Annotated in this window: 53 protein-coding genes, 1 tRNA gene and 1 other annotated feature (1 of these 55 only partly in view); of the genes, 16 read left to right on the forward strand and 38 right to left on the reverse strand. The window is 48.7% G+C overall.

Going from position 1 to position 57,671, the window contains the following annotated elements; translation table 11 throughout:
* The first annotated feature begins 117 nt into the window (after positions 1-117).
* Positions 118-465, forward strand: coding sequence for a YugN family protein (locus J7E85_RS32030; protein WP_215164023.1), 348 nt, complete (start codon positions 118-120; stop codon positions 463-465).
* Positions 466-476: 11 nt separating this feature from the next.
* Positions 477-1,694: a putative lipid II flippase FtsW gene (gene ftsW, locus J7E85_RS32035; protein ID WP_215164024.1), complete on the forward strand. Its 1,218-nt coding sequence runs from the start codon at positions 477-479 to the stop codon at positions 1,692-1,694.
* Between the two features lie 55 nt (positions 1,695-1,749).
* On the opposite strand, the gene J7E85_RS32040 is transcribed toward ftsW, so the two are convergent.
* Positions 1,750-2,136, reverse strand: coding sequence for an Asp23/Gls24 family envelope stress response protein (locus J7E85_RS32040; protein WP_009589611.1), 387 nt, complete (start codon positions 2,134-2,136; stop codon positions 1,750-1,752).
* 187 nt (positions 2,137-2,323) lie between these two features.
* Between J7E85_RS32040 and cax the strand changes: the two genes are divergently transcribed.
* On the forward strand, positions 2,324-3,397 hold the full coding sequence (cax, locus tag J7E85_RS32045; RefSeq protein WP_215164025.1) for a calcium/proton exchanger: 1,074 nt from the start codon (positions 2,324-2,326) through the stop codon (positions 3,395-3,397).
* Positions 3,398-3,522: 125 nt separating this feature from the next.
* Here the strand turns inward: cax and J7E85_RS32050 are convergent, their stop codons facing one another.
* The 5 genes from J7E85_RS32050 to J7E85_RS32070 all read right to left on the reverse strand — a co-directional run bounded on the left by J7E85_RS32050 (position 3,523) and on the right by J7E85_RS32070 (position 8,467).
* Complete coding sequence (locus J7E85_RS32050; protein ID WP_009589686.1) at positions 3,523-3,810, reverse strand: Fpa/YlaN family protein; 288 nt, start codon at positions 3,808-3,810, stop codon at positions 3,523-3,525.
* Between the two features lie 152 nt (positions 3,811-3,962).
* Positions 3,963-4,208, reverse strand: coding sequence for an HPr family phosphocarrier protein (locus J7E85_RS32055; protein ID WP_071223684.1), 246 nt, complete (start codon positions 4,206-4,208; stop codon positions 3,963-3,965).
* Between the two features lie 95 nt (positions 4,209-4,303).
* Positions 4,304-5,419 carry an aminopeptidase gene (locus J7E85_RS32060; RefSeq protein WP_215164026.1) on the reverse strand — a complete coding sequence of 372 codons (1,116 nt, stop codon included), beginning with the start codon at positions 5,417-5,419 and terminating at the stop codon, positions 4,304-4,306.
* Between the two features lie 131 nt (positions 5,420-5,550).
* On the reverse strand, positions 5,551-6,378 hold the full coding sequence (locus J7E85_RS32065; RefSeq protein WP_215164027.1) for a hypothetical protein: 828 nt from the start codon (positions 6,376-6,378) through the stop codon (positions 5,551-5,553).
* Positions 6,379-6,481: 103 nt separating this feature from the next.
* Positions 6,482-8,467, reverse strand: coding sequence for a sensor domain-containing diguanylate cyclase (locus J7E85_RS32070; protein WP_215164028.1), 1,986 nt, complete (start codon positions 8,465-8,467; stop codon positions 6,482-6,484).
* Between the two features lie 533 nt (positions 8,468-9,000).
* On the opposite strand from J7E85_RS32070, the gene rpsD reads away from it, so the two are divergent.
* Positions 9,001-9,603, forward strand: coding sequence for a 30S ribosomal protein S4 (gene rpsD, locus J7E85_RS32075; RefSeq protein ID WP_215164029.1), 603 nt, complete (start codon positions 9,001-9,003; stop codon positions 9,601-9,603).
* A gap of 86 nt (positions 9,604-9,689) precedes the next feature.
* On the opposite strand, the gene tyrS is transcribed toward rpsD, so the two are convergent.
* On the reverse strand, positions 9,690-10,943 hold the full coding sequence (gene tyrS, locus J7E85_RS32080) for a tyrosine--tRNA ligase (protein ID WP_215164030.1): 1,254 nt from the start codon (positions 10,941-10,943) through the stop codon (positions 9,690-9,692).
* Positions 10,944-10,994: 51 nt separating this feature from the next.
* Positions 10,995-11,252 (reverse strand) — a binding site (T-box leader).
* 144 nt (positions 11,253-11,396) lie between these two features.
* On the opposite strand from tyrS, the gene J7E85_RS32085 reads away from it, so the two are divergent.
* Complete coding sequence (locus J7E85_RS32085; protein WP_215164031.1) at positions 11,397-14,504, forward strand: transglycosylase domain-containing protein; 3,108 nt, start codon at positions 11,397-11,399, stop codon at positions 14,502-14,504.
* 279 nt (positions 14,505-14,783) lie between these two features.
* On the opposite strand, the gene acsA is transcribed toward J7E85_RS32085, so the two are convergent.
* On the reverse strand, positions 14,784-16,508 hold the full coding sequence (acsA, locus tag J7E85_RS32090; RefSeq protein ID WP_215164032.1) for an acetate--CoA ligase: 1,725 nt from the start codon (positions 16,506-16,508) through the stop codon (positions 14,784-14,786).
* Between the two features lie 286 nt (positions 16,509-16,794).
* Between acsA and J7E85_RS32095 the strand changes: the two genes are divergently transcribed.
* Complete coding sequence (locus J7E85_RS32095) at positions 16,795-17,427, forward strand: GNAT family N-acetyltransferase (protein ID WP_071223676.1); 633 nt, start codon at positions 16,795-16,797, stop codon at positions 17,425-17,427.
* Positions 17,428-17,544: 117 nt separating this feature from the next.
* Here J7E85_RS32095 and J7E85_RS32100 read toward each other — a convergent pair whose 3' ends face one another.
* From J7E85_RS32100 to J7E85_RS32115, 4 genes are all read right to left on the reverse strand, one after another.
* Complete coding sequence (locus J7E85_RS32100; RefSeq protein ID WP_215164033.1) at positions 17,545-18,246, reverse strand: 5'-methylthioadenosine/adenosylhomocysteine nucleosidase; 702 nt, start codon at positions 18,244-18,246, stop codon at positions 17,545-17,547.
* A 105-nt stretch (positions 18,247-18,351) separates the two neighbouring features.
* Complete coding sequence (gene ccpA / locus J7E85_RS32105; protein ID WP_098742808.1) at positions 18,352-19,362, reverse strand: catabolite control protein A; 1,011 nt, start codon at positions 19,360-19,362, stop codon at positions 18,352-18,354.
* A 93-nt stretch (positions 19,363-19,455) separates the two neighbouring features.
* Positions 19,456-19,803, reverse strand: coding sequence for a bacillithiol system redox-active protein YtxJ (gene ytxJ, locus J7E85_RS32110; RefSeq protein ID WP_215164034.1), 348 nt, complete (start codon positions 19,801-19,803; stop codon positions 19,456-19,458).
* A 95-nt stretch (positions 19,804-19,898) separates the two neighbouring features.
* On the reverse strand, positions 19,899-20,321 hold the full coding sequence (locus tag J7E85_RS32115; RefSeq protein WP_251036200.1) for a hypothetical protein: 423 nt from the start codon (positions 20,319-20,321) through the stop codon (positions 19,899-19,901).
* A 305-nt stretch (positions 20,322-20,626) separates the two neighbouring features.
* Between J7E85_RS32115 and J7E85_RS32120 the strand changes: the two genes are divergently transcribed.
* On the forward strand, positions 20,627-21,154 hold the full coding sequence (locus J7E85_RS32120) for a type 1 glutamine amidotransferase domain-containing protein (RefSeq protein WP_215164035.1): 528 nt from the start codon (positions 20,627-20,629) through the stop codon (positions 21,152-21,154).
* 148 nt (positions 21,155-21,302) lie between these two features.
* Here the strand turns inward: J7E85_RS32120 and ptsP are convergent, their stop codons facing one another.
* The 4 genes from ptsP to aroA form a co-directional block, all read right to left on the reverse strand.
* Positions 21,303-23,066, reverse strand: a complete 1,764-nt coding sequence (gene ptsP / locus J7E85_RS32125; protein WP_215164036.1) for a phosphoenolpyruvate--protein phosphotransferase — start codon at positions 23,064-23,066, stop codon at positions 21,303-21,305.
* Complete coding sequence (locus tag J7E85_RS32130) at positions 23,063-24,946, reverse strand: glucose PTS transporter subunit IIA (protein ID WP_215164037.1); 1,884 nt, start codon at positions 24,944-24,946, stop codon at positions 23,063-23,065. Before J7E85_RS32130 ends, ptsP begins: the two co-directional genes overlap by 4 nt.
* A 186-nt stretch (positions 24,947-25,132) precedes the next feature.
* Positions 25,133-25,555, reverse strand: a complete 423-nt coding sequence (locus J7E85_RS32135; protein ID WP_100536072.1) for a CoA-binding protein — start codon at positions 25,553-25,555, stop codon at positions 25,133-25,135.
* A 51-nt stretch (positions 25,556-25,606) separates the two neighbouring features.
* Positions 25,607-26,899 (reverse strand): 3-phosphoshikimate 1-carboxyvinyltransferase, encoded by a 1,293-nt coding sequence (aroA, locus tag J7E85_RS32140; RefSeq protein WP_215164038.1) that lies wholly within the window; start codon positions 26,897-26,899, stop codon positions 25,607-25,609.
* Positions 26,900-27,067: 168 nt separating this feature from the next.
* On the opposite strand from aroA, the gene J7E85_RS32145 reads away from it, so the two are divergent.
* The gene (locus J7E85_RS32145; protein WP_215164070.1) at positions 27,068-27,376 is read left to right on the forward strand and encodes a rhodanese-like domain-containing protein; all 309 of its coding nucleotides are present in this window, start codon (positions 27,068-27,070) and stop codon (positions 27,374-27,376) included.
* A 128-nt stretch (positions 27,377-27,504) separates the two neighbouring features.
* Here the strand turns inward: J7E85_RS32145 and J7E85_RS32150 are convergent, their stop codons facing one another.
* Positions 27,505-28,017: a shikimate kinase gene (locus J7E85_RS32150; protein ID WP_285228865.1), complete on the reverse strand. Its 513-nt coding sequence runs from the start codon at positions 28,015-28,017 to the stop codon at positions 27,505-27,507.
* A gap of 217 nt (positions 28,018-28,234) precedes the next feature.
* Between J7E85_RS32150 and J7E85_RS32155 the strand changes: the two genes are divergently transcribed.
* Positions 28,235-28,672 (forward strand): hypothetical protein, encoded by a 438-nt coding sequence (locus J7E85_RS32155; RefSeq protein ID WP_251036201.1) that lies wholly within the window; start codon positions 28,235-28,237, stop codon positions 28,670-28,672.
* Positions 28,673-28,718: 46 nt separating this feature from the next.
* On the opposite strand, the gene gndA is transcribed toward J7E85_RS32155, so the two are convergent.
* The gene (gene gndA / locus J7E85_RS32160) at positions 28,719-30,128 is read right to left on the reverse strand and encodes an NADP-dependent phosphogluconate dehydrogenase (RefSeq protein ID WP_202618894.1); all 1,410 of its coding nucleotides are present in this window, start codon (positions 30,126-30,128) and stop codon (positions 28,719-28,721) included.
* A 192-nt stretch (positions 30,129-30,320) separates the two neighbouring features.
* The gene (locus J7E85_RS32165; RefSeq protein WP_215164039.1) at positions 30,321-30,917 is read right to left on the reverse strand and encodes a hypothetical protein; all 597 of its coding nucleotides are present in this window, start codon (positions 30,915-30,917) and stop codon (positions 30,321-30,323) included.
* A gap of 264 nt (positions 30,918-31,181) precedes the next feature.
* Between J7E85_RS32165 and J7E85_RS32170 the strand changes: the two genes are divergently transcribed.
* Both J7E85_RS32170 and J7E85_RS32175 read left to right on the forward strand, forming a co-directional pair.
* On the forward strand, positions 31,182-31,805 hold the full coding sequence (locus tag J7E85_RS32170) for a DUF1054 domain-containing protein (RefSeq protein WP_076320695.1): 624 nt from the start codon (positions 31,182-31,184) through the stop codon (positions 31,803-31,805).
* A gap of 373 nt (positions 31,806-32,178) precedes the next feature.
* Entirely contained in the window at positions 32,179-33,654 is a 1,476-nt protein-coding gene (locus J7E85_RS32175; RefSeq protein WP_076320694.1) for an aminotransferase class I/II-fold pyridoxal phosphate-dependent enzyme, read from the forward strand.
* Between the two features lie 66 nt (positions 33,655-33,720).
* Here the strand turns inward: J7E85_RS32175 and J7E85_RS32180 are convergent, their stop codons facing one another.
* Together J7E85_RS32180 and J7E85_RS32185 are read right to left on the reverse strand one after the other, a co-directional pair.
* Positions 33,721-34,044, reverse strand: a complete 324-nt coding sequence (locus J7E85_RS32180) for a DUF1292 domain-containing protein (RefSeq protein ID WP_071223049.1) — start codon at positions 34,042-34,044, stop codon at positions 33,721-33,723.
* A gap of 95 nt (positions 34,045-34,139) precedes the next feature.
* Complete coding sequence (locus J7E85_RS32185) at positions 34,140-34,694, reverse strand: stalk domain-containing protein (protein ID WP_100539292.1); 555 nt, start codon at positions 34,692-34,694, stop codon at positions 34,140-34,142.
* 250 nt (positions 34,695-34,944) lie between these two features.
* Here J7E85_RS32185 and J7E85_RS32190 point away from each other — a divergent pair, with 250 nt between their 5' ends.
* Together J7E85_RS32190 and J7E85_RS32195 are read left to right on the forward strand one after the other, a co-directional pair.
* Positions 34,945-35,682 (forward strand): MBL fold metallo-hydrolase, encoded by a 738-nt coding sequence (locus tag J7E85_RS32190; protein WP_098742801.1) that lies wholly within the window; start codon positions 34,945-34,947, stop codon positions 35,680-35,682.
* Between the two features lie 62 nt (positions 35,683-35,744).
* On the forward strand, positions 35,745-35,978 hold the full coding sequence (locus J7E85_RS32195) for a DUF3892 domain-containing protein (protein WP_215164040.1): 234 nt from the start codon (positions 35,745-35,747) through the stop codon (positions 35,976-35,978).
* 87 nt (positions 35,979-36,065) lie between these two features.
* Here the strand turns inward: J7E85_RS32195 and J7E85_RS32200 are convergent, their stop codons facing one another.
* Both J7E85_RS32200 and J7E85_RS32205 read right to left on the reverse strand, forming a co-directional pair.
* The gene (locus J7E85_RS32200; protein ID WP_076320690.1) at positions 36,066-36,509 is read right to left on the reverse strand and encodes a GNAT family N-acetyltransferase; all 444 of its coding nucleotides are present in this window, start codon (positions 36,507-36,509) and stop codon (positions 36,066-36,068) included.
* A 340-nt stretch (positions 36,510-36,849) separates the two neighbouring features.
* Positions 36,850-37,113, reverse strand: coding sequence for a hypothetical protein (locus J7E85_RS32205; RefSeq protein ID WP_215164041.1), 264 nt, complete (start codon positions 37,111-37,113; stop codon positions 36,850-36,852).
* A gap of 135 nt (positions 37,114-37,248) precedes the next feature.
* Here J7E85_RS32205 and J7E85_RS32210 point away from each other — a divergent pair.
* Positions 37,249-37,321 (forward strand) — tRNA-Val (locus J7E85_RS32210).
* Positions 37,322-37,488: 167 nt separating this feature from the next.
* Here J7E85_RS32210 and J7E85_RS34435 read toward each other — a convergent pair.
* The 9 genes from J7E85_RS34435 to J7E85_RS34440 all read right to left on the reverse strand — a co-directional run bounded on the left by J7E85_RS34435 (position 37,489) and on the right by J7E85_RS34440 (position 44,066).
* The gene (locus tag J7E85_RS34435; protein WP_353049606.1) at positions 37,489-37,710 is read right to left on the reverse strand and encodes a hypothetical protein; all 222 of its coding nucleotides are present in this window, start codon (positions 37,708-37,710) and stop codon (positions 37,489-37,491) included.
* A gap of 138 nt (positions 37,711-37,848) precedes the next feature.
* Positions 37,849-37,989, reverse strand: coding sequence for a cyclic lactone autoinducer peptide (locus J7E85_RS32215; protein ID WP_215164042.1), 141 nt, complete (start codon positions 37,987-37,989; stop codon positions 37,849-37,851).
* Positions 37,967-38,512 carry an accessory gene regulator ArgB-like protein gene (locus tag J7E85_RS32220; RefSeq protein WP_215164043.1) on the reverse strand — a complete coding sequence of 182 codons (546 nt, stop codon included), beginning with the start codon at positions 38,510-38,512 and terminating at the stop codon, positions 37,967-37,969. Before J7E85_RS32220 ends, J7E85_RS32215 begins: the two co-directional genes overlap by 23 nt.
* 6 nt (positions 38,513-38,518) lie before the next feature.
* Positions 38,519-39,130: a hypothetical protein gene (locus J7E85_RS32225; protein ID WP_251036202.1), complete on the reverse strand. Its 612-nt coding sequence runs from the start codon at positions 39,128-39,130 to the stop codon at positions 38,519-38,521.
* Positions 39,131-39,809: 679 nt separating this feature from the next.
* Positions 39,810-41,441 (reverse strand): hypothetical protein, encoded by a 1,632-nt coding sequence (locus J7E85_RS32230; protein ID WP_215164044.1) that lies wholly within the window; start codon positions 41,439-41,441, stop codon positions 39,810-39,812.
* 1 nt (position 41,442) lies between these two features.
* A complete protein-coding gene (locus tag J7E85_RS32235) occupies positions 41,443-42,228 on the reverse strand; it encodes an ABC transporter ATP-binding protein (protein WP_076320685.1) in 786 nt (261 codons plus the stop codon).
* A gap of 64 nt (positions 42,229-42,292) precedes the next feature.
* The gene (locus tag J7E85_RS32240; RefSeq protein ID WP_215164045.1) at positions 42,293-42,832 is read right to left on the reverse strand and encodes a GNAT family N-acetyltransferase; all 540 of its coding nucleotides are present in this window, start codon (positions 42,830-42,832) and stop codon (positions 42,293-42,295) included.
* Between the two features lie 22 nt (positions 42,833-42,854).
* Positions 42,855-43,481, reverse strand: a complete 627-nt coding sequence (locus J7E85_RS32245) for a TetR/AcrR family transcriptional regulator (RefSeq protein ID WP_215164046.1) — start codon at positions 43,479-43,481, stop codon at positions 42,855-42,857.
* Between the two features lie 375 nt (positions 43,482-43,856).
* On the reverse strand, positions 43,857-44,066 hold the full coding sequence (locus J7E85_RS34440) for a hypothetical protein (protein ID WP_251036203.1): 210 nt from the start codon (positions 44,064-44,066) through the stop codon (positions 43,857-43,859).
* Between J7E85_RS34440 and J7E85_RS32250 the strand changes: the two genes are divergently transcribed.
* Positions 43,998-44,324 carry a L,D-transpeptidase gene (locus J7E85_RS32250; RefSeq protein WP_353049607.1) on the forward strand — a complete coding sequence of 109 codons (327 nt, stop codon included), beginning with the start codon at positions 43,998-44,000 and terminating at the stop codon, positions 44,322-44,324. The two genes, J7E85_RS34440 and J7E85_RS32250, sit on opposite strands and share 69 nt — an antisense overlap.
* 179 nt (positions 44,325-44,503) lie before the next feature.
* Positions 44,504-44,665: a hypothetical protein gene (locus J7E85_RS32255; RefSeq protein ID WP_215164047.1), complete on the forward strand. Its 162-nt coding sequence runs from the start codon at positions 44,504-44,506 to the stop codon at positions 44,663-44,665.
* A gap of 206 nt (positions 44,666-44,871) precedes the next feature.
* Here the strand turns inward: J7E85_RS32255 and J7E85_RS32260 are convergent, their stop codons facing one another.
* The 6 genes in view from J7E85_RS32260 to J7E85_RS32285 are tightly spaced (at most 26 nt apart) and all read right to left on the reverse strand, a layout consistent with a single transcriptional unit that may run on beyond the window.
* On the reverse strand, positions 44,872-47,607 hold the full coding sequence (locus J7E85_RS32260) for an alpha-mannosidase (protein WP_215164048.1): 2,736 nt from the start codon (positions 47,605-47,607) through the stop codon (positions 44,872-44,874).
* A 21-nt stretch (positions 47,608-47,628) separates the two neighbouring features.
* The gene (locus J7E85_RS32265; RefSeq protein WP_215164049.1) at positions 47,629-50,766 is read right to left on the reverse strand and encodes a beta-galactosidase; all 3,138 of its coding nucleotides are present in this window, start codon (positions 50,764-50,766) and stop codon (positions 47,629-47,631) included.
* Positions 50,763-52,082 carry a glycoside hydrolase family 125 protein gene (locus J7E85_RS32270; protein WP_098742788.1) on the reverse strand — a complete coding sequence of 440 codons (1,320 nt, stop codon included), beginning with the start codon at positions 52,080-52,082 and terminating at the stop codon, positions 50,763-50,765. Before J7E85_RS32270 ends, J7E85_RS32265 begins: the two co-directional genes overlap by 4 nt.
* Positions 52,083-52,102: 20 nt before the next feature.
* Complete coding sequence (locus tag J7E85_RS32275; RefSeq protein WP_215164050.1) at positions 52,103-55,216, reverse strand: alpha-mannosidase; 3,114 nt, start codon at positions 55,214-55,216, stop codon at positions 52,103-52,105.
* Between the two features lie 3 nt (positions 55,217-55,219).
* Positions 55,220-57,517: a glycoside hydrolase family 3 N-terminal domain-containing protein gene (locus J7E85_RS32280; protein ID WP_215164051.1), complete on the reverse strand. Its 2,298-nt coding sequence runs from the start codon at positions 57,515-57,517 to the stop codon at positions 55,220-55,222.
* Positions 57,518-57,543: 26 nt separating this feature from the next.
* On the reverse strand, positions 57,544-57,671 hold the 3' portion of the coding sequence (locus tag J7E85_RS32285) for a carbohydrate ABC transporter permease (RefSeq protein ID WP_215164074.1). It continues 769 nt past the right edge of the window; 128 of the gene's 897 nt are visible here — the last part of the coding sequence; its start codon lies beyond the right edge, outside the window; the stop codon is at positions 57,544-57,546.

Genomic DNA, 57,671 nt, shown 5'->3' on the forward strand with positions numbered 1-57,671 from the left:
CATCTGGATAAAAGGTCTCAATTGAAGCGTGACGGGCGGTACAGGCTTGCACAAGTTCCTGAAACATACTATCATATTAAAGAACTTTGCAAGGACTATTAAGGGGGTTACAACCACATGATTTTCGAAAATACAGGCTTGGACGAATTGCACAGCGATTTAGCTTACCTTGATGAATGTGCCGAGAAAGTAGGCTTCATTCGTTGGCAGTGGGAATACTACCGCGCTACATATGACTTGAAAATCGAAGATAAAAAAAATCAGGCTGAATACTTCCTGCGCATTAACACCCGCGCTGTTGAAGGCAAGCTCGAAAAACCGGACGCCATCCTCAAAATCGAAGCGGTATACCTGGGTAGAGCCACGTTCCCGCACGGACTTGAGTATGAATCCATGGCTCCACAGCCCGTTATGAATGTGGCTACCAAGAAGCTTCAAGAGCTCAAAGCTCTTCTGGAAGCGTAAGGTCGAACATTATGAATACGACCAAACCTCAGCCGAAGAGAGGGACGCCTGATTTTCAACTGCTGATCCTTACCTTGCTGTTAGTGGGATTCGGACTGATCATGGTGTTCAGTTCCAGCTCCAGCTTGGCCGTTTTCAATGAAAAATTCAATCACGATCCGCTGCATTTTACGAAGCGGCAAGTCGCGTTTGCCGTCCTCGGCACGTTGGTTATGTTTGTTGCCATGAACATCAACTATAAGAAATACAAGCAGCTATTCATACCGGTATTTTTTCTAACCTTGATGCTGCTGATTCTTGTGGTGATCATCGGTTCCGCGACCAACGGAGCCACAAGTTGGTTTAACCTGGGGAAATTCGGCATCCAGCCGACCGAACTGGCCAAAATTGCGACCATTGTCTATCTGGCAGCGCTGATTACCAAAAAAGGGGAACGAATCCGTCAATGGAAGGGCGGTTTCTTCCCCGTACTCATTATTGTAGGGGTCGTAGCGGGACTTATCATGCTTCAGCCGGATTTAGGCTCCTGCTTCATCCTCGTAGCTACGAGCGGGCTGCTGATCTATGCTGGCGGCGCCAGCCTCAAGCATATCCTGGGGTGTATCTCGCTTGTCGCGCTTGGTCTGGTGCTCACTCTGGGCGTCGGTTCACTCTTTAACTCCAGCGGAGATCAGGAGCAGGCTTCCAAGAACTACAAGATGGGCCGGATCGAGGCTTTCATGGACCCGTTCCACGATGAGTCGGACACGGGCTACAATTTGGTGCAATCGCTGATCGCCATCGGCCAGGGCGGTGTCACTGGAGCCGGTTACGGGGAGAGTGTGCAGAAGCTGCATTACCTGCCGAATCCTTACAATGACTTTATCTTTTCGGTCATCGGCGAAGAATTCGGTTTTATCGGAACTGCGATATTCCTCCTGCTCTACTTATACTTCATCTTGCGAGGGATCATTGTGTCGCTTCGCTGCTCGGATCCGTTCGGAACCTTGACCGGCGTCGGCATCATGGGACTGATCGCCATCCAGGCCTTCATCAATATCGGCGGGGTTACCAATACTATCCCGATTACGGGCGTTACCCTCCCATTCATCAGTTATGGCGGATCCTCGCTGCTGGTTATGATGCTGAGCATGGGAATCGTGCTTAGCATATCCAGGGACAGCAACCGTCCGATGAAAGAGGAGCAGGTTAAATCCGTAATTAAAAAAGACTACCGGGCAATCGGGTAGTCTTTTTTCTCGTTTTTTTTCATCATCAGCGGGGAACGATCCCCTATGGTACGTCTTATTTGGCTCGAAGCTGAATATCGTCGATTTCATCGTCTTTAAAAGCTACGCCTTCGACCTTCACATTGACCTCAACCACACGAAGCCCTGTCATGCTCTCGACAGCTTCGCGGACATTCTGTTGAAGCATGCGGCACACTTCATGTATGGGTGTCTCATAGAGCACGATAATCCGCAGGTCAATCGCCGCTTCCAGCTGACCTACTTCTACGGTAACACCCTTTTGCACATTTTTGCCGCTCAGTCGCTTAGCCCAGCCCTCGGACAATCCACCGGACATTGCTGCAATACCTGGGGTTTCCAAGGCAGCTAATCCGGCAATTTTCGAGACGACATCATCCGATATTCGAATCAAACCGTTATCCAGTTGAAGTTGTTCCGTCATGCCATTTCCTCCTTCACCTCATTATCCGTTATTGTAAATGGTAACGGGCCTAAAAAGCAAATGCTCCTTTCTGAAAAGAAGGATAATTTTTCGAAAAATTTGGGTATATTGTAAAAAGCGATACGAGAATCGTCGTTTCCGCTCGCAAGAACTCATCAATACATAAACCATAAGGTAGGTGTCGATTATGAAAAAATGGCTAAACCCCGCGCTGCTCATCTTCACTTTTTTGCTTAGTGCGCTGGGGCATTTTGCGAATTGGAACTTCACACTCCAATTCATTCTGTCTGCCATCTCAGTTATTTTTGTCGCCGGTTTCCTTGGCAAAGCAACCGAAAGCGTTGCGCATTACGCCGGTCAACGGCTCGGGGGATTCCTGAACGCCACCTTCGGTAACGCAGCGGAGCTGATCATTGCCATCCTGCTGATCAAGGAAGGCTTGTACGATATGGTGAAAGCAAGCATCACCGGCTCCATTATCGGCAACCTGCTGCTCGTCCTCGGACTCAGCCTGTTTGCCGGGGGCCTCAAATTTAAAATCCAAAAATACAACGTGACACTGGCAGGTCTGAACGGATCCCTGATGACGCTGGCGATAATCGCGCTGTTTATCCCTGCTGTCTTTCTGAATACCCACTCCATTACGGAGAGTGAGTCCAAGACGCTCAGCCTTATTGTAGCGGGAATTCTTATCATAGCCTACATCGCATGGCTGGGGTTCTCGATGATCACCCACAAGAATTATTTGGCGGATGTCAGCGACGATAACGATCAGGATGCGCTGCCGCATGAGCACGGTCCCGTCTGGTCCAAGAAACGCTCAATACTGTACCTCGTTGTCGCTACGGTAATGGTTGCATTTGTCAGTGAATGGCTTGTCGGGGTGCTTGAGCCTATCAGTCACGAGTATGGCCTCAGCGAGCTGTTTATCGGGGCATTCCTTGTAGCGATTATCGGTAACGCAGCCGAGCACAGTGCAGCCATTATGCTCGCCATGAAGAACAAAATCGGCGCCGCCGTTGAAATTGCCGTCGGCAGCAGCCTGCAGATTGCCCTGTTTGTCGCTCCCGTGCTCGTATTCATCAGCTTCTTCCTTGGGGATACGATGGATCTCGTGTTTACCACGCTGGAGCTGGTTGCTATCGGTGTCGCCGTGTTCATTGCCAGATCCATTACGCAAGACGGTGCCTCCAACTGGTATGAAGGCCTTCTGCTGCTCGCCGTGTACGTCATACTGGGCGTCTCGTTCTTCCTCGTCTAAATGTAAGAAAAGGTCAGCCTACACAACTGCCTACACCGTGTGCGATGTAATCCACAAGAAAAAAAAACGCATGCCGCCTGAGTGCGACATGCGTTTCTCTATGTATGCGCCTGTACGAGTACAGGCTATTTGGATTGATTCATGGCTTCGTACAGGACCGCCAGATTGCGTTCAAGCTTGCTGATCAGCTGCTTTCCCGTACTTTCCGGAAGAAGCCCGGCCCGCACCGCGAAATCAACCTCTTTTGAAAAACCGTACATTTGGGTATCCAGCACTTCCTCATAGAGAGGGCAATAACGGGTCGCCAGATTCTCCATCTGTACTTCAATAAGCTTTAGGATTTTATCTGCATCTTCATGAAGAAGACTGATCGCTTTTAAATTCAGCTGTTCCTGTAAATCAGATGAAGTCATGATCTTCCCCCCTATGTCAAAAATCACAGCACAGTTACTATCTTTAATATTAGTCGAAATCGTTTCTCAATACAAGGACCTGAACAAAATAGACCCCTTCTCTACGAAAAAACACCCTTCCATTCTTATGGAAGGGTGTTTTTGGTTGACTGTTATTCAGCTACGACGGATACATTCAAACCATGCTTGGTGAATACGTCGATCATTGCTTTTTTAGCTGCATCAGCATCAGGTCCATGAACATGCAGTTCATAGCTTTGGCTGTTGACAAGCGTTGTGAACAGACCCAAGATGCTCTTAACATCAATGTACTTGTTCTCGGCCTGCAAAACGATGGAGGACGAGAACTGGCTAGCGGTTTGCGAAATTTCTACGATAGATTGATTGTTATTGGACATACGAATCCCTCCGTAACTTTAGGATCTGAATAAAGCTCATCACTGCACCTTCATGATACATTGAATCCGTTTTCTTATGCAACATTTTTTCCAATCTATTTTAGATTTTCCGGATTTAACGCTGCTAGTTCTGGAATAACAAATATACCATCCTTGCGAATCAAGCGATCATCAAAGTAGATTTCCCCGCCGCCGTACTCCGGACGCTGGATCAAAACGAGATCCCAGTGAATCGAGGAACGATTGCCGTTGTCTGTTACATCATATGCTTGACCTGGCGTAAAATGCAGGCTTCCGGCGATTTTCTCATCAAACAGAATATCTTTCATCGGTGTCAAAATGTATGGGTTGAAGCCGATGGCAAATTCGCCGATATATCTTGCACCTTCATCCGCATCCAAAATCTCGTTCAAACGTTTGGTGTCGCTGCCGGTTGCTTCAACAATTTTTCCGTTTTCAAAGCGGAATTTAATATTCTCGAAGGTTACGCCATTGTAGAGAGTTGGTGTATTGTAAGAGATCGTTCCGTTAACGGAATCACGAACAGGCGCTGTATATACCTCGCCATCCGGAATGTTTTTCTGACCGGAGCATTTCTCCGCACCGATGTTTTTGATCGAGAAGCTGAGATCCGTTCCCGGTCCCACGATGCGAACCTTGTCGGTCTTTCTCATCAGCTCGGCCAAAGGATCTTGGGCGCGGTCCATTTTGGAGTAATCCAGATTGCACACATTGAAGTAGAAATCCTCAAACGCCTCGGTGCTGGTGTTGGCAAGCTGTGCCATGCTGGCGTTCGGATAGCGGAGAACCACCCATTTCGTGCGCTTGACGCGCTCTTCGCTATGTACGGGGTGCGAATAAAGTGCATTATACAGCTTCATGTTTTCCTCAGGTACGTCAGCCATATCGTTGACGTTCTCGCCTGCGCGGATACCGATGTAACAATCCATTTTCTTCATGCGCTCAAGATCCAGCTCAGCCCACAGCTCAAGCTGCTCCTTATTTGCGTTCTTCAGCATGGCACGTTGAACCGTACGATCTGTCAATTGCACGAACGGGCGGCCACCTTGATTCGAAACCTCCTCAATGATGGCATTCAGCAGATCGCGCTCCGATCCAATCATTTCGATGAGCACATTTTCGCCAGGCTGCATATCTACCGAATAGTTCACGAGATTTTGAGCCAATTTTTGAATTCTGGGATCACGCATATGTCATATCCTCCTTATGATGACTGTTCCCTACGTTATGAATTGAACAGCGGTAAATTTATTCATTATTGTAGCATGCAAACAGCCCTAAGTCAGCGTTCATCGTTAAAAAAATTTTCATGGCGATCCCTTCAATAACCAGTAAATGTAACATCGGACAGCAGCGTTTCCGTGCGGGTTTTGCCTTGTTCGTCAACAAAAAACAACGTTCGTTCCATCGTTAGTTTGGTAGGAAGCTGTTTTTTTTTGTTAATCGTTACATGAGAAACCGAAACCGTATCCGCCTTGCTCAACATGCTCTTCATTTCATTATAGTCCCGCTCCCACACGGCCTTCAGTCGTTTGCGTACCTTCGGATCTTCACTGTACAGCGGATCCCCTTTGCGTTCGATCCGCTCCCCCAGCGTCTTCATCTGCTGATCCAACGATCCATAGACCATATGGGCTGCCGCTTCGGGTGACAGCTCGATGCGCAGCACCTTGGTTCCTCTTGCCGCCCCCAGCTCCTGGGTCACCGTCTTCTCCGAATTTCCGATATACTCCAGCAGTTCCAGCGGATTCAAGCGGGTTATCCACATTTCCTCGACATGTCCTGATGAGAGTGTGCTCCATTTGCCTTCCTTGCGCTTCAGGGACACGGTAAGTCCATCCGCTTGATATACCGAATCGGCAGATACCTTATCATTACGTATGGTTGTGTCCTTGTTCGTTGAGGATAGTGTCAGATCCGTATGATGCTGCAGATTACCTTCAAATGCCAAACTTTGCTGAAACGGTCCGTTTTCTCCGCTCCGAATCGCCGCTTCTCCCCGAAAAGAGAAATTATCAACGCCAGACAGCCCCGACAGGGCGCGGTTAAACGACTCTTCGGCAGACAATTGATCTTGCCAGGCACATCCGGTTAAGCAAAAGACAAACAAAACCATTCCGATGACGCTCCGTGATCTTCTTATTCTCATAATCATCAGCCCTTCGTTGATCTTTCTCTTAGGCTATCCGCGGTCCATAACATTATGCAGATGACAGAAAAAACCCTGCAGCCACTAAATAGCTGCAGGGTATTTAATCTAATCCGATTTCGGCCTCGGCCCTCTCCACGACAATTCGGTTGCGGCCGCCATTCTTCGCTTCGTAAAGAGCCATATCCGCTCGGTAAAAGAGGGACTCCACACTGATCATGTCATTGGTCCAGTTCCATTCAGAAATTCCGCAGGACACCGTTACGCGCGGGTCGGTCTCTTCCGATACCCTTATGCGAATCCGTTCGGCGACCTGCATCGCCTGCTGAATGCCGAGTCCCGGCAAATACACGGCAAGCTCCTCGCCGCCCCAACGGGCCGGAATATCGCTGTGGCGAATCGTTGTCTTCACGATACTGCTGACCTGCTTCAGAATTTTGTCCCCCCGCTGGTGACCGAACGTATCATTAACCTGCTTGAATGCATCGATATCCACAACAATGAGAGAACCGCAAAAATCACGAGTCTGACATTCATGGATCATTTCATCAAGATAATGTCTCGCATACAGTTCAGTCAGCATATCCCGGTTCGCCATTCTTCTCACTTCCGCATGCAGAAAGGCATTGCCGATAGCCAGACCAATATGGCTTGTCAGGGCTTGAAGCAACCGATAACTGTCATACGAAAAATAATGCCGCTTCGCATGGGTGAGAAGGACAACCCCCCGCACCTCACCGTTTACGGTAAGCGGAGTAGCAATCATCGAGCTGGAATGAGTGCTCTCCATTAGCCGGGATTCCGCCGGACGTTCTTCGTTATAGTCTGACAGGATGAGCGGTTCCTTCGAATGGTAAACTAAGCCGCCCAAACCATAATCCTTCTCAAAGACCTCCTTGGCAAGCCATTCGGCGTTGCAGGATACCACTTCAAGACCGCCAAGCTCCTCGTTATAAATCAAAATGCAGCAGTAATCGGCCTCAAGAATCTTTAGCAGCTCATGGTTGGCAAATTGAAATATCTCCGCCAAATGCAAGCTTTTGTTCAACCGCTGTGTCAGTTCATTAATCATACGGAGCTCATGAATCATCAGATTGGACTGCTCGTACAATTTCGCATTCTCAAACGCGGTGCCCGCAGCATCGGCCATCATCCCGAGCAATTCCAGATCCATATCGGGCAGCTCAGACTTGTCCACTTCCACATGGAGCACGCCATAAACGCCCTGCTTGCCTCCCATGGGGATCCCGATTTCCACGATTGAATCGGGCTCCTCATGTTCATCAATCGTGAGGGTACCCTCCATAAATGTGCGGACATAAACCTCTCTCTGCCAATGATGAAGCAGCAGAGGACGCACTAGCGGATGTCCGCTCTCATGGTCCTGAGACATAAACAATTCGACTTTGGCCTTGGGATACAGTGCCAGAACACTGTCGATAGCCTCCACCAGCACATTGTCCACATTAATCTGCACATGCATCCGCTTTACATACTGAAACATGATGGAACGCCTGTGCACCTCACACTCAGCTTGGTTGTGGACTTTCTCCAGATCATCGGCAAATACGTATTCCAGCTTCCGATAGAAGCAGGAACGAAACAATAACGCGTAAGTTTCCGTCAGCATAAGTGACTGTTCCGGCTCCATCGCATGCGAGGAAACACTGACCATCACCGCAAATACATCCCCATGAATGCGAGTGAAGAGCGGGACAGCGCACAGCACGCTTCCCTCCAAAGAACCCTTTCCCATCCCTTGGGCGGCTTCTTTGGAGTTCAAAGTAAGCGATAACGTCTCATCTTCACTTGCGTTAAGGTATTGCGTTATTTCGGACGCCCCTGTCAGCCAAGCTCCCTCATGAGAAAGAAGGGCCCAGCTGAATTTCTTCATCGCCTGTGTGCCTGCGCTTTCTCTTAGCCACTCCAGATAGCTGTCTGATATGAGAGGCTGAATATAAGGGAAATCATGAGGTGTAATATCCAAGCTCTGAAGCCAAAAACGAGGCTCGTTTCCAGGAATTGGCCCAGCATCATTAACTGCAGAACCGGGAGAGCTTTCATACACTTTCCGTTGATCTTCTGACATATTGGGCGCTCCTTTGCACCATTATAAAAGGCCTATCCAAGACTGGCGCTCCGATTCATAATGTAAGGATCCATTTGGCTGCCGCATGAATAGCGGTAACCCAGCTGTTCAACATATTGGGAGGGTCATGATAAACACCAAAAGATGTTACGATATGTAACTAGATAAATAAGACTACTTAATCCAATATCATCTTACTCTTTTCTACCCATTTTTGCATTAAAAATTATGCGTTTTCCACAATATTTTTAGGTCCATGGTCCTATCGACAAAATTAGACAAAAACCAAGTTATAGTAAGTTACAGGTTGAACTTGACTTTATATCATTACTTCATATAATATTTATTGTTGAGTAAGAATGCAATGCATTCCATGAATTTGGGCGGGTTGTGTCACCCTCACGTTATTTGTTACTGACAGGACAGCGGCTGAACTTTCCTGGCAGATCTTCCGAAAGATTACGGTTAGAGCAAACGAATACGGCGCAAATAGAGCCCTAATGAAACTTTAATTAAAAAGGAGTCTATATAACATGGCACGTTACACCGGTCCTAAATTTAAATTAAGCCGTCGTCTGGGAATCTCCCTGAGCGGTACAGGTAAAGAATTGGCTAAACGCCCTTTCCCTCCAGGTCAGCATGGTCCTAACCAACGGAGAAAAATTAGCAACTACGGTATGCAGCTTCAAGAAAAGCAAAAGCTGCGTCACATGTACGGCTTGGGCGAGAAGCAATTTAAAACCCTGTTTAACAAAGCAACTGGCATGAAAGGTATCGCTGGTGAGAACTTTATGTTCCTGCTTGAGAGCCGTCTGGACAACCTGGTTTACCGTCTTGGCTTCAGCAACTCCCGTGCGGGTGCTCGTCAATTGGTAGCTCACGGTCACGTGACTGTGAACGGCAAGAAAGTCGATATCGCTTCTTACGCTGTAAGCACTGGCGATGTAATCGGTCTTCGTGAAAGAAGCCGCAGCCTCTCTTCCATCAAGGAAGCTTTGGCTAACCGCGTACATCTTCCAGCTTACATTGAGTTTGATGAAGCAGCAATGGAAGGGAAATACATTCGTCTTCCAGAACGTTCCGAACTTTCCCAAGATATCGATGAGAAACAAATCGTCGAATTCTACAATCGTTAAGATTAACCCGGAACCCAAAAAACCTGAAGGCCTCGGCCTTCAGGTTTTTTTAATATCGAAATGAGCCCTCCGCAAGTTCAATCATCTTAAGAAAACTTCAATCTGACAAATTTACGTTTGCCCACTTGAACCACATCCCCGTCTTGAGGAACGATCTCACCGTGGGTGTCGCTGCACTTTTCTCCATTCCATTTTACGGCTCCCTGCTGGATACTGCGTCTGGCCTCACCATTGGAAGCGGCAAAACCGAGCAGTGTCAGCAATTTGATAAGCGTAATCTTTCCTTCCTCCAGTTCTCCTTCGGGTACAATATAATCCTCAATGTCTTCAGGAAGTGCCTTCTGCTGGAACACAGTCGCAAAATGCTGCTGTGCGGCATCCGCAGCCTCCCTCCCATGATACATGCGAACGAGAATGTGCGAGAGACTCATCTTGGCATCCCGGGGATGGACGCTTCCGTCTCGAAGCCCCTTCTCCAGACTGGTTACCTCCTCACCTGCCATATCCGTGGCCAAGTCGAAGTACTTAAGCATGAGTTCGTCCGGAACGGACATGGATTTACCGTAAATCTCATTCGGCTCTTCATCGATACCGATGTAATTTCCCAAGCTCTTACTCATCTTCTGTATACCGTCAAGTCCTTCGATAAGTGGCATCGTGATCGCAACCTGAGGCTCTGTACCATACTCCTTCTGCAGGGTTCGCCCCATCAGCAGGTTAAACTTCTGGTCCGTTCCCCCAAGCTCGACATCGGTCTTAAGCGCCACAGAATCCATACCCTGCATCAACGGGTAAAAAAACTCATGGATGCTAATCGGAAGCCCGCCCCGGTAACGTTTAGTAAAATCATCACGCTCCAGCATCCGTGCCACCGTGACCTTTGCTGATAAGCCGACCACATCAGCAAAAGTCATCGGCGCAAGCCACTCGGAGTTATAGTACACCTTCGTTTTTTCAGAATCCAATACTTTGTATATTTGTTTCTTGTACGTTTCCGCATGACGCCTCACATCCTCTTCCGACAACTGCTTGCGCGTCTCAGATTTGCCTGTCGGATCTCCGATCCTGCCAGTAAAGTCCCCGATGATGAGCTGTACTTCATGTCCGAGTTCCTGGAACTGACGCAGCTTCTGCAGCACGACGGTATGCCCGACGTGAAGATCAGGCGCTGACGGGTCCATTCCCAGCTTCACACGCAGCGGTTCGCCGGTTACGACCGATGTCATCACCTTCTGCCTCATCTCTTCTTTCGGAATGATCTCCACCGCTCCACGGGAGATCACCTCCATCTGGCGTTCCACCTCCTGCTGCTGGACGTTCGATAACACATCCCATTTCATGTTTCCATACACCTCCCTCTAATTTCGAACGCAAAAAAGCTCCTACTCATCCCAAGGGACGAGTAGGAGCGCTCGCGTTACCACCCTAATTAAAATCCGTTATCTCAGGAACGGATTTTCACTTCATTGCCATAACGGGTTGTCATCCCGGAACCGGACTACTGTAACAGCCGTACAGGTGCACGGCTCTGTTTCCCCCGGTCAGCTCCGGACGGTAATTCAAAGGGGCTCGTTATCGGTTTACACCACCCACCGACTCTCTGGAAACGAAAGGCTCCGCCTTCTACTGGGGTCCTTCAAAGCTTTTCACGATATGAACTTTGCATTATTTGTATCATATGCTTCCCGAAAAAGTCAATCTTCCTCAAAAAAGGACACGCTATGTAGGGACACATGATTCAAAACCATCGATTTATGCTATAATAGGTGCGTTAAAAGGAGGAGTATACATTCATGGTTGAGGAGAAAAAACAAGAGCCTGAAAAACAGAAGAAACCGCGTAAACGGTCCTTTCTGCGGGTGCTCGGATCCGTCATCGGATGGCTCTTTGTGGTAGGTCTGATGGGCGTTTTGTTCGCCGGAGGAGCCATAGGTGGCTACGTAACCTCTATTGTTGAGAATGAGCCGGTAAGATCCAGAGCTCTCATCGAGAATACGGTGAACGACAATGCTATAACGGGCTTCGCCTACTTCGCGGATGGCTCACCGATTGGGCAGCTTAGAACCGAAGAAGACAGACGACCTGTGGAATTCAAGGATATTCCCCAGCTTGTGAAGGATGCCGTCGTATCCATAGAAGATAACCGTTTTTATACACATAAGGGTGTTGACATAAAAGGTACCGCTCGCGCCGTGAAGGAACGCGTGCTGAACGAGTCGGTTCAAACCGGCGGCAGCACGTTGACGCAACAGCTGGCTAGGCTCACTTTTTTAAGTCGCGACAAAACCGATAACCGCAAGGTCAAAGAAATGCTGCTGGCCATGCGGATGGAACGCTTTTTGAGTAAAGACCAAATTTTAACAGCCTACTTGAACAAGGTTCCTTACGGCAACGGTTCCAGTGGATACCAACTGTTCGGGATCAAGGCTGCGGCAAAAGGTATATTTAACATTAACAATCTGAATGATCTGAATGTGGCTCAAGCTGCATATTTGGCAGGTCTTCCGCAGCTACCATCCTCCTACTCTGCCTTTAACGGCAAGGGGGAATTTGACGAGAAATCATTCAACCGTGCAATAAACCGCCAGCACCGCGTGCTGGGAAGCATGCTGGAAGAAGGTAAAATAACGCAAGCTGAGTACGAAGAGGCCAAGGCATTCGATATCAAAAAATCGCTTGCTCCTCGGACGCAGAAGGCCTATGTGACTTATCCTTATCTCATGATGGAAGTAGAACGCCAAGCTTCGAATATCCTGATGCAGTTGAGCGAGGAAGCCGAAAAGAATGCAAAAGGCAAGCAAGCGAACTCCGATCTGATAGATGCATCCCGAGCTCAGCTTAGCACCGGCGGTTACCGTGTTTACACCACCATCGACCGGACATTATACAAGACCATGCGCTCCATCGCAGAGAATGACAGCAACTACGTGCCTGACAGCGCGGAAAAAGGAATGGAGCAAACCGCCGCGATGATGATTGACAACAAAACCGGCGCCATTCTCGGTATGATTGAGGGCAGGGATTTTAACACAGAACAAATGAACTACGCTACGCAAATGAAACGACAACCTGGATCTGCCATGAAACCTATTGCCGCCTATTTACCGGCACTCGATTCGGGGGCGATTCAGCCTGCCAGTGTTGTGGACGATTCACCGATCATCTTAAAGGACTACAGCAAAGTATTCCATATTCCTAAAAACTCGTACAGCGGGTATAGGGGATTGATGACGGCAAGACAGGCACTGAACAATTCAACCAATACGGTGGCGCTCAAGTTGTTTAACAACACGGTCGGCATCGAGAAGGCTTGGGAATTTTCCAAGAAGCTGGGTATCACTACCTTGGAGGAAGACGATTATAATGCTTCCACCGGTGTACTGGGGGGGCTGCATTACGGGGTGACAGTGGAAGAACTCACCAATGCATACAGTGCCATCGGCAACCAAGGCAAATTCACGGACGCTTTCATGATTGAGAAAATCGTGGATTCCAAAGGCAATATTGTTTATAAACACGAAGTAAAGCCAGAGCAGGTATTCTCTGAACAAACCGCGTATCTCATGACGGATATGCTTCGTACCGTCATCACAAACGGAACAGGCAGCAAGGTCAGAGACACGTACAAGAAATTCAATGAGGTTCCGGTTGTTGGTAAAACTGGATCCACCCAGAACTACGGGGATGTCTGGTTCATGGGATACTCGCCTGACGTTACGCTTGGCGTATGGGTCGGGTATAAGGAACAAAAAAATACGCTTGTTGGAGACCAGCGCAAGCACGCCCAGGCCATTTGGGCCAGAATCATGAACGAAGTGACGGACGTGAAACCGGAGTTGTTTCCGACCAAAACGTTCGAGAAGCCTGAAGGCATAACGTCCAAGACGGTTTCCGCTTACAGCGGCAAGCTGCCGACGTCCTTAACGGACAGATTCGTAACAGATCTGTTTAATGTGAAGTTTGTGCCTACCGAAAGCGATGACGGTATCGCAAAAGCGAAATACATCACCTATCGGGGTGTAAATTATATTCCACAGGAAGCGACGCCTTTGGATATGTTGAGAGAACAAATCGTAATCAAGCGTGAGAAACCCCTTGATGAGCTGATTATAGAACTGCAGAACGCCTTGAAGGTCATGAAAGGTGAAAAGAGATCACTGGAATCTTATCTTCCGCAGGACGCGAAGAAAGGGATGCCAAGCAAGGTTGACCCTAGAACAGATGACGGCAAAGCCCCTACCCCACCGAAGAACGTACATTATTCGATGGGCAGCGGCTCCATCAGCTTTAATGCCAGTGGATCTCCTGATGTTGTCGGATACCGGCTCTTTAAGTCCGTAAACGGCAGTCCGTTTACACATCAAGGGCAGGTCGTGCTCGGCGACGAGAGCCTTGTCTTCTCGGGACTTGGAGCTGACGGAATGTTTACTTCCTATTACGTTGTTGCCGTTGACGTAGCAGGCAAAACATCTGAGCCAAGCGCTATTGTGGGCGGTACAGCACCTGGATTCGAAGTTCCAGGCGATAACGACACGAATCCGGATGACGACATCGATAATTCTGGTGACGGCATCACGGAGGGAGATCCCAATAACGACCTGGAACTTGGGAATGAAGGTGCTACTACCGTACCGTCTGCACCAGGTCAGCCCACCCTTGCGGCTACCCCTGAGGGCTTCCAGGCCACCTGGAGTGGCAATGCTTCAGAGGAAGAAGTAATGGTCTACAACATCTACATCAGTCCGAACAGTGATGGCAATTACCAGCTTCTTGGCTCAAGTAAGAGCACGGAGTTCTACTACTCCTCGGGTAACCCAATCGGCGGTACCTTTAGAGTAACTGCCGTAAATCCAATCGGTGAATCTGCAGCTTCACCGGCCGTATATTTTGAGAAAAAATAGATTGGTATACTAAAAAGCCAGCCCCTCTACAGAGATCATCTGTTAGAAGGGCTGGCTTTATTTTTTAGGTGACGCAGGTACTTCTACGTATATTCCATGAGGACAGACCGCATCTTGCAAGATAAGGAGGTTAACCTCGGAAGTTTAATGCACTTCCGCCACCTCGCGGTATGCTGGAGACTTTCACTCCTTAGTCAGTTACGCTGCCAAGCGCACAAAAGACTGACAACGGAAATGGTGGTCACCATCTCCATTGTCAGCCCTGTTCTTGATCACGGTTTAATCTTCAATCGTGGACAAATCGCCTGTCGGAAGATCCAGTTCCCACGCTTTTAGTACGCGGCGCATGATCTTACCGGAGCGCGTCTTCGGAAGTTTATCCTTAAACTCTATCTCACGAGGTGCGGCATGAGCGGAAAGTCCTTCCTTTACGAAACGGTAGATTTCATCCTTGAGCTCCTGGGTAGGTGTATACCCCTCACGTAAGGAGATAAAGGCCTTAATGATCTCGCCACGGGTTACATCCGGCTTACCGATCACGCCTGCTTCAGCGACAGCGGGATGCTCAACCAACTTGCTCTCCACTTCGAACGGTCCGATTCGTTCACCGGACGAATTAATCACATCGTCTATTCTGCCCTGGAACCAGAAGTATCCTTCTTCATCCATATATGCCGAATCACCTGAAATGTACCAGCCCGGAATTCGGAAGTATTCTTCATACTTCGCCTCGTTGTTCCAAACTTTTCTCATCATGGACGGCCAAGGTGTCTTGATGGCCAAATTACCCATCGTGTACGGAGGCACTTCTCTCCCCTGATCGTCCAAAATCTTAGCTGTAATGCCCGGCACCGGACGCCCCATGGATCCTGGCTTGATCGCCATGCCCGGGTAATTACAGATCAGCTGTCCGCCGGTCTCTGTCATCCACCATGTGTCATGGATACGATGCTTATAAGCCTTGTGTCCCCAACGCACCACCTCGGGATTAAGCGGCTCGCCAACAGATAAAATATGCCGTACATGGCTCAAATCATATTGGTCGATAAGGTCGGAACCGGCACCCATCAACATGCGGAAAGCGGTCGGAGCGCTGTACCATACTGTTACCTTATTGTTCACCAACGTGCTGTACCAATCCTGTGGACTGAAACGGCCTCCGCGAATGACATTGGTAACCCCATTCAACCACGGTGCAAATATACCATAGGACGTACCGGTTACCCAACCCGGGTCCGCCGTGCACCAATATATATCATCTTCCCTTAAATCCAAAACAACCTTGCCCGTATAATAATGCTGAATCATGGCATTCTGCACGTGATACACGCCCTTCGGTTTCCCGGTAGAGCCCGATGTATAGTGCATAATCAATCCATCTTCCCGCTCAAGCCATTCAATCTCCAGCTCACTTGATGCAGCCTCTACTTCCTCGTGGTAGCTTACTAGCCGCGGGTCCTCCTCTTCAATCTCGCCAACAACAAAAATATGCTTCAGTTCAGGCAACTCGTCTCGCTTCACACGTGACAACAGTGCAGGCGTCGTAATCAGTGCAACAGCACCACTGTCTTCCAGACGGTCCTTTACCGCCGTTTCCATAAACGCCTCGAACAATGGGCCGACCACGGCGCCAACCTTCAGAACGCCCAGCAAACCGGCATAGAGCTCAGGGCCGCGCGGCATAAAAATAAATACCCGATCACCCTTGCCAACACCATATTTGCGGAGTACATTACCGAACTTGTCGGATTTCTCTTTCAACTGGGCATAAGTAATAGATTCCTCGCGATTGGCGTCACTGTACAGGAGAGCTATCTTGTCTCCTCGCCCCTCTGCTACATGACGATCAATAGCTTCATACGCCATATTCACTTTGCCCGTCTCATACCAAGTAAAATGTCTCTCGATTTCGTCCCATGAAAACTCGGAGCGTGCCTGCTCGTAACTCTTCATATTGGAATGTGAAACTTCACTTGGCAATATTTCGCTATGCGTTTGATTCATGATAACATCCTCCTCATTCTCAAATCGGTCTCCTCATAGTGGACAGCGCTTACAAAATGATTGAATGAAACATACATTTTACACATTGCGGTGGGTCGTCACGTTGTCGCAGTCATCGAGTCATTAACCCTTAGAATTCGCAAGGAAACATATCGTTAAGTACAACATAAATGTGAAGATTTTATGTCGAAAAGATTATATCATAGCTCTTGTTTGCCTGTCATTGCTTTTCATTTTTTTATTTTTTTGCTATAAGTAGGGTATGGAATTGAAAGGAGCGTAACGGATGGAACACTGCAAGGTATACCAGTCTCATGTTTTGTTCCCTGAAGACCGCCGCCTGATCATCGAAGGACCTGTACCTCCCGAGCAACTATCCGAGCTAACCATGCACCCTGATCTCAAGGCTTTTCGTCGTCCTGCGGAGCAGCATGAGGCATTGGTGGAAATTGCAGGCCTGCCCGAAGGCAGAATCATCATCACGAGAGACCAAGATATGATCGTTGGATATGTAACATTTCATCACCCGGATGAGCAGGAACGCTGGTCCGAGGGCAATATGGAGGATTTGATTGAACTTGGCGCCATCGAGGTAGCAAAAGACTACCGTTCTCTGGGACTTGGGCAGCAGATGATCAAGACTGCATTTGAAGAAGAACAGATGGAGCGTTACATCGTGTTTACGACCGAGTACTACTGGCATTGGGATCTTAAAGGAAGCGGCCTTAACGTATGGGATTACCGCAAAATGATGGAACGGTTAATGAAAATCGTAGATATGGAGTGGTACGCAACCGATGATCCGGAAATCTGTTCCCATCCTGCCAACTGTCTTATGGTCAGAATCGGGCGGCACGTACCGCTTTCATCACAAGAACAATTCGATCGTATCCGTTTCAGACAGCGGTTTATGTATTAAGTCGATACCCATAAAATAAACAAAAAAACAAACTCCCCAAGAATTTGCCACAGGGGAGTTTGTTTATCTGCTGGCGCATAACTGGATATGCAACCGACCGCTTGCTCAAATTTGTTACTAGAGTTTGCCCAGCATGTAGTTCACGATTTCGTGTGAACGCTTGGAAGCTTTCACTGTAAACTCAGGGAAGTTGACATGGGCAGAGCCGTCAGCCTTATCAGACATGGATCTGATCACCACATAAGGCACACTGTTCATATAACACACCTGGGCAACAGCAGAACCTTCCATTTCCGCGCAAGCTCCGTTCAGATCCTCGTAGAGCGTCCGTACCGTTTCACGGCTGGCAATGAACTGGTCGCCGGACAGAACCTTCCCAATGACGTAATGATTCACCCCCTGCTCTTTGCACGCTTCCTCTGCCAGCTCGATCAACGACGGATCCGCAGGAAAATCGGACACTTTCTGATACGGAATCACCCCACGAGCAAACCCCAACGGAGTCACGTCCATATCGTGCTGCATGCAGGAGGAAGAGATGACGATATCGCCAATGTTCAGCTCCGGATGCAGCGCACCCGCTACGCCGGTAAACAATATTTTGGAAACGCCATAGGTGTCAATCAGGATTTGCGTGGTAACCGCGGCATTCACCTTACCCACCCCGCTCTTGCATACAACGACTCTCTTGCCATGAATCGTTCCCGAAGCATATGTAACCCCTGCACGGACTGCTGTTTCTTTATTCTCCAGTTGACTGAGCAGCATTTCCACTTCTTCGTCCATGGCCCCGATTAGGCCAATAACCTGTGTAGTCATACCGATATCCCTCCTGAATTCAAGACCATATAAAGATCCCACCAGAAAAAAGCCCCTTAAAATCAGGAGCTTTCTTCAAATCAATAGATGTCTAAATCACACTTCTTACTCGTTCACATGACTAACCGAAAGCCGAAGAATCGTTTCATGCGGCAGAATCACGCGAGGATTCTCCACATTCTCCTTCTTCATCAGCTTGGTAAGCAAGCGCATCGCTACGGCTCCCAGATCATACATCGGTTGAGCTACTGTCGTCAGCTGTGGACGAACCATTGAAGCCATCCGGATATTATCAACGCTGATAATAGAGAAGTCATCCGGCACTTTATAGCCTTCATCCTGAATGCTATGAATAGCCCCAATCGCCATCTCATCGGTAGCAGCAAAAATAGCCGTCGGTTTCTTCTTAAGCCCCAGGAAGTATTTCATCGCTTCCACGCCGGACTCATAGCGATAGTTACCAATCCGCACCAGATCCTCTTGATACTCAATGCCAGCTGTCTCCAGTGCCTTCTTGTAGCCTTGGAAGCGTGCATAACCGTTCGCCGGATCCTGCAGCGTTCCGCTGATCATGGCAATCTCACGATGCCCGTGCCGGATCAGTGTGCTTACCGCATCAAACGCAGCTTGTTCATGATCAATGTCGACCGAAGGATAAGAACCTCTCTCATCACTTGTCGCACAAAGAACAATCGGCACAGCCGATGTCTGGAACGCCTGGATATGCTCGTCCGTCACCGTTCCACCCATAAACAACAGCCCGTCCACTTGCTTCTCAAGCAAGGTGTTGATAACGCGGATTTCTTTTTCCTTACGTTTGTCGGCATTACACAAAATTATATTATAGTGGTACATGTTAGCAATATCCTCAATACCACGAGCAATCTCCGCAAAGATCGAGTTCGAAATATCAGGGATCACAACGCCGACGGTTGTGGTCTTCTTGCTGGCCAGACCTCTGGCTACCGCATTCGGACGATACCCTAAACGTTCAATCGCTTCGTATACTTTTTTCCGGGTCTGAGGCTTAACGTTCGGGTTATTGTTTACAACCCGTGATACCGTCGCCATGGAAACGCCTGCTTCGCGCGCAACATCGTAAATGGTTACCGTCAAATTCCTTCTCTCCATTGCCAATAGATTTTCATTCGTTCAATACCAATTGAATTTATGATACGACAAAATACTGCTTTGTGCAACGACACGGCATTAGATGCCGTCCAATTGAGCTTTCAGCGCTTCAGCCGTAATATGGGAATGGGATGTATGCCAGACTGGCGCTCCTTCTTTTACAAGAATAACTTGTGGCGATTCGTGCTGTATGCTTAGAGTTTCCGCAGCCTGACTCGACACCGGACGGTCGGCAATGACATCAATCCATACATAGTCAATCCGCTCGTTCGGCTGGTCCTCCAGGTAAGCTTGCACTTCCTTATAAGCTCCGGCACTAATTGGGCATCTGGTACTATGTTTAAACAACAGCAAGGGCCTCTGCTCCGAAGATTCAAGCGTGTTGCGTAAATCTTCTATAGTAGTCATTTTCGTCAACGTCGCCATAGGATATACATTCCCTTCATTGTATTGAAGTTCCTATCCTCTATCCTAACAAAAAGTGCGTGAAAAATCCAACAACCGCGAAAATTTTCTGAAAATCATCTTGCATAATTGCCCGAATTTTCAGGAATGAGAGATTTGATGGTGCTTAATTGCTCAAGACGCCCCTCAATTTGTCTCATCCAGTCACCGTCGCCCATGCTCTGGGCATAACGAAATAGATCCAACAGCATATTAATTCGCTCGTCAAAGACTTCCATGCAGCGTGTCTGCCATTCTACCGACGAATCATCATCGTATGTACGGAACACTTCTCGAAGTACGTATGCAGACTCATTAACATCTGCGAACGAAACGCGTATTCGTCCGGTTTCATTGCTAATCGATGCGAGATAGCGAAGTAAATCCGGTTTAATAAAAGGTAGAAGCTCATACTTCATACAAGCCTGACAGGCATAAACAGGAACATGACATATTCGAGTCTTTCTTTCATGAATCAGCTTCCTTAATTCCAACTTCATCCATTGTCCGCAGTTGCAGGTTTTGAACAAAATGCCCACCCCAAATCCTATCACGTAATCTAATACCAACAGCCCTATGTCACAAATCTGTCACCTGAACTAGTTCTATTCGACTATCATACCAAAGAATCCTGCTAATTTGTGATAATGCTTTATTTACCAGATATGTTTCCAAATGTTTGTTCTTTGGTCACTCCTATGAAACCCCCGTCCATATTTGTTACAATGAGTACAGTCTTAAGAGACATATTCGGTCATGTTACGGATATATCAAGAAATCTGCAGAGAAAGGGGCTAAATGGATCATGAGATTGGCTGGAAAAAAAGTGATAGCACTTGTAGACGAAGAATTTGAGGATCTGGAACTATGGTATCCCGTTTACCGAGTCCGTGAAGAAGGGGCTGAAGTCCATCTTGCCGGATTGGAAAAAGGAAAAACTTACACAGGCAAATATGGTGTTCCCGCTCAAGCCGAGTATTCGTTTGAAGAGCTGAACAGCGAGGATTATGATGGGATTCTCGTTCCGGGCGGCTGGGCGCCGGACAAACTGCGCCGTTATGATAAAGTGCTGCAACTCGTTAAAGAGATGAATGCGGACAAAAAGCCGATCGGACAGATCTGCCACGCCGGATGGGTGCTCATCTCTGCAAAAATCCTGGACGGCATTACGGTGACTTCCACACCGGGAATCCGGGACGATATGGAAAATGCCGGTGCAATCTGGGAGGATGAAGCGGTCGTAACCGATGGGCATATTATTTCCGCCCGCCGTCCTCCGGATCTGCCGCCGTACGGCAAAGCCTTTTGCGATGCTCTGGCCCAGCAAGGCTAAAGCTCCCTGCACCACACAAAAACAGCCGCTCATTTCACCAAGAAGTGCTCCTGGTGAGATAGGCAGCTGTTTTTTTATGTGAATATTGCTTGTCCACTCAAAAAAGAAACATGAAAAATTGGAACGTTATCTCATTACTAGAAGCCTTTTAAGAGGCCGTGCTGTCCGTACCGTTCGTTCCGTTCAGATAACTGCTGCGTTCGGCAAAGGCGCTAAGGCGCTCTTCGACAGCGTCGCTGGTACGCAATTTGAAGCAATCCGCTGCCTCCCCCTTCGCTTCTGCCGCATTGGTATTCAAGATGCGATGCTTCACGCGAAGCAAGGATTGCGGAGACATGCTTAGATCCTTAACGCCAAGCTCCAGCCATATTGGAATCGCCCGCTCGTCCCCTGCCATTTCTCCACACACGCTGACAGGTATGCCTGCCTCATGCGCAGCCTCCACCGTCGTCCGAAGCATGCGCAAAACCGCAGGATGAAACGGATGGTACATGTGCGCGATCTGTTCATTCATGCGATCCACCGCCAGCACATACTGAACCAGATCATTGGTCCCGATACTGAAGAAATCGGTTTCCTCTGCCAACAAATCCGAAATGGTGACTGCTGCCGGTACCTCAATCATGATGCCAACCTTAATGTTCGGATCGTATGCAATGCCCCGTTGGTCCAAATCGGCCATCGCACGCCGCAGCACGGCATTAGCCTGCCTGACTTCCTCTACCGAGGATATCATCGGATACATGATTTTGACGTTACCGAAAGCGCTGGCTCTCAGAATAGCGGACAGCTGGGTCTGGAACGGTTCTGTGCGATCCAGACTGATACGAATGGCGCGATACCCCAGGAAGGGGTTCTCTTCTTCCGGCAGCCCGAAATAATCCAGCTGCTTATCGCCGCCAATATCCAGCGTACGGATCACAACCGAAGCCTGACCTGCGTTCTCGGCAACCAGCTTATACACTTCAAACTGCTCTTCTTCCGAAGGAAAGTTGTGGCGATCCATATATAAGAATTCCGTCCGGAACAATCCGACTCCCTGCGCCCCGTTCTTCAGTGCAATCTCCATTTCTTTAACGGAGTTCATATTCGCGGCCAGATTAAAGTATGTTCCATCCTTCGTAACCGCATCAACCGTCGCCAGGAGCTGCAGCTGCTCTTTCTTTTTCCATTGTTGCTCTCGGATCCCTTCATAACGCTCCACGATCAGCGTGTCAGGCTCCAAATACAGCAAGCCTTCATCTCCATCCACAACTAAATGCTGTCCAGTCTGGATCGGATGATCCAGCTTGTTCTCAATCCCGGATACCAGCGGTATGCCAAGAGCGCGAGCCATAATCGCCGAATGAGAGGTCTTGCCACCCGTCATTGTCACAATGCCAAGAACGTGGGAGGGATTAAGGTGCACGAGCTGAGACGGAGAGAGCTCCTTCGCAACCAGAATATAAGGCTGCGTATCAGCCGGAAGCTTGACTTCCGGTGCACCGAGAAGATGCTTAAGCAGCCGATTGCCAACATCCTTAATATCCAGCGCCCGCTCCTTCATATACTCGTCGTCCAGCAAATCGAACATGGAAACGAAATGATCGATCGCCTCTTTAACCGCCACCTCGGCAGCCTTGTACTGGCGCTCGATGATCCCTTGGATTTCGTTCATGAATACGGGATCCTCCAGTATGGCCAGATGCGCATCAAAGATCTGCGACTCCTCGTGCCCCACCATTTCCTTGAATTCGTTCTTGATATATTCAATTTCATTCTTGGAGGTTCGTATGCCTTCATATAAGCGCTCGAACTCTTTGGCTAAATCGACAGCATCCATTTCGGAATCCGGAAGGTCCAGCTCCCAATGCGGCAGTACGAAAGCCTTACCGATCGCTATGCCTGTTGCTGCGCCAATGCCTTGTATCATGATTCTCTACCCCCAGCATTACTTTCATTTAATACGACGGACATGACAGATGACTGTCCTCTCTTAACGGACTTGAATGGAGCAAAGCTCCAAGATCTTACTTTATCGGGATTCGTGATCACCATCGGTGTGGCCAGTGATGCGGCATGTGTCTTTAAATACGCCAGATCGAACTTGACCAGCAATTGCCCCGGTTCAACGGTGTCTCCTTCGCTTACCACAGCTGAAAACGGTCCTTTCAGTTGAGAGGTATCGATCCCGATATGAATCAACACCTCGAGTCCATCCGGCGTTGAAATGCCAATGGCATGCATCGTCGGATAGACATGCATCACGGTGCCGTAAACCGGGGATACAAGTTCCCCTTTTTCCGGAATGAACGCCACGCCGTTGCCGACAAGCTTGGCGGCAAAAATATCATCCGGCACTTCGTCAATCGGAAGCATGCGTCCCTGTACGGGCGCGCTGAACAGAACACGCGGTAAATCTTGCTGCATCAGCTTATTTATCTCTTCGCGGATGAGCTCGGAATACGTCCCGAACACCACCTGAACGTTACCGCCGCCCAGCTTGATGATACCGGCTGAACCGAGCAATTTCAGTGCGTCCGAATCAATCTGGCGGTCATTATATACGGTTAATCGAAGACGCGTCATGCAGGATTGGACCTGAACGATGTTGTCTTTTCCCCCAAGCGCCTCCAGAATAAGCGGTGCCTGATAGGGGATGTCTCCTGCCCGGCCTTCCAGCGCCGAACCTTCTTCACGCCCCGGTGTCGGGATTTCGAAGGTGCGAATGGCCCAACGGAACAGAAAATAGTAAACGATGCCGTATACGGCCCCGATCGGTATGATGATCCAGGCGTTCTTCGACAAGTGAAAATTGAGTACGTAATCGATAAATCCCGCCGAGTACGAAAACCCGTGATGGATATCAAATGCATAGGTAAGCACCATCGCGAACCCGGCCATCAGGGCGTGGAGCACATACAGATAAGGAGACGCAAATAAGAACGCGAATTCAATCTGCTCCGATACCCCGGTCAAAAAACAGACAAGCGCGGACCGCATAAACGTTTTTTTTACCTTCGGCTTCAAATCTTCACGTGCTTCTTGAATAATGGCAAATGCAATCGCCGGCAGAGCAAACATCATAATCGGGAATAACCCGGCCATGAAATCGCCTGCTGTTGGATCACCCGCGAAGAATCGGGGCAGATCCCCTTGAACGACGGTACCGTCTTCCGTCTCGTACGACCCCAACTGAAACCAATACACGTTATTCAACAAGTGATGCAGACCGAATGCCGTCAGCACCCTGTACAAAATTCCGTAAAGGAATAATCCGAACGCCCCCATATGTACGGTCAGATCATAAAAATAATCTAATCCGCGCTGTACAATGGGGGCCATCCCCAGCATGACCCATGCAAATATCGTAGAGAACAATCCCATGAATAAAAGTACAAATCGGGAGCCACCAAAAAACTGTATCGCTTCAGGAAGCTTAATATGTTTGAACCGGTTGTAAACGTAACCGGACATTACCCCAAAAATAATACCAATCAAGGTCGAGGGCTGTACACTCCCGTCTCCCAGACGGGATATAACCTGATCATAGATAAACATGCCAGCCAGAGCGGCAAGCCCTGCGGGTCCTCCTTGATTCGAAAGTCCCCACGCGACACCAATGGCAAATAAATATGGCATGTAATAAAACACGCCGTGCCCCGCAGCCTGAGCAATCTCGCCCAAGGTTCCGAAGCCCCACGCCGACCATGGCAGACTTCCCACGCTAAGCAGGAGAGCTGCCGCTGGAAGCGCCATTGTAGGGAGCATAACTGCTCTGCCCAGCTGTTGTAATGATCCCAACCAATTCAAGGCGAGCCCTCCTTTCTATCCTTGATGGTAAGCGCTGCGCCTGTTTTTGTCAAAAAGAAATCAGGGCAAATGCCACAAAGAAAAGCAAGCCTCACAAGCAATACCTCGGCAAGCCGGATCGTGTCCAGTCTGCCATGGCTGCTTCAACATAAGGCTTGCCCATACTTCCAATTCACCATTTAAATCTTAACGTCCGCCCAAAGCGATGGAATCCTCCACCTTAATGCAGCGGTCCATGATGGCGATCATGCCGCTCTTCTCCGCGATGGCCGCCGCCTCTTCACTGATAATTCCCTGCTGCAGCCAGAGCACCTTGGCGCCAATCTCGGCAGCTTCCCGCGCCACATCAGCACAGTATTCACTTCGTCTAAACACATTGACGATATGGATCGGCTCCGGAATGTCCTTCAGGGATGGATAACTCTTCTCCCCGAGAATTTCGGTTGCACCAGGGTTAACCGGGATGATCCGGTACCCGCGCTTTTGCATCGCAGCAGAAACCATATGGGATGTACGATCCGGCCGATCTGACAGACCGACAACAGCGATATTGCCTGCGTTTCGCAAAATATCCGCGATTTCTTCGCGCGTAGGATTCTCAAATGCCATGCTTCATGACCACCTCTCCATTCGTAATAGACGAGTTGCTTGGCTATTCCTTTATTTTACCCATTCCACGTTGGCTCCAAGCGCCTTCATGTGATCAAAATATTGCGGGTACGACTTGGCCACATGATGTGCGTCCTTAATCCGGATCGGCTGATGTGCGCGAAGCCCGACCACCGTCAGGGCCATGATCACCCGATGATCATAATGGGCATTGATCTCAACGCCACCTTCGACGCCTTCCGGACGGCCGTGAACGATGATCTCGGCCTGGCGTTCCTCAACGTTGGCTCCGGCTTTGCGCAATTCGTTCAAATAATCCGTAATCCGGTCGCATTCCTTATAGCGGAGATTCTCCACATTGTAGAATCGGGAGGTCCCTTCCGCAAACACAGCTGCCGCTACCATAGCAAGCACCGCATCCGTCGCTGCATCTCCGTCAAATTCCAATGCTTTCAGGGTACGATTGCCCTGCACATGGACATTTCCGTTCTCGTGTGTGAGCGGAACCTCCATCATCCGGAGGACGTCAATAATGGCCCGCTCTCCCTGCTTGCTGTCCTCTGACAGATTGCGGATGGTTACATCCGACTGCGTAACCGCTGCCGCCGCCAGGACGGCAGCAGAGCCCGGATAATCACCTTGAACCGTATAGGTCTTCGCTTCATAGGATTGACCACCAGGAACCCGGAAGAATGTATAATCGTCCGCTGCATGAATGGTAATGCCCGCCTGCTCCAGCACTTCCAGGGTCTGACCGATAACGACCTTGGATTTCAAATCACCGGTAACGGTAATCTCGCTGTCTTCAGCAAGCAGTGGCGTTAAGAACAACAATGCGCTTAAGTACTGCGAACTCACTTCGCCAGAAACAGTGAGCTTTCCGCCCTTAGGCTGACCGCCACGAATCGTGATCGGCAGTTTGCCTTCGTTATGCTCCACTTCCACACCCAATTGACCAAGCGTTTCAATGAGATCATCGTGAGGACGTTTGCCCAGTGAATCCGGATAGGTATTGACGAAAGTAACCTCTTTAGATAATGCCGTGACGCCCATCAGGAAGCGCAATACGGCACCGGCATTACCGACATTCAGCTCCTTCACATCCCGGGGCGATTTGCCAAAGCCCGTAATAACCGCCTTCTCCTCGTCCTCCTCGATCACGGCTCCGAGATCCCGGATACAGCGTCTCATGGCATCGCTATCCTCGCTATGAGCTGGGTAATAGATCGTGCTCGTTCCTCCCGCAAGTGCAGCCACCAGCAGGTAACGGGTTGTATAGTTCTTGGAGGATAACGCTCCAATCTCTCCGTTTAGTATAGGCGTAGGTTTGACGATTACATCCATCGTATGTATCTCTCCTTGTATATATTATGTTACGATAAACCAGCCTTGAAATCTCCCTTAGGATAAATTGACAGGGAAAGAACCGCTTGGTTATCATAGTTCATGTGAACTGGAAATTCAGATCGTTACGATCTTAATCATTTATTATCAGAAAAGAGGTCTATTATGATGAAACCGATCCCTCAAATGGAAACATCGGAGCTTAGAAGCCGGCTTCAAAACGGCGAAAATGTATACATGATTGATGTCCGCGAGGATGAGGAAGTTGCCACCGGCATGATCAGCGGTGCCAAGCATATTCCTATGGGCGAGATCCCGAGTCGCCTGGACGAAATTCCGCGCGATCAAGATGTCGTCTTCATCTGCCGCAGCGGCGGACGGAGTCAACACGTATGCGAATTTTTGAATCACCAAGGCTTGATTAATGTAATCAACATGAAGGGCGGCATGCTTCAGTGGCATGACGATGAAGAATAAACCAGCTATGGAAGGTGAGGGATGATCGTTATCCCCGCCTTTTTTTGCTTATTCCAATCCGAAAGCGATCCCCAGATTCACCCATAGATACTGCAAAATCATCATTCCAAAGCCGTTCGCTGACCATCTTAGCCGCGGTAATGCGTTAAAATGTCAGTCGCCACTTCGCCTGCAGATCGGCCAACCGTATCCACTATGACATCCGCAAACAGGTATTTGTCCTTTCGTTCATCCAAGATACGCCGAACTCTATCTTCGACATCGCCCGCAAGCAGCGGCCGATTGGCATCACCCCGTACCCGTTCGACGATACTGGCAGCATCCGCTGTTAGAGCAACGACCCAGCCATCACGTTTCATCTGGTCACAATTTTCGGAACGAAGCACAGCCCCTCCGCCGGACGCTACAACAATGCCTTTCCGTTGCAACACGCTGCGCAGTGCGACAGACTCAGCCTCACGAAAATACGGCTCTCCACCCGCTTCAAACATCTCGGGAATCGTTCTGCCTTCCATCCTCTCAATTTCAGCATCCAGATCGATCAGGGTGTAGCCGAGCGTTTCTGCCAGAAGACGCCCTACGGTTGACTTGCCCGTGCCCATCATCCCGATCAGAATAATGTTCTTACCTATCTTATCCAATTTGACCCCCCATTTGCTGCTTCACTGTAAAGGTTGCTCATATCATACCACAGCCCCAAATCTTTCGACAATGGACCTAACTCTCTAAATTGCTGTTATGTTGCTGTTATGCGAGTAACCCCAAGTAATGCTCCAATTTTATCGAGTCTATCTGGTTCCCTATTGTCATATACTAATTACAAGAATACAAGATTAGAAGAAAGGAGTGAAATCCATTATGTCTTTTCGTCCAACCGGCCTCTCTTCGGCTGCCAAGCGCATCCGCCGGATCCTCGACCCATCCTACCCGCTATGCCGTGAAGATGTGATCTGGGTGCTTCATTTTGTCCAAAAAAAAGTGGCTCTGAAGGATCCTGCACTGCTGGATCTTTCAAAGCCACGTTTGCTGCAAAATTACAACAGTTATTGCGAAGCCGCGCTGCTCTTGCTCGGAAGCGGAAACCACATCCATACGAAGAACCACGACATCCGCACCTGTCTCTTAGAAGCCATGCACGGACTCCCTGAGCTGGCGGAGGCGCACTCCCCTTCTCAAGCCCGCACGGTTGAATCTCCGGCTTCTCCTCCGACGAACGGAATTCATCCTACATCCGGGAGTGAAATTGATCCATCCAGGGGGAATGGCATTCATACTCCCGTAAAAGAGCAGAATTAATCCATCCAGGGAGGATGGTATTCATGCTGCCATAAATAGAGCAGAATTAATCCATCCAGTTATAGTGGAAGGTTCCTTCTTTGTCCACACGTTTAAACGTGTGAGCTCCAAAGTAGTCACGCTGAGCCTGCAGCAGGTTCGCTGGCAGGTTTGCGGTGCGATAGCTATCGTAGTATGCAAGCGCGCTGGAGAACCCAGGAACCGGGATGCCCAAGGATACTGCGGAAGCAACAACCTTACGCCATGCATCTTGATAGGATTCAATAATATTGGTAAAGAACGGATCCAGCAGCAGGTTCTTCAGCTCAGGATTGTTCTCATATGCATCCGTGATGTTCTGCAAGAAACGGGAACGGATAATGCAGCCGCCGCGCCAAATTTTAGCGAGGTTGCCGTATTGCAGGTTCCAGCCGTACTCATCGGATGCCACGCGAAGCTGTGCAAAGCCTTGAGCGTAGGATACGATTTTGCTTGCAAACAGCGCTTTGCGCACATTTTCAATGAACTCGGCTTTGTCGCCGTCAAATGCAGCTGCTTTGGGACCATTCAGGATTTTGCTTGCTGCCACACGCTCTTCTTTCATCGCGGACAGGAAACGGGAGAATACGGATTCGGTGATCATGGACAGCGGCACGCCCAGATCCAGGGAGCTTTGGCTTGTCCATTTACCTGTTCCTTTTTGACCCGCCGTATCCAGAATCACGTCTACCATCGGCTTGCCGGTTTCTTCGTCATATTTGGAGAAAATGTCAGCCGTAATCTCAATCAGGTAACTATCGAGTTCGCCTTGGTTCCACTCAGTGAAGATTCCGTGCAGATCCTTCGCATCAAGGCCGAGTACGTCCTTCAGCAATTGGTAAGCTTCGCAAATAAGCTGCATATCGCCATACTCGATACCGTTGTGAACCATTTTTACATAATGGCCGGCACCGTCTGGTCCGATATATGTACAGCAAGGCTCTTCGTTAACTTTAGCGGAGATGGCTGTCAAAATAGGCTCAACCAGCTTGTAGGCACTTTCTTGTCCGCCAGGCATGATCGATGGGCCTTTCAACGCGCCTTCTTCGCCGCCGGAAACCCCAGCACCGATAAAGTTAAAGCCTTTTTCAGCCAGTTCTTTGCTGCGGCGCTGTGTATCAGGGAAATAAGCGTTACCGCCATCGATGATGATATCGCCTTTGTCCAAATGTGGAATCAGCTGTTCAATCGTAGCATCGGTAGCTTGTCCCGCTTGTACCATGATCAGGATTTTACGAGGAGTCTCAAGGGAATCCACGAATTCTTCGATTGAGAATGTCCCCTTCACTTGCTTGCCTTCGGTTTCCTTCAGCATATCTTCCGTTTTTTGCGGAGAGCGGTTATATACAGAAACGGTGAAGCCTTTGCTTTCGATGTTCAGGGCCAGGTTTTTTCCCATTACAGCAAGGCCAATCACACCGATTTGTTGTTTTGACATCTGGTTCTCCATCCTTTGCTCCAATATATTTTTAAACAACCCATCCCTATCCGAGATGATTTGCAATAATCTTATATTAACGTTTTTCATTTGACAAGTGAACCCCTGTCACAAAATCAGAACACGCGCGAAAACACCCCTTCTGTTTCGGAGTGTTGTTCGTGCTTTAAACTTGTATCCGGATTGAAGTAGTTACCACTCCAGCCTCATCAGCTCCAAGGAAAGCTCACGGAGTCTTTGCTTGCAAGCCAAAATTTTGTCTTCGTTCCCCTCTTGCAGCGCCGCATGGAGCTTCTCAAGCTCATCGTCGGTTTCCAGTCTGGACAGCAGCAGTCGCTGTTCCCCTTCATCCGATTCAAACAACCGCAGCATTTCCTGCTCCGTCATCGGCGTCCCCTTCTGAAACAGCACCCGCTGCCGGTAACCGGATATTTCCACGAGCCTTATGACCTCACCGAACAAAATATTCTCGATCAATATTTGCCGGTCCTTGAAACGTTTAACGACAGCATGGCCACGGGTATTCTCGATCAATTTCTCCATCCATTCCGCGAGTTTGGGATCACGGATCATATAATCGCCTACTAGTTTAAAACCGCTTCCTGTTCGTTGAAACCGCAGCTTTACCAGCTTGCGACCTGTTCGGATTGAAATGACAAACTGCGTATCATTCTCGCTCCAATAAAGCGAATATCCTTCCTGGATCAATTCCTTGATTAGGTCCTGGATATGCCGGCGATCAAACCGGAGCTCCAGGTTGCAATACTCCACTTCCTCGCTCTTATTCACGGCACTCCCTCCTCCGGTTTACTACCGATCATTAAACGGCGGTGAAGATTTCCCCCATGGCTGCTTTTGATGTTGTCTTATCTATATCTTATACTCCATCTTATGTAACGGTAACTTGGTTTATTGACTATTTTTAGCCCACATGAACATACGGTGAAGCTTTTCTGGGTAATGCGTGATGTCCATTCACCTTATGGTATAATAAGTTATCCAAAAACCGAGTTTAGCAACGATATCATCTACAACAGGGAGGCCATCACATCCATGACGGTTACCGGATTTACAGATCAAGATTTCGACGTATTCTCCGTTCCCGGGCTTGAGGCCCGTATGGAGGTTCTCATTGAACGGGTAAGACCCAAGCTGGAGGCTCTAGGGGCTGAGCTCGCCCCCTATGTATCTGTCTTGGCTGGGGAAGAGATGTTTGTGCATGTCGCCAAGCATGCAAGACGCACTGTCAATCCTCCCATTGACACTTGGGTCGCTTGGGCTGCCAGCAAACGCGGGTACAAAGCACTGCCTCATTTTGAGGTAGGCATGTTCGGAACCCATCTATTTGTCATCTTCGCGATTATTTATGAAAGTCCCAATAAGACCGTGTTTGCCAGCAATCTGGAAGCCAAGCTGAAGAAAACAGCAAAGGCGCTGCCCAAGAATTTCTACTGGTCCATGGATCACATGAACCCGTCCGGCACCCCTCATCAGGATATGAGCGAGGAAGATTTCACGCGTCTGATTGAGAAGCTGAAGCAGGTAAAAAAGGCAGAGGTGATGTGCGGACTGCGCATCCCGCGCGAGGAAGCCGTCAAGCTTGAAGGGGACGAGCTGGTGCAAAAGGTGCAGGAGACGTTTGAGTCGCTGCTGCCGCTTTATAAAATGGCGTTTTAATGAGCAATATATGTTGATGAATTGGGCTGCTGATGCAGCTCTTTTTTTAAGATTATAGAATTTATAAATTTTCAGCGAAGCTGAACAATTCTATAATCGCAAGAAAAACTTCCTTTAACCGCGGTCTGTCTTCTGAGAAAGTACGTCGATAGACGTTTTTCTTATGGATGATATTTTAATGAAGGAACGATGAAGATCTTGTTGCTACTCCTTAATATGTCTAAAGTATGAAGCGTTGCTGGACAAAGCAAAAAAAGCCGTTCATTCTCCTTGCATTCCCCCCCTATTTTGCTATACTCAATTTTGTTTATATAAAAACAGAAATCAACAAATCATAAGAAAATAAACATAGGGAAAGGTTGTGACAACGTCCATGGACCACAGTCGTACACCGCTCTTCACCGCACTTAAAGAACATGCGGCCAAAAACCCCGTGCAATTTCACATTCCGGGACATAAGAAGGGCCTCGGCACCGATGCCGAATTTCGGGAATTTATAGGGGATAACGCCTTTTCTATAGATTTGATCAATATTGCGCCGCTGGATGATTTACATCAACCTACAGGCGTCATCGAGGAAGCCCAAAAGCTGGCCGCCGATGCATTCGGTGCCGATCACACCTACTTCAGTGTCCAAGGAACAAGTGGAGCGATTATGACTATGATCATGTCGGTATGTTCGCCTGGCGATAAAATCATCGTACCGCGCAATGTCCATAAATCCGTGCTTTCCGCCATCATTTTTACCGGGGCTAAGCCTGTATTCGTATCGCCTGCCCAAGATGCCAATGTGGGCATCGATCACGGCATCACCATCAGCTCGGTTCGTAAAGCATTAAAACGTCACCCTGACGCCAAAGCCGTATTGGTCATTAACCCGACATACTTCGGCGTAAGCGCCAATCTGAAGGAAATCGTGGATTTGGCTCACAGCTACAACGTACCCGTTCTCGTGGACGAGGCGCACGGGGTATTGATCCATTTTCATGAAGATCTTCCGATGTCGGCAATGGAAGCCGGGGCCGATATGGCTGCGACCAGTGTGCACAAACTCGGCGGCTCGATGACGCAGAGCTCCGTACTGAACGTGAATACCAAGAACGGATACATCAATCCTTATCGCGTACAGACGATCATCAGCATGCTGACCACAACCTCAACCTCCTACATCCTGCTGGCATCGCTTGATACTTCACGCCGCAGTTTGGCGCTGCATGGACGAGAAATGGCAGCAAGGACGATTGAATTGGCGCAATATGCGCGTCAGGAAGTCAATAAAATCGAAGGTTTGTACAGCTTCGGTGAAGAAATATTAGGCGGAGAAGCAACATACTCCTATGATCCGACCAAATTGACGATCCATGTACGCCATCTCGGCATTACAGGATATGAAACCGAGAACTGGCTGCGGGATCACTACAATATTGAGGTGGAGCTCAGTGATATGTACAATATTCTGTGCCTCATTACACCGGGGGACAATCAGGAGGCCATCGATATTTTGCTGACAGCGCTCCGCGAGCTTTCGAATCAGTACATGCATGTGAATGAGATTAACGAGTTGGTTGTGAAAACACCAGAAATTCCGCAGTTGTCGCTTATCCCTCGCGATGCATTTTACGGGGATACAGAGGTTGTACCTTTCAAGGAATCGGCAGGACGCATTATTGCCGAATTCATCTATGTCTACCCGCCAGGGATTCCGATTCTGCTTCCGGGCGAAGTGATTTCCCAGGAAAACATCGATTACATTATCGATCATGTCGAGGTAGGCCTTCCGGTGAAAGGTCCTGAGGACCGCAGCATCCAAAATGTTAAAGTCATCGTGGAAACGGATCCTATATTCTAAAATGGCAGCTGTAAATACAATAAACCCGGTGCGAGAGGTTCGCACCGGGTTTATTGCTTAGGAGTCTTATTCCTGGTTTGCAGCAGCGACCAGTTCGTTGTAAACCGCCTCTACTTCATTCCATTCTTCTTCGTCCTCAATATTGTAAAGAACCATTTCCTCGTTCTCTTCTTCCATACGTAGAATGACGCCGTCCGCTTCCGGATTTTCGCGTTCAAGCAAAAGCGCGTAAAGTTTCTCGCCGACATCAAATGTCTCCACAAGAACCATCTCTACTTCTTTTCCTTCTTCATCCGTCAATGTCAGCACAAACTCTTCATGTTCGTGGTCGTGGTCATGGTCGTGACCGCAGCCGCAAGCATCTCCGTGTTCATGTTTGTGTTCGCTCATTGAAAAAACCTCACTTCGGTTAAATTATCATACTTTCGTATCGTATCACGGATAGCTTCTCCAGGTCAATTTCTGCCAGACAGCCAAAGAACCCATTAATTGAGCGTTGTAATGACTTTTTCAGCAATTTTCACAAAATCCGAATCGGCTTTTACTTTTACATAAAAACCAACCGAATACTTACCTGTTGTTTTAAAATCGTACGTGAAGTCATAGGTTCGGAACCAAAAGTTATCCTTGCGGTCCTTTACAACCTCGGATTGAATATCTTTGATATTGCCCGAAGGATCCTCAATCGCTACTTTCACTGAGTGTATATCGTTGTTTAAGCTGTCCACCTGGCTAAAAACATTGAATTTCAGCTTACCCTTGTTCACGTTGCCGAATACAGTATCTCCTTTAAACAGAAAAATATGCACGTTCGGCTTGATGACTTGTACTTGTCCATTCGCGGGATTCCAATCCACAGCCCCGTCGAATTCCCGAACCGGCACATAGGTTTTGCCATCAATTAAATATCCACCATCCTTCAATTCATGACCGTTCAGCCAGACACGGACTCGCTCATTGACAGAATCTGCAAACAAAAGGGTGCTGCCACCCATTAAAGAGAGCACTAACATACATGCCATCACTTTTTTCCACTTCATATAATCATTTCCCTCCATTGGCTCATCTTGTTGTTATATGTGTATACTACATGTCAAAAAACAAGTTGCGGACAATTTTGCACTTTGTGGTAAAATTTTTTCCTCATGCTGTAAGGTTTGTGCCTATCACGAATTACACTGCATTCCAGGGCCGATTCGATCATATAATCCGTGTAAATCAACGTGGAATTCGTTAAAATATACATTAGCATACTGGACTACACATCATATCATCAGGAGGTTTCATCCATTGACACTGAAATTGCAAATGCTTGGCACCGGCAGTGCGTTTGCCAAGAACTACTATAACAATAACGCACTGGTACATGACGGGAATTTCACACTTCTCATCGACTGCGGCATCACCGCTCCAATGGCACTTCATCAGTTGAATAAGACATTTAACGATATCGATGCCGTGCTCATTACGCACATTCATGCCGACCATGTGGGCGGACTGGAAGAGCTTGCCTTTATGATGAAAATGAAATACAACCGCAAACTCCCGCTTTACATTGCTGAATCGCTGGTGGAACCGATATGGGAACATTCACTCAAAGGCGGATTATATCAACAGGGACATATCTCCTCCCTGCATGATGTATTTGACGTACACCCTCTGAAACCGGGAGTGAAGGCCCATATTTCATCAGGCATCTCGGTAGAGCTGATTCATACGCAGCATATTCCCGGCAAGGACAGCTATTCGCTTTATCTGAATGATCGGATATTTTACAGTGCTGACATGGTATTCGATCCGATCCTGCTCAACCAACTGGTGAATGAGCGGGATTGCGAAGTGATTCTGCATGAATGTCAGCTGCAAGGCCCCGGCGAGGTTCATACGACACTGGATGAGCTGCTCAGCCTCCCTGAAGAAATTCAGGAACGCACCTATCTCATGCATTACAGTGATGAGGTCGAAGCTTTCATTGGCAAGACCGGAATCATGGAATTTGTGGAGCAGCAGCGGGTATACGAATTGTAGTTCAATATAGAGGAATAGTTTATGAGGGTTCCCGGGAACACTAATTCCGGGAGGCGATCTATATGGATAATACACAACAAGAAGTCGTAGGCGTCCGTAAAAATGGCGACGGCGACATCATCGAACTGAAGCTGGATAACGGTAGTGTCGTGGACTACAAGACAGCACAAGAGATGGCCAAGAATAAAGAAATCAAAAATGTGAACGTATTCCGTGGACGTGACGGAGATGAACATCTTCGTTCCAATGCGGATGGCGATCCCAGCAACAACCTGGATAATATGCCAAGCTTTTAATTCATGCCAAAAAAGACCTCGAGTCGATACTCGAGGTCTTTCCTTTTTAGAACGATAGGATCATCAGCCACCGTATAGTTAAGAAGCTTACAGTTCCTTTTTCATACGAACATGGGGAATGCCAGCATCATCAAACGGCTCGTCCGAAATCGTCTCATACCCCAGCTTGCGATAAAATGCCTCCGCTTGCACCTGGGCATCCAGCACGGAATACTGCAGTTTCAATTCACGAGCCTGCGTTTCCAATGCCATCATCAGCACACGCCCTATCCCTTTGGATCGGAATGGCTTACGTACCGCAATGCGCTGCATTTTGGCGGAATCCTTATTGTAATAGGTGATACGTCCGGTTGCCGCGTACTGTCCCTCCGACTTGATCAGGACATGATGCGCATCGGAGTCCAGACGATCGTAATCATCAATCTCCAGGTCAATCGGAACCTTCTGTTCAAGCACGAAAACATCCTTCCGGATATCCAGCGCCTGCTGCAACTGCTCTTCGGTTGATACATTTATGATTTCTGCTGCCATTTCAACACCTCTTTATGTAGAATCAATTCCTTGTAATATCGCAGATCGAGCTATTATACAAAATAATCATTTTCCTGTATAGTATAAGCTAACGTTTTTTTGAAAGGAGCATTGCCTTTATGGGCATGGGAACCACGATATTTTGGGCTGTTATCATCTCAGCCATCATCATCTACCCTATTTTTTGGGCGATTAAAAAAGGTTATTCCCGCAAATGGGATGAGGAATAGCATCGGCCGTTTTACAACAAACCGCCAGCCTGCCAGCCGACGGTTTGCTCTGCTCGCTTTGAGCAAAGATATTGGTATGACCAATCTGTTATAGATCGTTGCTTCACCCATTACGGATGGAGATTGTGCAAGGTATCCACCGAATCCATCGGTGATACTGGCTCCAGTGTCCCGCTTCCCTGCTTGGAATACACGTCCTTATCTATCGAACGTCCGTAAACATCAAGCATTACAGGCGCCGCAGGCCCATGGAGCGGCTCCAGCTGCACCGACGTTCTCTCCGAGATACTGCAACCGCTCCCTAGTACAGATAAGCCCAGCAACGAGAGCACTAGACTGGCTCGTTTAAAATGATGGGATTTCCCACCTGCCATGCCATTCACACTCCTCCATTGGCATAATCATGCTGTATTTAGTCTGAACCGGAATGCGATTTTTTATAACGAGAAAACCATTGACAGCCACATTGTCTGCTGGTAATATATGAATTACCTTTTTAAATATTTCATGATCTGTTAGCTCAGCTGGGAGAGCACTATCTTGACAGGGTAGGGGTCAGTGGTTCGAGCCCACTACAGATCATAATCGAAAACCCTTGATGCCATTGGCTTCAGGGGTTTTTCATTTTGTAATACTATTGCCTATTTGGGTTCATGGGGTCCCGTTGGGGACGAATTGGGGGACAAAGTCAGAATATGGATGCGAAGCGCCGGATGGTTGACCAAGATTCTCAGCAATTTTCGATCGAATCAGGAAGCATGCACTCCCCTTCCTTTCCCGGGTCTCCAGGACAGAATATTATGTTCATTAAACATCCGAGGTTTTCCAGTTTCCAGACACGTTGCCCGTATCCGATGATCCCGAATACTGTGTATCTGTATTTTCCGTTGGGTGATGTTCCCTTTCCTGTCTTCATATATGATTTCTATGGTTTGCTCCAGGTAATTGACTGCACTTGATTTAAGGAGAATGCAGCAATTTATAAATCCTGGTCATCATGACTACAGTTTAATTAGCTATGTTGATGTTGATAGTAAAAGAAAAATCCGGCACCTAGTAGGTACCGGAATTCAATAAACAGAATAACAATGGATTCATATTTAGAAAGGTTATTTCAAGAGCTCTTCGGGTGTATCACCACTATACACAAAAACAGGACTTGCAGTATTAACAAAAAATACAGCTACCACCGTAAGAGCAGATGCGATAAATGAAAATAAGCCATGCTTAGATTTGTTGATTACCGACATTTGACTCACCTCCCTTCAAATGAATTAGGCTCAGTGCCTGGATAAAGAATACTATGGATAATGTTGGTGATTGAATGAGAAAGTTCACCCCAACAATAATACAGCTAATTAGACGAAGTTTAGGATAATGTTTTCTTGGTATTCTTGATTGCTTGGCAATCTTACTAGGGGCAAATGAAACGACTAACAAAAAACTTAGGATGTTCAAAATTTGTGTAGGCAGTTCGCCTAAATCAACAAAAGACACTGCAGTAAACAAAGCAGTAGTAATAACAATACAACCAGCGCCAGTCTTAACGTGGATTCCTCCAGAGAACTGTCTTAGCAGTGCAAAACCTATCAAACCTGTAATAGCCTGCTTCATATGTCCGGTATAAATGGATATTAATAAAGTAAATGTAACAATAAATAATATATTTAATAGAATTGCGATCGCATGCTTTAAAACTCCAACAGATGAAGGGTGTTCAGGCACTTGTCGTTTAATGCCTTCCGATATCCAAAGGGCGGCTCTTTCAATCATTAAATGTCACTCCTTTGTTTGGATCGCATAAAATAAGAAAATACCAAATGTTATACCAAAAAAGAGAAGAAGAAGCCATAACCGATTAAGATAAAATAATATCGCCAATAAGATCAAAACGACTACGATGAGGGAGATTAGTAAGATGTGCTCAAATTTAATACGCAACTTTTCGAGATCATATGTAAAACCTATTGCAAACTTATACATAATCCAAGAAATGAGTAAACCCGTCACTGATGATAATAGCTGAAGTATATAGCCATCTACTTCATTGTTGTGTGTAGCTTCGATTGAGCCATACAATGATAGCATGTAAAAGGCCTGAATTAGAGCATAAAACATATAACCCAGAATGGTACATATCGCCGACCAGATAACTGGGATCTTAATAATGGCAGAAAACAAGAAAACGAAGATCAGCACGGTAATGAGAGGGGCCAGAAAATCCAATTGAAGTTCGTTGCGCATAATGAAACTTTGCAAGTTGGCAAGCATCATGACAATCAGCGCCTGCCATATGTACTCTGTTGTCTTAAATCTAAGCAATGTCATGATTAGTGAATAAATCGCCAGTGTTTCAAATGTTGAAAACACCATAAACCAAATAATTTCCATTCAAAGATTTCCTCCCTGTACCATAAGAAATGGTTAAATGTGTGCTACGCCACTTCCCGAAGCAACCTGATTACACTGATGGTTATAACGTCCATAAATAAACGATATACCGACAGACCCTCAGTTTCTATCGAGTCGTCCTAATGATGCATGTTCTTGAGGTCAATTCCGATGGCGCCTGCCACTTCTTATATGTCTGGAAACTGTGATGGAAAATGCAAAAACATTAAACGTCGTTTATAGCTCCGGCTTGGCTCAATCCGTATACCAAACGAAAACCAAGCATTAATTATCAAGAATCCACGACCTTGTGAATATGACTAAGCTAGAATAAACTCAGATCCTACTATTTAACATCCTGACATCATCTAAGTTGATTATATAAGGCCCGGAAGGCATAACAACAGGTAATAAAATACATTAGTGGGGGAATCCATCATGGATTTATGAAGTGAAGAGTGAAATAGGAAGTTAATTTGCTATATCTCTATCATATACGAACCTACGTTCCTGTTCAACTACTTTAAAACGCAAGTATACAATGATCTGACAAATCAAAAAAGAGACATCCCAATCGGATGCCCCTTCCCTTCTCAATCCACCACCCTCTAAAGAGGTTGGTGCCCCATCTTGTTAGCACTGGCTCATCTTCATTCTACTATTCCTGTCATACCCCAATTTACTTATACAGCTTGGTCCATGCCAAGCCATTCGCAACGAGCAGCGTGAAGATATATGCCAACATACCATAAGGAACCGTGCTGCTTGCATAGTGCAAACCGCATAATCCACCCACTACAATCATGAATAGCAGCACCCACCAGCCATCTTTCTGCTGAGCCATATTAAACGCTTGAGAGAACGGCGGATTGAGCAGAATTGCCTTGGCTGTTAGAGGAATCAACACCAAGCCGGTAAGGAAAATGATGAGAATATCCGGGATAATCCGGATACCGAATACGATCAGAAACACGATCGCATTCACAGCGAACAACGGTAGGAACATTTTTATGGCAAAAGCCTTTAAAGCCCCTTTGTATAATGGACTCATGCTTGGCATGGGGGCTGCCCCAAACAACCAGAAAGCCTTGGGCTTCCCTGAGAATTTCAGCATCATCACGACCGTTACAATCATGATGAGCATGACGTGCAGTACATAGTACGACGATCCCTGGCTGATTTCCGCCAATGAGGAGTTACGGATCGTAGAGACAAAGAATAAATAAGGCAGTAACACGGACAACCCAAGTGTAGGGTACACCTTAAGCTTAAATTCTCTCTCGTTCTTCAGCATGCTGGCAGATAGTCGGAAACAAGCTTGCTCCGTGCGCGACCCGCATACCATTTTGGCCAGGAATCTGTCCAATCGCCCGCGCTCCCGCCCTTTTCCCGCTTCGCTGTGAGCCAGCTTCTCCAGATGCTGCTCGAACGAAGGAATATAACGGACATAGACGATCATAAGCACAATCGGGACGAATACAGCCAGCATCGAGAGAACAGCCAGCCACCCGCTCCCCTCGCCAAACAACCACTCATACGGAGCCGCAAACCACACCGGCGGAAGCAGAATCTGCCACCAGGCCGGCTTAAATACCAAATGAAAATCAATCAGATCGAAGGAACGAATGACAAACTGATAGCCGATAGCCAGCGTAGCGGAAAGTCCAATCTGTACATAATTGATCAGATCCTTCAGTTTCTCTCCATCCCAATACTTGAGCAGCAACAGATAAACCAAGGAGGTGCTCACCAGAATGAGCATATTCATCAGTATTAACTCCAGGATATAGATCAGAAAGAACAGCACGCCATGCTTGATCAATCCCACGACCAGTGAGCCTGCTGAGAGCGCTCCGGTTAGCAGCAGCAAATAAATTCCTGCATGTATCGATCTCGCCAACCCGACCGTACGACCGTCGATCGGCTTCGTCATCAAAATGCTGCGGTCGCGCACATCCAGCAGCACGGATGAGAAATCTGAAATCATAGAGCTCATAATCAGGAACATTAGGATCGCAGACAGGATGCTCATCGGCATTAAATATTCCGGATCGCTCCAGAACACAAACGGCGTCAGGACAAGCCCGATTAAGCCATACAGCCAGAGGGAGCTGACAAACAGGTTCTTGTCCTGCTCTTCTTTCTTCCGGTTGCTAGAAGATAATATGACCGGTGCGCGCCTCGAATCCATCAACAATTTGACATGGAGTATCCGGCGCAGCGTTTCATAGTCGACACCCATTCTCGAGATGATTCCTTGAAATCGATCCAGTATCTTCAGCATCCGAAACGATGATTCCGATCCCGCCATATCAGCTTCCCTCCCGAACGATCGATACGAACCGTTCCGCAATACGGGCATGGTCATGGAACCCCGTCAGCTGATTAAACACTTCTTCCAGGGACCCCTCATGGGAATGCTGCTGCAGTTCTTTGAACGTTCCGTCCGCCACTACCCGGCTGTCCGCGAGCAGAATGATCCGGCTGCTGATTTTCTCAACGACGTCCATGATATGTGAGGAATAAAAAATCGTCTTGCCCTGGGCCGACAGCTGGGCCAATACTTCCTTGACCACCATCACGCTGTTCGCATCCAGCCCGCTTAAGGGCTCATCCAGGAACAATAGATCAGGATCATGCAGCAGGCTCGAGATGAGCAGCACCTTTTGCCGCATTCCTTTTGAAAACGTAGCGATCCGTGAATGATAGGCCTTTTCCATGTCAAAGCAATCCATCAATTGCTTCGCCTTATAATCCGCTGCATCATATGTAAGTCCGTACAACTCGCCTATAAAAGTCAAATACTCGGCTGCCGTTAACTGATCGTACAATTCCGCCACCTCAGGCACATATCCGATTCTCCGTTTATAATCGATATTCCCATCGGAAATATCCTGACCGAATATGCGGACTGTCCCCGTGTACCCCTCAACCAGCCCAAGCATGATCTTAACCGTCGTGCTCTTCCCCGCCCCGTTCGGACCGATATATCCAATCATCTCGCCGCGGCGTACTTCCAAGTCGATACCGTTCAGCACATAACGATTATCATATTTCATGCGCAGGTCTTGAATCAATAACACTTCATTTTCAGACATGATATTATTCTCCCATTCCCTCATTGTCTTCACATACCTACCTTATTATGGAAGGGAGGGAAAATCAACCTTTTAACGCATACTCGCTCTGCAATATCCCCATGTGTACGATGTCATGCCAGACGCCATTCCGGTACAAACTCTGTCTGGAGCTGCCTTCCTGGACAAATCCGATTTTTTCATACAGTTTGATCGCGTTATGGTTGAAAGAAAATACCCGCAAGCTTACCCGGTGCAGATTCAGCTCCAAAAAAGCATAATCAAGCAAAAGCGTCATCGCTTCAAAGCCGTACCCCTTGCCCCAATAGTTCTTTTCGCCAATGTCGATGATGCACTCCGCGTTCCGGTTCTTGGTATCGATATGAATCAATGACATGATGCCAATCGGTCTGCCGGTTTCCTTCAATAGAAGCAGATAGCTCTTCGAGGAGGAAGAGCCCAGGATCACATGCTGAACGAAGTCCTTTGTCTCCTCCAGCTGATAAGTATCCAGGTTGGGACTGGTGGATTGCATCACTTCGAGATCATTGCGCCAGGAATGGTACAGCTCCGCGTCGTTTATCGTCATTTTTCGACAAGCAAGTCTAGCAGAATCAAATAGCATTCAAAAAACACCCTTTCCATCATCATGGTTCTAGTGTTATCGGATTTAACATTGCATTGAGAGAATGTATGAAGGTTTCCAGCTGCTCCGGCACGCAAGTCACCGTCGGTCCGAGTTGGAAGGTATCCAGCATCAGTCCGTTCAGAAACGAAATCATATAACGTGCTATGGCTTCCGGTTCCAATCGGGGGCGAAACTCCCCTTGCTCCTGACCCTTCCGAATGACCCGGCCCATGGCCGCAACGGTCAGCTGATAACGTTCGGTTATATAGGGATAATCCTTCCTGGCATGAACATAAGAGGAAGACAGGAAAAATTCCGCCCTGGCCAATACAAGCGAATGCTGGATTAGTGAAATATCACTCTGCTGCTTCTGAACCCAATCCATCAACTGATTCCATATCGGATATTGCGGATCCGGTTCAAAAAAACCGAGCGTCTCTTGGTCGTCAAAACGCAGGACCTCTATAAATACATGCTCCACATTATCAAAATACGCATACACAGCCCCGCGGGACATACCGGCTTCATCCATGATGTCCTGCATCACGGTGCGGGTATAGCCCTTTCTGATAAAGACGCGCCTGGCTGCCGCCAGTATTTCAAACTTCTTCTCCCGTTTGTATTCCTCACTAACCCGTGGACACATGAGTCATCCCTCTCCCGCCATTTAACACAATATCGATTTCACGAACTTCACCTCAACATAAACGACATCAGTGTCATTTTAACTCATTTCATCATAAACGACATCAGTGTCGTTTTCAAGCGGATTCCATGATAGATACAAAAATCCTCTTGAAAAACCCTCAGGAGTTCATTAGCGTACATCCCAAATCACGATCCCATATTAGATAGAATGTCCCCTCTGCAACCTTATCTCTTTCTTTGAAAACAACTTGTTCTATTTTTCGCCTTATGCACATTTCCGTCAACATTCGCGAATTGCCGCATATATATGGGGGAGAACGAAAAGAGGTGATCGGACATCATTAAGGGCATCAGCCGCATACTGGTCTTCACCTTACTGCTGGTTTTCTTCCTCCCTGCCGTATCCCAAGGCGCTTCCGGACAGAAGCTGGACAGTAAGTACACCAAGTACGCACAGTTTATCGTCATTGATAAATCCACCAACAAACTGACGTATTATGAAAAAGGCAAGGTCATTAAGACGTTTCCTGTCGCTACAGGCAAAAAAACCTCCTATACGCCGGAAGGCCTGTTCAGAATTCACGAAAAAGTGAAGAACAGACCTTACTACAAGGAAGGCATCAAGGGAGGAGACCCGCGCAATCCACTTGGGGACCGCTGGCTCGGCATTAATGTGAAAGTGAACGGTAGAGTTAGCTACGCGTACGCCATACATGGAAACAACAACGCAAACTCGATCGGCAAGTACGTGTCGGCAGGTTGTATACGGATGCATAATAAAGACGTACGCTGGCTTTACGACAAGGTGAAAATGAGTACCCCCGTCCTCATCCAAAAATAAGAGCGCAAAAAGCCAAACACATTCATGTGTCTGGCTTTTTTAAATTGGACGTTTAGGAACCATACTCCGCTCCATTCCTCAGGTTCATTCCAATTCTTTGAATACCAGGTATGTAACCATCTTGTATAGGATAACTTATCATTATATTTGTTATCAACCATCTAAGGGGGGAGTTTACCATGGACATCCATTCGGAGGAATATAAAATTGCCTCACTCAATGAGAATGAAGGTACCTTGAAAGCAATTGAAGACGCTGAGACCAAGATTGCCGAGCTTACAGGCAAAGATATCACCCTGATTGCTTACGAGAAAGACCAAAACCAAGGGAAAAATCAATAATTAAGCCGAGTACAATAAAGAGCTGCCCTCCAGCCGTCCGCAAAGACCTAGGGAGAGCAGCCTTTTCATTATATATATTTCAGAGCGTTCAGGAATCTGCCTGTCATTAGGCAAGACAGTAAAGCCCGATCCCTGTAATTTCGGAATCGGGCTTTGCTGGACCGGGATGTACAACAACATTCCCAGCACTATATCATAATAAATGCTTACTTGACCGAAACTTTAACTCCCAGTGTTACGATTTCGTGAGGCTTAACCGGCTGCGTGAAGTTTCCATCGCCATCAAAGCTTTGAACCGCTCCCTCTACTTCCAGAATAGAGCTCTTATACACACCCTGGGAAGGTAGAGAAGATTTCAGCTTCAGCTCTGTGTCCGTGCCTGCCATATTGAACCAGCGCAGCATCAGATCCCCGTTCTTCGGATTCACTTTCAGGGAAGAGAACGCAAGTTCTTCATGGCTCCATTCAAACGGTGCGGAAGTCGATGCGACAGCGCCGGTATGAACACCGGTCTGTGCAACCGTCCATGGGATTTGGAACTGGTAAGCCTCGGCGTATGCACCTGACTTCATGCCGTCGCCCTGATGTGGAATGACCTCCATACGTACCGTATGCACGCCGATGCACTGAGCTTCAGGCGTAGGGAAGTACCCCCAGTCACCGAGCTCGCCTACGGAACGAAGCAATGTAACAGCGATGGTATTCCGGCCGTCACGCAGGACTTCATATTCATTTAAGCCCTGGTTAGCTACTGTCAATCCTGCAGTAGCTGTCGAGACATCAACGAATGCCTGTTGATGAGCCGTATAGCTTGGATTCTCCCATTCGGCAGCAGGTTCATTATCCCGCGTTGCCACTTCAAACATGGAATCCACGTTATGGGACGATGCCTGCAGATCCGTTGGGAACAATGCACGCACCCGATGATCCTTCGCTTGATTATCCATTGTCGCTTCGATCTCCACGCCTTTACCGCTGCGGTTCAGACTGATTACGGTACGAATGCGCATTGGCACCATTTCGCTCGATCTTTGCGCTTTGCGGTTCGGATAATAGATGAGCTCATGCTGCTCTTCATCCAGCTTGCTGTCCGCCATAGCCGGAATGGACCAGTTATGAACGATTTCAATGGATGCGCGGTAAGGCGTATCTTCCAGAACCGAAATTTGGGCAGTTTGACCCTTCGTGGTCAATGCCGCTTCGCCATCCGGCTGTTTGTACATATATTCATTACCGATATCTCCGGTATTTTCATAGACGCCCAGATCCCGGTATACTTGTCCGTTCATTTTATCCGTCAAGGAGAAGGAACCATCCTCAGCGATCTCAATCTTGATCAGCTCATTCTCCATCACATTGGCCTTGCTAATTAAGGATGCTACCTCGGCAGGCTTCACTTCGCTCTTCACCCAAGCATAAGTAGTCAAGCCCATTGCTGGGATCGCGTTTGCCTCGAAGGTAAGTCTCACACGACGGCACATATACGGCTGACGGAAACGGTCGTCCGGCAGATCGTATCCGAACTGAAGACCCAGATCCTCAACGGTGCAAGGTACAGCTTGGCCTTGAGCGTTAACCAGCACACGGCCGGACAAGTCGATCTCCTTCATCCGGCGGCTGGTTTCCTCCAAAGAGTAACCTTCCCGGAAATAAAGGCGTTTTGCATCCAGCTCGATGCTGACCGTACCGCTGCGGCTCCATCCCGTCGTATTGAATACAACAAGCGGCAGTGGATCGGATCCCCATTGTTCGAAGGCAGTCGTGTCAACCGCATCGGCAATGACGCGAACACTGTCGTCCACGATATTTTCAGCCACGTGTGCGCTTTTCTCAAAGCGGGTCACCATCTCGCGGTGAACTTCGTCCACGCTGCAGCCGCAGATGCTGTCATGCGGATGATTCTGCATCAGCGTCTTCCACGCATAGGTGAACAGATGATGCGGATACTCCTTGCCGAGCAGGCTGGCGTAGGATGCAAGCGGTTCGGCCACTTTTTCCAGCAAGGTCTGGCCGCGCTGGTTCATCTGCTTCAGGTATACGCGTGCCGAAGCGGTATTCACAAGCGTACCCCATCCATCGGTACGCTGGCTGCGCAGCTCTCCTTTTACGGAGGAAAGATCTTGCGGCAGCTTCTTCCGAACGGTTGTCAGGTAATCGTCAAAATTGGAGTGAATGAACTCCGTATCCGGATACAGCTTCTTCGCTGTACGGATGCCTTCCGGAAGATCGGTCTGTATCGGCTGATGGTCACACCCGTTCATATAGAGCAGTTCTGGTGTGGAAGCATACTTCTCGGCATCCGCCAGCTTGCGGTCCCAGAATGCCTTCGCTTCTGCTTCATCAACGGGAACCTCGTTACCGTTACTGTACCAGTTGGCAAACAGGATGCCCAGCACCTTTGAGCCGTCCGGACCTTCCCACATCAGCTCTGAGAATGAAGACTCATAGCCGCTGTCGGAGACGGTATTGTTAAAGCCCGTTGGCTTTACGCCCCTGCCGAAGAAGGCATTATCAATGCCGGATTGCAGCATCAACTGCGGAATTTGGCCTGTAAGTCCAAATGTATCCGGGAAATAACCGATTTTGGCAACCGTGCCATATCGCTCGGCATCCTGGTGTCCTATCTGCATATTTCTCACGTTAGCTTCACTGCTCGTCAGGTAGGCATCCTGCAGAATGTACCATGGACCGATAATGATGCGTCCGTCCGTGATCAGCTTCTCAAGCTGCTCTTTCTTCTCAGGTCTTACCTGCAAATAATCTTCGATAATAATCGTCTGGCCATCGAGGAAAAAGCTGCGGTATTCCGAGTCCTTCTCCATCGTCTCAAGCAAGCTGTCCATGAGCTCGATCAGCCGCACATGGTGCTTTTCATACGGTAAATACCACTCGCGGTCCCAGTGAGTATGCGAAATAATATGTGCTTTTCTGGATTGATCCATCTCTGCTTAGTCCCCCTTATGTTAGCCCTTCGATACTGTGATTTCGACCTCATCCGGACGGTACACCGATAACAGGTCACCGCTTGCATCCACTGCAAACAAGATCGAACGATCCGCTTCCAGCACGAATGAATAGATGAGTCCTGTGGAAGGATCCTTCACCTCAACATTCGTATCCCACGATTGCTCTGAGCCGAATACGAAGAGTGCTCCTTCTTCAAACGTTACCTTGCGTCCATATACGCCGGAATGTTCTCCGCCTTGATTCCAGATCAGCCCTGTGTCGGCAGCAGATAGCTCCAATGCATACCGATATAGAGCCGAAATGGTGTCGATTCGATCATTCAATTCAACAGGAAGTGGGCTCCAGAGAAGACGTCCTGCCCCAAGCTTCACGTCCACGATGGAATCGCCAGCCATATCGGCCGGTTTCGCCCCGCTGCCTGTCTGAATTTCTTTGCTCAGCTCAGCAATCTTCCGATGCCCATACGATGTAGACCATGTACGGTCCCCAATGCGCAAACTTTCTTCCCGGCGCACATTCGCCAGATTCCGCTCGCCCAGTTCCTCTGTCATTCGATCGACTTGATGCCAATATGCATCCAGACCAATCGGACCCGTCAGAAGCAATGTAGCTCCCGTTTCCTTCACGATATCCATCAACTCAGCAAATGCCCGGTCATCGACATTGTGCGCGCTCGGCAGAATGATGAATTTCACCGGATGGTTACGCAGCGAGCTTAAGTCATACTCCCCGACAGCACGGAATGGCACGTTCAGCTCGTAAGCAAGCGCACGTGTAGCCTTGGTCGTTGCTTCAAAAGCAAGCTTCCGGTTCGAGAAATCGTTCGAATAAGGGAAAATGACCGCGGTTTCTTCCAGCTTCCGGCCTTTAAACATGTCCCGGATGTCTTCCATGAAGGCACCGAAATCATACGACACATCCGCTTCCGGTTTCTCCGTGCCGTCAGCGCGGACAGCTCCGATATGCGATTCATTGGCATTATCCATGTAGAAATTCGTGTTCCAGATCCAATGAATGGCTCCAGCGCCTCCTGTGGAGAAGGCGTAAGCATACTTGCGCTCCAGCAGATTCCGAAGCTCGGCTTCGCTTCGCTTCGCCCGGCCATCCGGTGTCTCCACGTACATGATGCCTGTTTCCTGAATCAGGTTCGGTTTATCCGGCGTTTTGGCAAATATGCCATCCCAGATCAAATAGTCGTTGAACCACCAGGAGTGAACCGTCGTATAGTCTACGGCTTCGGCATAGAAGAACGGAGATGGACGCTGTGCCCCAAGCGCCTCGTCCTGTCCAACGGTAACCATATGATCCGGGCATACCTCTTTGATATCGTCATATAATTCCTTGGCCCAGCGGTTATGCATGTCCATCGAGAACAGTACATAATCGAGCCATTGTGTGCCTTTTTTCCCTTGATGCATGTCTTGAACATCAAAATTAATGACTTGAGGTTCCGGCGGAACCACGGAGTCAAAACCCGGCAGCTGATCCGCTGTCATATTCCAACGTTCCTGCAGTCGCTCAATCGAACCATGACGCTTTTTCAGCCATTCGATATAAGCTTGTTTCTCGAACGGATCCTTCGCGGAACGCGGGCCGTCCGAGAAAATCTGCGGCGGATCGAACATGGATGGCTCATTAATCAGATCCCAGTCCACATTCTTCGTATCTTTATGTCTACTAATGATGGAACGTATGAAACGCTTCTGAGCTTCCACGCTTCGCGGATCGAGGTAAGGATTTTGGCCTTCCCAAGTCTCCGGCGTGAAGGAGAAGAACGTGAATGTTACCTGCAAATCATGCTTCTTCGCCGTTAACAGGAAGGCGTCAATCGAACGCAAAACCTCTTCGGATGCATGCCCGTCCACCTGCATAATATTGCGGTATGCGGTCCAGATCCCGGTACGAATCCAATTGATGCCCGCATTGCGCATTTGCGCCATATCGCGATCCCACACATCCGTATTCGGAAGGAATAGGAACTTACGCGCTACATCGGACGTCATGTAAGTCATCCCGACAACAGGCAGTGGGCGACCATCCTTGATGAAGTAATCCCGATTGCAGGTTACAGGCGTACCCGCCTGCAAAAGCTCGGAATCCGCTCCCCAGAACCCTTGTCTCAGCCTGCGGATTTCTCCATCCGGCCCTTCGGCTTCACACACCACCCGATAAGACCCCGGCTTGATATCCAGCATAACCGGAATGCGCTGTACATGAAATTGTCCGGTCACATCCACCTTCACGGAATGATTCCATGATAAGGATTCATCTTGGTCGTGTTGGACGGAGATGCGGAACGTCCAGCTCTGCGGCTCTTGTTCGGAAAGTTTCCGGCCAAGCCGTTGTGCCTGCAGGGTCAGGATCGCACGCTCGCCAGACTCGTAGGTCGCATAATTCGGCTTGATCCACAGCTCGGTAATCCCCTTCGCACAGAATGCCGCCCAGCTGCGCACCTCTTCGCCTCCATCCTGTTCCCAGAATGAAGCAGAGAGAGGCTGATTCACAAACAGCCAGCGTCCGCCCAAGAATGGCCCGCCGACATTTTCCCACAGAACGACAGGAGCCGCGACTTCTCTTCCCTTCGCTGTGCTCCCCTTAAGGAGCGGATAAATCCGCGTATCCATCGGCCCGGCCGATCCCATCTGATGCGGCAAATCACTGCTTTTGGTGACATGTGGAACCAGGTTCCACGTATCGTTTATGGATAACCGCTCCCGGCTGCTCTCCATAAGGGGAATAACGTCACTGGAAGTCAAATGGTCGACGCGTCCGCTGTCCACTGACAGCACTTCATGTATGTGGAGCTGCTGATGGTATGCCGTCTGTTCGTGCTCCACCACCCAAGCGCCATCCTCCATGCGGACAGGACGCTTGAAAGGTGCGCCGCCAATGCTGACCAAGCCGCCGCCATTTCTCAGAAAGTCCAGGATCGCTCTCCAGGCGCTTTTCGGGAAGTAAGGCGCATGCAAATTGACAAAGCTTGCGCCCTGTCCTCCTGCAGATTCCAGTGCTTCAGCCAAATTCTCAGCGCGGCAAACGACGAATGCATTCAGAGCCGCCGCGCTAGCCGGCAAACCGGCAGCTTCTGCTGCCGGAAAGGACGGATCATAAAATACAATCAGACGCCCGCTCATAGAATCCCTGCTTTCATCGCCTGATACACCAATTGCGAGAAGAGGCTGTTGGACCAGGCAAACCAAGATCTGGTGAAAACTTTCGGATCGTCGGCATGGAAGCCTTCATGCATAAATCCGGTATCGGCATCGGTTGCTTCCAGCAATGCAATCATCTGCAGCTTCTCTTCTGCCGTCTGTGCTGTAATTCCCTGCATCGACAAGGCCATATGCCAGATATAATCCGGCGGCGTATGCGGACTGCCGATTCCTTTGGCAACAGCGCCTTCGTAGTAGAAAGGATTTTCTTTGCTGAGTGCAAACCGTCTGGTGTTTTGGTAGATCGGATCATCTGCAGAGCAATACCCCAGATAAGGAATGGACATCAATCCAGGTGTTCCCGCATCATCCATCAAGCAGTAATTTCCGTAACCGTCTGTTTCATAAGCGTAAATCGGTCCAAACTCCGGATGACGATAAATGCCGTACAACTGAATTCCGTGATCCACGTCAGCTTCGAGTCGTTTCAGTTCATCCAGCAGCTTCATATCCCGGAATACCCATTCCGCGAATTCCTGCATTTGACGCAGGGCGACAACAGCGAACATGTTGCCTGGAATATTGTAGTGAAAATCGCAAGCGTCATCACTTGAACGGAAGCCGGACCAGATCATGCCCGTATAATTCACCGGCATGCCGAGCCCGTTATTGCGCAAGGAATCCGTTGGAATTCCGTTATCCCGTGTGAAACGGTAAGGCGATTTCTCGAAATGGTATTGTTCCGTTTTAAACAGCTCAATAATCTTAATCATAGCCGACTTGAAGTTGGCGTCAAACACATCCGTAAGGCCGGTTTCCTTCCAGTACAGGTAGGCCAAGCGAACAGAGAAGCATAGCGAATCAATCTCAAATTTGCGCTCCCACACCCATGGGGACATTTCAGTTTCGTCGGTTGTGTTCCAATGCCAATCATTCGCCGATTCATTAAAGGCATTGGCATAAGGATCGATATGAATATATTGAAAATGGCGTTTGATCAATCCGCTTAAAATCCGCTGCAGCTGCAGATCATTCTTCGCAAACGGAATGTAATGGATCACCTGTTCTACCGAGTCGCGCAGCCACATGGCCGGGATATCACCGGTAATCACAAATGTTGTGCCATCCTCCATCAGTTTGGTTGTTGTCTCCAGCGTGTTCGGGAAACAGTTCTTGAACAGCTGAAGCAGTTTGGGACGGTGCGCAAGCTTTTCTTCAGCCTCTTGCAGAACTGCCTGAATCGATTGCGGCAGCTCAAGCTCCGGCATTGGTATTTTGGGGAGTCTGAATTGTTCCATGGTTGTTCTGGCTCCTTTAATTAAGTATGATGTGTAGTCAATTTGATGGTTTTGATCTCATACGGCATGAATCGAAGGGTTAATCTTCCTTCTGCGGTATCCAGTTGTTCGAGTTCTTCTTCCAAGGCGTTGGATAAATGGACGCTTTCATAAGGATAAGGCCAGCTCAGTGCTGCATTATCTCTGCCTCCCGCAGATTCGTACATCCGAAGGATATACCCTGAACCGTCTTCTGCGGGTTTGACCGTATCCAGGATTACATGATGGCTCTCGAACGGAATAAATGAATGAACAGCAGGCCGAGTACCCTGATTCGAACTTGTTCTTACGCAAGGAAGCTCATGATTGAGCTCGGCAGCTTTACGGACGATTCCGGCACTTCTCCAGTCTCCGTTATGCGGGTATAAGGAATACGTGAACTCATGCTCACCCAAGTCTGCCGTGGCATCGGGCCATTTCGGTGCGCGCAGCAGGGATAACCGGATCGTGCTGTCCTGAATGTCATACCCGTACTTGCAGTCGTTGATGAGGCTGACGCCGTATCCATGCTCCGACACATCCGCGAAACGGTGGCCACAGACTTCATATTGCGCCTGTTCCCAGCTTGTATTGCGATGGGTCGGTCTCTCGATGGCCCCGAACGGAATCTCATACGTAGCCTTATCGGCAACGACCCCGATTGGGAAGCCGACTTTCAGCAGTTTGTGTGATTCGTTCCAGCTGACTTGCGTCTTGAAGTCGATCCGCCGGTCATGATGATAAAAAATCATGTCCTGCATAATCTCCGAGTTATGGATACGCCAGCGGAAACGCAGCACATCCTGTACCTCACCCGCTTGCACGAGTTTCTTCTCGATCAGCTCCGCCTCTCCGGCTAATTGCTCCTCGTAACGGGTATCGATGTCCCATGCGTCCCACAGCGTCGGACGGTCATGGAAGAAGTGGAAGCGGTTTGCGGCTTCGCCCGGCTTGACCACTTCCCGATGAGCCTCTTTAACCCACAGGCTCGTGATTTCCCCGCGCTCATTAAAGCTGACCTTATAATAATCCGTTTCCCAGGAATCTGCGAACACTGTAGTAGAATTCTCCGCCACCGCCTTGTTTCCTGCCAAAGGCTTCAACCAAATGGTCTTGTATCCCAAAGCTGGGATGCCTTGAACATGAACATTCAAATGGTGAGAAGTTTTACTGTTTCCTTCTGTTCGCGCATCGTACAGCAGCAGCGTTCCATCTGAATCATACGGCGCAAGGCCCTGCTCTGCTTCAATCGAAATGACGGCATCTCTGCTCCATCCAAGTCCGTTAAAGACGACATACGGAATACCTTCCCCTTCTGTATCGGCCTGATCCGCCAATACCTGAAGCCCAAGACGGAGGCTATGATTTCCTTTTTGGAACACCTCTGCGTATTCCTTCTCAGAGGTGACGTAAGACTCCGTAATGGCAGAGCCCGGGATAATATCATGAAATTGATTCAGCAAAATTAACTTCCAGCCGTCATGCAGCTCGCTCATAATCGCCTGCCGCTGCTCATTGCTCATCGACGAAAATGCCACCGAATTCCATAACTCCGCCTCGCGGTACAGGATTTCCGCTTTCCGGTTATGACGCTTGTTCCGCGCATGCGTTGTATAGGTGCCGCGATGAAGCTCGAGGTACAAATCCCCGCGCCACTGAGGCAGCTTCGGCTGTGCATCCTCAATCCCGCCGAAAAACTCGGAAGCTGTGCTATACTTGCTGGCCGGTTGACCGACCATAAGTTCGGCACGGTCGAGATATTCCAACATTTCGCGGGTTACGCCGCCTCCGCCGTCACCGTGTCCATACAGCAGCATCTGCTCCGGATGAACGGCTCTTTGGCGGTATGACTGCCAATGCTCGTGAACATCTTTGGGCAGCGTGTTCTCGTTCACGCCATGATTGAGATAGGATAACATCGGTGTTCCATCGATCCCAACCCAATGGAACAGGTCATAAGGAAACACATTCGTATCGTTCCAGCCAAGCTTCGTTGTCATGAAATAACGAATGCCGCCATGCTTCAAGATCTGAGGCAGCGATGCACAATATCCGAATGTATCCGGCAGCCATTCAATATGAGATGTCCGGCCAAACTCTTCTTGATAGAAGCCTTGCCCGTATAGCAATTGACGCATGAAGGACTCCCCGCTCGGAATGTTCAGGTCCGGTTCGACCCACATCCCGCCGACAAGCTCCCAGCGTCCTTCCTTGATTCTAGCCTTCACTCTCTCGTACAGCTCAGGATCATGATCCTTCAGGAATTGGTATAGCAAAGGCTGGCTCTGCGCGTACTTAAATTCGGGATAGTCATTCATCAGCGCATCCATGGTGGAGAAGGTCCGGCTTGTTTTACGTACGGTTTCCCGGACGGGCCACAGCCAAGCGATGTCAATATGCGATTGACCCACCATAAACTCCGTGCCTTCAGCATGGCCGCCAATGGCAGTAACGCTCCGTTTCAGATCATGCTCAATCCCGGTTACCTGAGCGCCGTCCCGGATGGCGGCGTCATCCAGGCTGACAAAGCGGTCCATCGCCTGATACAGCGCCTCCATTAAGCGGATGCGCCGCATATCGCTATCCGGCAACAGGATAAGTGAATCCCGAATCACGGTCGCGGTGTACATCAGGCTCTGAACGGACACGTTCACCTTGACAAGCAAGCTTTGCACCTTAGTAATCGGAGGCTGAATGACAGCCTGCTGATTCAGCGGGTCCACCGGCTCCGGAATCGGATCGTATAACTCGATCTCAAGCTCCATATTCAAGCCGGTGCGTTTCGGATCAAGCTTGACGAAGGTATGATTACGATCCAAACCCTGATAAGATACTCCGTTTATGCGCAGTAAGCCCTCGCCCCCGGAGTGGAACACAAGTCCGATTGCTCCGTCCACCCAGTGCGTGGGCCATTCAAGGTTCCTCCGAAAGAAATAGGTTGTCCCCTGTGTGCTCGGGAATCGGTTGAAGTCTTGTCCTTCCGTATAAGGGGCTTTATCTTCATACACGCCCGGAACCATGTACGTAGCTTGGGTAATGTTCCACTCTCCAAGCTCTACTGACTCGAGCCACTGCCGCTCCGAAAGTTCGCGTATAAAACGTCGAATGCGTTCCATTCCTTAACCCTCCTGTACAGTCAGATCTGCACTCAGCGTATCGTTCACATGTCTGCCAACCATGATACGGAACAAGCCAGGTTCAACCACTTGCTTGTAATTTTGACCGATATATTGAAGCTGTTCCGCACCGATGGTAAATTCCACCTTGCTCCGCTCTCCAGGCTGCAGAGAGATTTTGCGGAAGCCCTTCAGCTCACGGGCCGGTCTCGTATATTTGCTGGCCACATCGCTCACATACAATTGTACAACCTCGGATCCTTCCCTGTCGCCACTGTTTGTAACATTCACGGAGACAACAGCCGTTTCGCCCGTTCTGATCACTTCTGGGGTAATTTGAATATCCGAATAACTGAACTCGGTATAGCTGAGCCCGTATCCGAACGGATAACGCGGCTGGGAATCCTCTTCGAGGTAACGCTTACCGCGCGACCGCTTGCCGTTATAGTAAACCGGAAGCTGTCCGACATGCTTCGGTATCGACATCGTCAGTTTACCGGACGGATTCACATCGCCGAACAAAATGTCCGCTACCGCATGTCCGCCCTCCTGTCCCGGATACCATGCTTTCAGGATGGCATCCGCATGCTCGTCGATCCACGGCTCCGCAATGGGCCGACCGTTGATATACACCACAATCATCCGCTTGCCAAGCTTATGAATCTCCTGGGCCAACTCCAATTGAACGCCGGATAACTGCAGCGTCATCCGGTCGATGCCCTCACCGCAATCCATGTCACTTAAAGCGTCGTCTGTAACCTTCGATGCCCCTGTTCGCAAATCGATCGTGCCTTCGCCAAAGTCGCGTGCGCTGGAACCACCCAGTACCATGACCACGGTATCGGCCTGATCCGCACAAGCTAGTGCGAATTCAAAGCCTTCCCTGGAGTCATCCTTAATGCGGCAGCCCGGTGCATATAATACACGTTCAGCTTCATCCTCCAGTTTCGCGCGGATTCCACCCAGTACGGTGGTCACACTTGCCGGCGGCTGCGGAGACGTATAATCTCCAAGCTGATTGTATCCTTGATCGGCGTTAGGTCCAATGACGGCAATCACGCCGCTTTCGTTGGATAACGGCAGCGCCTGGCCTTCATTCTTGAGGAGGACGATACCTTCCGCCGCAAGCTGTCTGGCAAGTTCGACATGCTGCTGGCTGCCGATAACTTCCTCCGCTACCTGCGGATCCACGTAAGGCTTCTCGAATAATCCGAGCTTGAACTTCAAGGTCAATACTCGGCGAACGGCCTCATCCAGTACGGCAATCTCAAGCTTGTTTAACTCGATCGCGTTCAGGAGATGCTTGCCGAACATCTCGCCTGACATCTCCATATCGATACCGGCACGAAGCGCCTCAACAGCGGCATCCATTCCGTCTTCAGCAGTATCATGGCCGCTGGTCAGCATATCGATGGCACCGCAGTCGGTAATTACCATGCCGTCAAAACCCCACTCCTTGCGGAGAATGCCGTCAAGGAGCTCGGTATTAACGGTGCAAGGCACACCGTCAATTTCATTATAGGCCGGCATAATGGATGCAGCTCCTGCCTCCACGGCTTTCTTGAAAGGCAGCATATCCACTTCCATCAATTCACGTGTTCCCATATGCACGGGACCCGCATTTCTCCCGCCTTCGGAACTCCCATAACCCACAAAATGCTTCAATGTCGCAGCAACACTGTTCGGGCTGTCCAATGAATCGCCTTGAAGGCCTTCAACCGATGCGACCGCATATTCGCTGATCAGGTACGGATCTTCGCCGAAGCATTCCTCGGTACGGCCCCATCTTGGATCGCGCACAACGTCGAGGACCGGGGAATAGGTGACGGCACCGCCTTGGCTGCGCGTTTCGAGCGCCACGGCACGGCACATATCCCGGTACAAATCCACGTTCCATGTGCTTCCAATGGACAGCGGGACCGGGAAAACCGTGCCGCCGATGGCCATGTGCCCATGCGAGCATTCCTCCCCGATCAGAATCGGAATACCCAGACGTGATTCCTCAATGGCGTACCGCTGGATGTGATTGACGGCTTCTGCTCCTTCACGCGGAGAAAGACCGGTCTCAAGTGTTACACCGGTCCATGGATCGGCGCGCAGGGTCCCGTAAAGGGATCCGACGCCGCCATTTTTCACTTGCTCTTTAAATGAATCCGTTAATGTAATCCGACCTTTATTCACTTCATAGGTCTTCCAGCCGAACGGCTGAATCAGCTGCCCAACCTTTTCCTTCAGGTTCATCAGGCCAAGAAGATGTTCCACTCTTTCCGTAATGGGTTTACTGGAATCTTTATAAGTCATCTCATACCCTCCGGTACATGAAGAATTTATTCTTTAACCGCGCCGATGGTCAGACCTTGAATGAAATAGCGCTGGAAGAACGGATAGGCCAGAATAATCGGTCCGGTTGCCAGAACGACCATCGCCATCCGCGAAGTATCCTGCGGCATGCTCT

Origin of the sequence: Paenibacillus sp. ISL-20 (assembly GCF_018613005.1) — a bacterium.
Lineage (GTDB): Bacteria > Bacillota > Bacilli > Paenibacillales > Paenibacillaceae > Paenibacillus_AQ.

Coding starts and splice junctions, on each gene's coding strand:
- acsA (WP_215164032.1), bottom strand. CDS start 16,508: ATGAATCAAACGCATAGCGAAATATTGCCAAGTGAAGTTTCACATTCC.
- J7E85_RS32275 (WP_215164050.1), bottom strand. CDS start 55,216: ATGGAACGCATTCGACGTTTTATACGCGAACTTTCGGAGCGGCAGTGG.
- J7E85_RS32145 (WP_215164070.1), top strand. CDS start 27,068: ATGAAACCGATCCCTCAAATGGAAACATCGGAGCTTAGAAGCCGGCTT.
- ytxJ (WP_215164034.1), bottom strand. CDS start 19,803: ATGGCGACGTTGACGAAAATGACTACTATAGAAGATTTACGCAACACG.
- J7E85_RS32200 (WP_076320690.1), bottom strand. CDS start 36,509: ATGGCAGCAGAAATCATAAATGTATCAACCGAAGAGCAGTTGCAGCAG.
- J7E85_RS32120 (WP_215164035.1), top strand. CDS start 20,627: ATGAGATTGGCTGGAAAAAAAGTGATAGCACTTGTAGACGAAGAATTT.
- J7E85_RS32070 (WP_215164028.1), bottom strand. CDS start 8,467: ATGTCAGAAGATCAACGGAAAGTGTATGAAAGCTCTCCCGGTTCTGCA.
- J7E85_RS32060 (WP_215164026.1), bottom strand. CDS start 5,419: ATGCGTGATCCCAGAATTCAAAAATTGGCTCAAAATCTCGTGAACTAT.
- J7E85_RS32185 (WP_100539292.1), bottom strand. CDS start 34,694: ATGAAGTGGAAAAAAGTGATGGCATGTATGTTAGTGCTCTCTTTAATG.
- J7E85_RS32085 (WP_215164031.1), top strand. CDS start 11,397: ATGGTTGAGGAGAAAAAACAAGAGCCTGAAAAACAGAAGAAACCGCGT.
- J7E85_RS32050 (WP_009589686.1), bottom strand. CDS start 3,810: ATGACTTCATCTGATTTACAGGAACAGCTGAATTTAAAAGCGATCAGT.
- J7E85_RS32260 (WP_215164048.1), bottom strand. CDS start 47,607: ATGGATCAATCCAGAAAAGCACATATTATTTCGCATACTCACTGGGAC.
- J7E85_RS32265 (WP_215164049.1), bottom strand. CDS start 50,766: ATGAGCGGGCGTCTGATTGTATTTTATGATCCGTCCTTTCCGGCAGCA.
- J7E85_RS32065 (WP_215164027.1), bottom strand. CDS start 6,378: ATGAGAATAAGAAGATCACGGAGCGTCATCGGAATGGTTTTGTTTGTC.
- J7E85_RS32225 (WP_251036202.1), bottom strand. CDS start 39,130: ATGGAAATTATTTGGTTTATGGTGTTTTCAACATTTGAAACACTGGCG.
- J7E85_RS32175 (WP_076320694.1), top strand. CDS start 32,179: ATGGACCACAGTCGTACACCGCTCTTCACCGCACTTAAAGAACATGCG.
- J7E85_RS32115 (WP_251036200.1), bottom strand. CDS start 20,321: ATGAAGTTGGAATTAAGGAAGCTGATTCATGAAAGAAAGACTCGAATA.
- J7E85_RS32170 (WP_076320695.1), top strand. CDS start 31,182: ATGACGGTTACCGGATTTACAGATCAAGATTTCGACGTATTCTCCGTT.
- rpsD (WP_215164029.1), top strand. CDS start 9,001: ATGGCACGTTACACCGGTCCTAAATTTAAATTAAGCCGTCGTCTGGGA.
- J7E85_RS32240 (WP_215164045.1), bottom strand. CDS start 42,832: ATGCTATTTGATTCTGCTAGACTTGCTTGTCGAAAAATGACGATAAAC.
- cax (WP_215164025.1), top strand. CDS start 2,324: ATGAAAAAATGGCTAAACCCCGCGCTGCTCATCTTCACTTTTTTGCTT.
- J7E85_RS32205 (WP_215164041.1), bottom strand. CDS start 37,113: ATGGCAGGTGGGAAATCCCATCATTTTAAACGAGCCAGTCTAGTGCTC.
- J7E85_RS32030 (WP_215164023.1), top strand. CDS start 118: ATGATTTTCGAAAATACAGGCTTGGACGAATTGCACAGCGATTTAGCT.
- J7E85_RS32215 (WP_215164042.1), bottom strand. CDS start 37,989: ATGTCGGTAATCAACAAATCTAAGCATGGCTTATTTTCATTTATCGCA.
- J7E85_RS32245 (WP_215164046.1), bottom strand. CDS start 43,481: ATGTGTCCACGGGTTAGTGAGGAATACAAACGGGAGAAGAAGTTTGAA.
- J7E85_RS32230 (WP_215164044.1), bottom strand. CDS start 41,441: ATGGCGGGATCGGAATCATCGTTTCGGATGCTGAAGATACTGGATCGA.
- aroA (WP_215164038.1), bottom strand. CDS start 26,899: ATGGATGTAATCGTCAAACCTACGCCTATACTAAACGGAGAGATTGGA.
- J7E85_RS32180 (WP_071223049.1), bottom strand. CDS start 34,044: ATGAGCGAACACAAACATGAACACGGAGATGCTTGCGGCTGCGGTCAC.
- J7E85_RS32155 (WP_251036201.1), top strand. CDS start 28,235: ATGTCTTTTCGTCCAACCGGCCTCTCTTCGGCTGCCAAGCGCATCCGC.
- ftsW (WP_215164024.1), top strand. CDS start 477: ATGAATACGACCAAACCTCAGCCGAAGAGAGGGACGCCTGATTTTCAA.
- J7E85_RS32280 (WP_215164051.1), bottom strand. CDS start 57,517: ATGACTTATAAAGATTCCAGTAAACCCATTACGGAAAGAGTGGAACAT.
- ptsP (WP_215164036.1), bottom strand. CDS start 23,066: ATGATACAAGGCATTGGCGCAGCAACAGGCATAGCGATCGGTAAGGCT.
- J7E85_RS32235 (WP_076320685.1), bottom strand. CDS start 42,228: ATGTCTGAAAATGAAGTGTTATTGATTCAAGACCTGCGCATGAAATAT.
- tyrS (WP_215164030.1), bottom strand. CDS start 10,943: ATGAAATGGGATGTGTTATCGAACGTCCAGCAGCAGGAGGTGGAACGC.
- J7E85_RS32195 (WP_215164040.1), top strand. CDS start 35,745: ATGGATAATACACAACAAGAAGTCGTAGGCGTCCGTAAAAATGGCGAC.
- J7E85_RS32255 (WP_215164047.1), top strand. CDS start 44,504: ATGGACATCCATTCGGAGGAATATAAAATTGCCTCACTCAATGAGAAT.
- J7E85_RS32040 (WP_009589611.1), bottom strand. CDS start 2,136: ATGACGGAACAACTTCAACTGGATAACGGTTTGATTCGAATATCGGAT.
- J7E85_RS32095 (WP_071223676.1), top strand. CDS start 16,795: ATGGAACACTGCAAGGTATACCAGTCTCATGTTTTGTTCCCTGAAGAC.
- gndA (WP_202618894.1), bottom strand. CDS start 30,128: ATGTCAAAACAACAAATCGGTGTGATTGGCCTTGCTGTAATGGGAAAA.
- J7E85_RS32100 (WP_215164033.1), bottom strand. CDS start 18,246: ATGACTACACAGGTTATTGGCCTAATCGGGGCCATGGACGAAGAAGTG.
- J7E85_RS32135 (WP_100536072.1), bottom strand. CDS start 25,555: ATGGCATTTGAGAATCCTACGCGCGAAGAAATCGCGGATATTTTGCGA.
- J7E85_RS32270 (WP_098742788.1), bottom strand. CDS start 52,082: ATGGAACAATTCAGACTCCCCAAAATACCAATGCCGGAGCTTGAGCTG.
- J7E85_RS32055 (WP_071223684.1), bottom strand. CDS start 4,208: ATGTCCAATAACAATCAATCTATCGTAGAAATTTCGCAAACCGCTAGC.
- J7E85_RS32220 (WP_215164043.1), bottom strand. CDS start 38,512: ATGATTGAAAGAGCCGCCCTTTGGATATCGGAAGGCATTAAACGACAA.